Source organism: Staphylococcus schweitzeri (assembly GCF_002902405.1).
GTDB classification, from domain to species: Bacteria; Bacillota; Bacilli; order Staphylococcales; family Staphylococcaceae; genus Staphylococcus; species Staphylococcus schweitzeri.
Genome location: NZ_PPQS01000034.1, coordinates 122765 through 165727, shown reverse-complemented (window position 1 = coordinate 165727; position 42963 = coordinate 122765). Strand labels below are relative to the sequence as shown.

Sequence of the window (42963 nt, the reverse complement as noted above, 5' to 3'; positions counted from 1 at the left end):
GGGAAATGATATGCTATTATTATGATTTATATGATATATTTTGATTTATAATAGAAATAATTAGAATTGATGTGAAAAAATGAATCAGGAAGTTAAAAACAAAATATTTTCAATCTTAAAAATTACGTTTGCTACAGCATTATTTATTTTTGTAGTAATTACGTTGTATCGAGAGTTATCTGGTATTAACTTTAAAGATACATTAGTTGAATTTGGCAAAATTAATCGTATGTCCCTTGTATTACTATTTATTGGTGGTGGGGCATCGCTTGTCATTTTATCTATGTATGATGTGATTTTATCTAAAGCTTTAAAAATGGATATTTCCTTAGGAAAAGTTTTAAGAGTAAGTTATATCATCAATGCGTTAAATGCGATTGTTGGATTTGGTGGATTTATAGGTGCGGGTGTAAGAGCAATGATTTACAAAAACTATACGCACGATAAGAAAAAACTAGTTCACTTTATATCATTAATACTAATTTCGATGTTAACAGGATTAAGTTTGTTATCATTATTAATTGTTTTCCACGTTTTCGATGCATCTTTAATTTTAGATAAAATCACGTGGGTAAGATGGGTATTATATGCAGTGTCATTTTTCTTACCAATATTCATTATTTATTCAATGGTTAAACCACCTGATAAAAATAATCGTTTCGTTGGCTTATACTGTACAATTGTTTCGTGTGTGGAATGGTTGGCGGCTGCAGTTGTATTATATTTCTGTGGTGTAATTGTTGATGCGCATGTATCATTTATGTCGTTTATTGCTGTGTTTATTATTGCAGCATTATCAGGTTTAGTCAGCTTTATTCCAGGTGGTTTCGGTGCTTTTGACTTAGTTGTTTTATTAGGATTTAAAACATTAGGTGTACCGGAAGAAAAAGTATTATTAATGCTATTACTTTACCGTTTTGCGTATTATTTTGTACCAGTAATTATCGCATTAATTTTATCTTCATTTGAGTTTGGTACATCAGCTAAGAAATACATTGAAGGCTCTAAATACTTTATTCCCGCTAAGGATGTTACATCATTTATAATGTCATACCAAAAAGATATTATTGCTAAAATTCCTTCATTATCATTGGCAATTTTAGTGTTTTTCACAAGTATGATTTTCTTTGTAAACAATCTAACTATTGTTTATGATGCGCTGTATGATGGTAATCATCTTACGTATTATCTTTTATTGGCAGTGCATACAAGTGCTTGTTTATTGCTTCTACTTAATGTTATTGGCATTTATCAACAAAGTAGACGAGCTATTATATATGCTATGATTTCAATTTTATTAATTACTGTAGCGACATTCTTTACGTACGCTTCGTACATTTTAATTACCTGGTTAGCTATTATCTTTATTTTACTTATTGTAGCTTTCCGCAGAGCACGTAAATTAAAACGTCCAATTAGAATTAGAAATCTAGTAGCTATGTTTTTATTTAGTGTGTTTGTTTTATATGTTAATCATATATTTATAGCTGGAACGCTTTATGCATTAGATATTTATACAATTGAAATGCACACATCTGTACTTAGATATTATTTCTGGATTACCATTTTAATTATTGCTTTAATTGTTGGCGCAATCGCATGGCTATTTGATTATCAATTTAGTAAAGTACGTGTATCTTCTAACATTGAAGATTGCGAAGCGATTATTAAGCAATACGGCGGAAATTATTTAAGTCATTTAATTTATAGTGGAGACAAACAGTTTTTCACTAATGAAGATAAGACTGCATTTTTAATGTATCGTTATAAAGCAAGCTCGTTAGTTGTTCTTGGTGATCCACTTGGTGATGAAAATACATTTGATGAACTATTAGAAGCATTTTATAATTATGCGGAGTATCTAGGGTACGACGTTGTTTTCTATCAAGTGACGGATCAACATATGCCGTTATACCACAATTTCGGAAATCAATTTTTCAAATTAGGTGAAGAAGCAATTATTGATTTAACTCAATTTTCAACTTCAGGTAAAAAGCGACGTGGTTTTAGAGCAACATTAAATAAATTTGACGAGTTAAACATTTCATTTGAAATTATTGAACCTCCATTTAATACAGAATTTTTAAATGAGCTTCAGCATGTAAGTGATTTATGGTTAGATAATCGTCAAGAAATGCATTTCTCTGTTGGTCAATTTAATGAGTCTTATTTATCTAAAGCGCCAATTGGTGTGATGCGTAATGAAAATAATGAAGTAATCGCGTTTTGTAGTTTGATGCCAACATACTTTAACGATGCAATTTCAGTTGACTTAATCAGATGGTTGCCTGATTTAGATTTACCATTAATGGATGGTTTATACTTGCATATGTTACTTTGGAGTAAAGAACAAGGCTATACGAAATTTAATATGGGGATGGCGACTTTATCAAATGTTGGCCAACTACATTACTCATATCTACGAGAACGACTTGCAGGTCGAGTGTTTGAACATTTTAATGGCTTATATCGTTTCCAAGGTTTACGTCGTTATAAATCGAAGTATAATCCAAACTGGGAACCACGCTTTTTAGTTTATCGTAAGGATAGCTCACTTTGGGAATCACTTTCTAAAGTAATGCGTGTTATACGTCATAAATAATTAGAAATCCGAGTACTAAAGGTATGCAATCGCTGATAAAGTACTCGGGTTTTTTATGTTTTGTTTAAGTTTTATATTAATAAAAATATAAAAAAGGTAGATAAAAATCTTTACGATTTTCGTCTACCTTTTTTAAATGATGAACTTGATACAATTTGTACATATCCTGGTATGGTGAATCCAGTCATTTATGACTGAACCTAATTGTTTTGTTAAAGAAGTTATTGCTTGTTTTTATATTCTTGACGTATTTTTTGTTCTTCTGCATAACGCTCAGGATTTTTCTTGTAAAAGTCTTGATGATATTCTTCAGCTTTATAAAATTCTGAAGCAGGTAATATTTTAGTAGCAATAGCCTTATCAGCATTAATAGTATTTTTAAGCTGTTCAATATATACTTCGGCCTGGTTTTTTTGATGTTCATTAGTATAAAAAATGGCAGTTTGATATTGTGGACCACGGTCTTGGTATTGACCATCAGTATCTAATGGATCAATTACTGAGAAAAATATTTCTAATAACTTGTTATATGAAAATAAAGCAACATCATATTGTATTTCTACAGTTTCTAAATGCCCACTGTTACCTGATTTTACTTGTTTGTATGTTGGATTTTTAACATGCCCACCCATATATCCAGAAGTTACTTTTTCAATACCATCAAAGGTGTCAAATGGTTTCGTCATACACCAAAAGCAACCTCCGGCAAAATAAGCTGTATTTATATTCATTTTTGACATCCTTTCATTAGACCTTAGTACGATTTATTCAGAAATCACTTGCTTTTTGAATTGTTTTTATATAACGTTAATATGTGATAATTATAGTACACAAAAATCTATTTTTGAAGATATAAGGTAGGTAAATATGGATAAAGAAAATAATGACAACGAATATAGACGTCAAAGTGAAAATGTTACTTCGACGCCTAAAAGAAAAAAGAAGAAGAAAATTAGGAAGTTACCTATCATTCTTCTAATTGTTGTAATCATACTTATCGCATTGGTTGCATATATTGTACATAGTTATAATAGTGGTGTAGAGTATGCCAAGCAACATGCGAAAGATGTTAAAGTGCATCAATTTAATGGGCCTGTAAAAAATGATGGTAAAATTTCTATTCTTGTACTTGGTGCAGATAAAGCACAGGGCGGACAATCGAGAACAGATTCTATCATGGTTGTTCAATATGACTTTATCAATAAAAAGATGAAAATGATGTCTGTCATGCGTGATATTTATGCAGATATACCAGGATATGGCAAACATAAAATTAATTCAGCATATGCTTTAGGCGGTCCAGAGCTACTTAGAAAGACACTTGATAAAAACTTAGGTATTAATCCTGAATATTATGCTGTAGTTGACTTTACTGGATTTGAGAAAATGATTGATGAACTAATGCCTGATGGTGTTCCAATTAATGTTGAAAAAGATATGTCTAAAAATATCGGCGTATCCTTGAAAAAAGGTTACCATAGATTAAATGGTAAAGAATTACTAGGTTATGCTAGATTCCGTCACGATCCAGAAGGTGATTTTGGACGTGTAAGACGCCAACAACAAGTAATGCAAACACTGAAAAAAGAAATGGTTAACTTCAGAACAGTTATTAAACTACCTAAAGTTGCAGGTATTTTAAGAGGTTATGTTAATACAGACATTCCGGATTCAGGAATTTTCCAAACAGGTTTGAGTTTTGGTATTCGTGGAGATAAAGACGTTAAGTCACTAACTGTGCCGATTAAAAACTCGTATCAAGATATCAACACAAATAGTGACGGCAGTGCTTTACAAATTAACAAAAATACAAATAGACAAGCTATTAAAGAATTTTTAGATGAAGAATAAGAAAATAAAAAGGCGATTTCTATCAAAGTAATGATGGAAATCGCCTTTTTTAGTGATTGAAAATTTAAAGTTCCAATATGTTTCTCAAATTTATTGATCTGATTTTCTAACACCAGCAACACCATAACGGCTTGGTTGCATTTCTTCAATAACAACATGAATTGCTTGTCTGTTCGCACCTGTTGTTCTTTCTACAGCATCTGTTACTTCGCTTACTAAATTTTTTAATTGTTCATCTGAACGACCTTCTAATAATTTTACATTGACGATTGGCATAATCCAAACCTCCTAATCATTATTAATTTGAGTATACCATGTAATAATTAAAAATACATTTACAAATTAATAGAACTAATGTTCTTTAAAATATTGAAATAGAACAAGTGTTCGTATATAATGGATACATGTTAGGGAGGGATAACAGTGTATAATTATCATTTATTAGAAGATAGGGATGTTCTATGTATTGACCAAAAAAGCTTTTTTGCGAGTGTTTCTTGTATTGAAAAGAGATTAGATCCATTAGAAACAAAGCTAGCTGTCGTCGCAGATACTAAACGCCAAGGATCTGTAGTATTAGCTGCGACACCTAAATTAAAAGAGTTGGGCATCAAGACAGGATCACGATTGTTTGAAATACCGCATAGAAATGACATTTATATTATTAATCCAAGTATGCGTAAATATCTCAATGTTTCAGTTGCTATTTCTAAAATTGCATTACGTTATATTCCACCTGAAGATTTACACCAATATAGCATTGATGAATTTTTTATGGATGTGACTGATAGTTATCATAGATTTAGCTCAACAGTACATGCATTTTGTGAAAGGCTTAAACGTGAAATTTATGAAGAAACAGGTATTTACTGCACAGTAGGTATAGGATCAAATATGTTATTAAGTAAGATTGCAATGGACGTCGAAGCGAAACATAGTAAAAATGGTATCGCTGAATGTCGGTATCAAGATGTACCAACAAAATTGTGGCCAATTCAGCCCTTGAGAGATTTTTGGGGTATTAATCGTCGAACAGAAGCAAAGTTGAATAAAAGAGGGATTTTTACTATAGGAGATTTAGCAAAATATCCATATAAATTTTTAAAAAAAGAGTTCGGTATTTTAGGTGTTGATATGCATCTACATGCGAATGGGATAGATCAGAGTAAAGTACGTGAAAAGCATAAGATTAGCAATCCATCGATATGCAAAAGTCAAATATTAATGAGAGATTATCATTTTGATGAAGCAAAAGTAGTAATGCAAGAGTTAATTGAAGATGTTGCTAGCAGAGTTCGAGCAAGAAAAAAAGTGGCAAGAACGATACATTTTGCCTTTGGCTATAGTGATGAAGGCGGTGTACATAAGCAATATACTTTGAAAGATCCAACAAACTTAGAAAAAGATATTTATAAAGTAGTAATGCATTTCGCAGATAAATTATGTAATAAACAAGCACTATATCGTACGCTAAGTATATCTTTGAGTCAATTTATTAATGAGGATGAGCGACAGTTAAGTCTGTTTGAAGATGAATACCAACGCAAACGTGACGAATGTCTAGCTAAAACGATAGACCAATTACATTTGAAATACGGCAAAGGTATTGTGTCCAAAGCAGTATCGTTTACAGAAGCAGGTACAAAACATGGTAGATTAGGTTTAATGGCTGGACATAAAATGTAATGACTATACGGTTTAAGGAATATATAACTGTGATTCGTATAAGATAAGTCTCTAAAGATAAATATTTCATATATCACAATAGATTTCACAATAATATCTAAGAATACATGGAATTTATCAAAAGAGACTTAATAATTATTGGATATAACAATCAAAATCACTCAATGCTTGCATACCGCGTTCTCGGTCAGTAGGATTTTTGAAACTAATTTTTAAAGCACCGTATATATCTTCGCGTACTTCTAAAATTCTTAAGTTGCTTATAGATATATTATGTAAACTTAGAATATAAGTCACTTTGCTTATCATACCTGATTCATCCGGAATATCTACATATAGATCATACGCAGTATTTAGTCCACCTAGTTGTTTAGCGGGCAGTGCATCACGATACGATTTAGCTTCGGCAAAAAATGATAACAATTTTTCAGAATCATTGCTTTCAATTAGTCTTTCTAAATCTTGAAACTGACTTTTTAGCTGTCGAATCATTTCTAAAATATACGTTTTATTACTCAAGGTGATATCTTTCCACATTTGTGCATTACTACTAGCTATACGAGTGATATCACGAAAACCACCAGCTGCAAGTTTATTGACTAAATGATGTTCTTGACCGTTCTTTTGACTAACATGAACTAAACTAGATGCAACGATATGAGGTAAATGACTTACGACGCTTGTTACGTAGTCGTGTTCTTCAGCAGTAGTTACAATAAATTTAGCAAGAGTAGGTGATAACAGTTCTTTTAACGTGTTTGCTGCTTGCTCATTTCTTGGCTCATTGTAGACTAAAATATAATAAGCGTTTTCAAATAAGTGCTTTTTAGCATTTAGTACACCAGATTTATGACTACCAGCCATTGGATGACCACTGACTAAATGAATATTATGTTTTAATAATCTGCATTCGTGTTGCTGTATCATTGCTTTAGTACTACCAGTATCAGAAACAATAACACCAGGTTTAGTTGGCATATCTATAAGCTCGCTAAGATATTTATTTGTGATAGCAACAGGTGTTGCATAAATAATTACATCGGCTTTTTTAATAGCTTCACTATAATTTAAATATTTTTCATTAATAATACCGATTGATTTAGCTTTGTCTAACTGAGAAGTATCTGCATCGTATGCAATAATATTAGTATTAGGGTTATGGTATTTTATATTGCTAGCAAGACTTCCACCAATTAATCCAAGCCCAACAAATAAAACTGTTGTCATATAAATCACCTTATTTCGAAATTTTCAGAATAATAACATTGTAAATGAGCTGTTGACACAGTGCAATAGTAAATAAAAATCGATAATAGCATTAATAGATAAACGGATATAAATCATCTACAATAAAGAGTATAGTAACACAATGGCAACGGAGGGGTAAATCAATGGAACCAATATTAGAAATGATTAAAACATTAACAGGTATTAATAGTCCTTCAGGAGACACAGAAGAAGCAATTCAATTTGTCGAAAAATATGCAAAAGACTTAGGCTATCAAACATCACTAACAAATAAAGGTGCGTTATTAATAATAGTGCCAGGCAAAAATGATGAAGTACAACGCTGTGTTACTGCTCATGTTGATACTTTAGGTGCAATGGTTAAAGAAATTAAAGAAGATGGGCGCTTAGCAATAGAATTAATTGGAGGATTCACGTATAACGCGATTGAGGGTGAATATTGCCAAATTAAAACTGATGCTGGTCAAATATATACAGGAACAATTTGTCTGCATGAAACAAGTGTTCATGTATATAGAAATAATCATGAAATACCTAGAGACCAAAAGCATATGGAAATAAGAATTGATGAAGTAACTACATCAGAAGAAGATACAAAGAGTTTAGGTATTTCAGTAGGTGATTTTGTTAGCTTTGATCCACGTACAGTTATCACGTCATCAGGTTTTATTAAATCTCGTCATTTAGATGATAAAGCTAGCGTAGCGATGATACTACAATTACTAAAGAAATTAAAAGAAGAGCAAATAATATTACCACATACAACGCAATTTTATATTTCTAATAATGAAGAAATAGGTTACGGTGCAAATGCATCAATTGATTCGAAAATCAAAGAATATATTGCATTAGATATGGGCGCGTTGGGAGACGGTCAAGCATCGGATGAATATACAGTTTCTATTTGTGTCAAAGATGCTTCAGGTCCATATCATAAGCAATTGAAATCACACCTAGTTAATCTTTGCAAAATAAATAATATTCCATATAAAGTAGACATATATCCATATTATGGTTCAGATGCTTCAGCAGCTTTACATGCTGGTGCGGATATCAGACATGGTTTATTTGGCGCTGGCATTGAATCATCTCATGCAATGGAACGAACACATATTGATTCTATTAAAGCGACAGAGAAATTACTATATGCATATTGCTTATCACCAATTGAGTAAACAATTAGTGTTGACAAATGTGAACGACCTATGTAATATAATGAACTATAAAAATAATTAGAATTTTCTAAAGAAATAGTAGCAGATATGAAACGTAGCAAATAGAAAGCTAATGGGTGATGGGAATTAGCACGCCATATCTTGTGAATTGGACTTTGGAAAACAATTGAATGAATTTTTGAAAGTGAACATGAATTATGTTAACTAAGGTGGCACCACGGTAACGCGTCCTTACAGGTATATGCGTTATGTGGTGTCTTTTTATTTAGACAAAATGTAGTAGTTAATTAAAGGTAGCAACAGAAAGTTAGTGGATGATGTGAACTAACACCGAGATTAATGAAATTGGGTTTTGTCTGCAACAGAAAATTTATATATAGTAAAGAGTGAACTATGAATATTTCGAATATTCGGTTAATTTAGGTGGTACCACGCGTCAGCGTCCTTTATATTGATAAGGATGCTGACGTTTTTTTAGAAAGGAGCGTAAAGAATGGATATATTTTATAAAAAAATAAAAGCAAATGTAACGCCAGAAGTTTTAGCACAACTTCATTCCAAGAAGATTATTTTGGAAAGTACAAATCAGCAACAAACTAAAGGGAGATATTCTATAGTCATTTTTGATATTTATGGCACTTTAACTTTAGATAATGATGTATTATCAGTAAGCACTTTAAAAGAGTCGTATCAAATCTCTGAAAGACCGTATCATTATTTAACGACTAAAATAAATGAAGACTATCACAATATTCAAGATGAGCAACTTAAGTCATTACCGTTTATATCTGGATATGTTGGGACGTGTAGCTTTGATTTAGTAAGACATGAATTTCCTAAATTGAAATCAATACAATTAGAAGATCACAAGCAGCACGATGTAAGGTTATATATGGTTGAACAAGTTTATGTATTTGACCATTACAAAGACGAGTTATATATCATCGCGACGAATCAATTTTCAAATGCAACAAAATCAGATCTTGAGAATCGAGTTAATAAGTCTATCGAAGACTTAACTAAAATCCAACCATTCATGCCTACACAAGATTTTGATTTTAAAACTAAAGAAATTCAATCAAATATTTCTGAAGAAAGATTTATCGAAATGATTCAGTATTTCAAAGAGAAAATAACAGAAGGGGATATGTTCCAAGTTGTGCCATCAAGAATTTACAAATATGCGCATCATGCTAGTCAGCATTTAAATCAACTTACGTTTCAACTGTATCAAAATTTAAAACGACAAAACCCAAGTCCATATATGTATTATCTTAATATCGATAAACCCTATATTGTCGGTAGTTCTCCCGAAAGTTTCGTAAGTGTCAAAGATCAAATTGTAACAACTAATCCTATTGCAGGTACGATTCAACGTGGTGAGACGACACAAATAGATAATGAGAATATGAAACAACTACTTAACGATCCTAAAGAATGTAGTGAACATCGTATGCTTGTTGATTTAGGGCGTAATGACATTCATAGAGTAAGTAAAATCGGTACCTCAAAAATTACTAAATTAATGGTTATTGAAAAATATGAACATGTTATGCATATCGTAAGTGAAATCACAGGTAGAATAAATCAAAATTTATCACCAATGACAGTTATTGCGAATTTATTACCAACAGGTACCGTTTCAGGTGCACCAAAATTACGTGCAATTGAAAGAATATATGAACAATATCCACATAAACGAGGCGTTTATAGTGGTGGTGTTGGATACATAAATTGTAATCATAACTTAGATTTTGCATTAGCAATTCGAACGATGATGATAGATGAGCAGTATATCAACGTAGAAGCTGGTTGTGGAGTTGTATATGATTCTATTCCTGAAAAAGAACTGAATGAAACGAAATTGAAAGCTAAAAGCTTATTGGAGGTGAGCCCATGATTTTAGTTGTAGATAATTATGATTCCTTTACGTATAACTTAGTGGATATTGTTGCTCAACATGCTGACGTCATTGTTCAATACCCTGATGATGATAATGTGCTGAATCAATCGGTGGACGCTGTTATTATATCTCCTGGTCCAGGGCATCCATTAGACGATCAACAGTTAATGAAAATCATATCAACCTATCAACACAAACCCATTTTAGGTATTTGTTTAGGGGCTCAGGCACTGACTTGTTACTACGGTGGAGAAGTGATTAAAGGCGACAAGGTTATGCACGGCAAAGTTGATACTATAAGTATCACTTCAAATACTCACAAAGTGTTATATCAAGATGTACCAGAACAGTTTTTAATTATGAGATATCATTCATTAATAAGTAATCCTGACAATTTTCCAGAAGAGTTGAAAATTACTGGACGTACTGATGATTGTATACAATCATTCGAGCATAAAGAAAGACCGCATTATGGTATTCAGTACCATCCTGAATCATTTGCTACAGACTATGGTGTAAAAATAATTACAAATTTTATTAATCTAGTGAAGAAAGGATGACTTCAATGACATTACTTACAAGAATAAAAACTGAAACTATATTACTTGAAAGCGACATTAAAGAACTAATTGATATACTTATTTCTCCTAGTATTGGAACGGATATTAAATATGAATTACTTAGTTCGTATTCGGAGCGAGAAATTCAACAACAAGAATTAACATATATTGTACGTAGCTTAATTAATACAATGTATCCGCATCAACCATGTTATGAAGGTGCTATGTGTGTGTGCGGCACAGGTGGTGACAATTCAAATAGTTTCAATATTTCAACAACTGTTGCTTTTGTCGTAGCAAGTGCTGGTGTTAAAGTCATTAAACATGGTAATAAAAGCATTACCTCAAATTCAGGTAGTACGGATTTGTTAAATCAAATGCACATACAAACAACAACTGTTGATGATACACCTAACCAATTAAATGAAAAAGGCCTTGTATTTATTGGTGCAACTGAATCATATCCAATTATGAAGTATATGCAACCAGTTAGAAAAATGATTGGGAAGCCTACAATATTAAACCTTGTGGGTCCATTAATTAATCCATATCACTTAACGTATCAAATGGTAGGCGTCTTTAATCCTACAAAATTAAAGTTAGTTGCTAAAACGATTAAAGATTTAGGTAGAAAACGTGCAATCGTTTTACATGGTGCAAATGGTATGGATGAAGCAACATTATCTGGTGATAATTTGATATATGAATTGACTGAAGATGGAGAAATCAGAAATTACACATTAAATGCGACTGATTATGGTTTGAAATATGCGCCGAACAGCGATTTTAAAGGCGGTTCACCTGAAGAAAATTTAGCAATCTCCCTTAATATCTTGAATGGGAAAGATCAGTCAAGTCGACGTGATGTTGTCTTACTAAATGCGGGTTTAAGCCTTTATGTTGCAGAGAAAGTGGATACCATCGCAGAAGGCATAGAACTTGCAACTACATTGATTGATAATGGTGAAGCATTGAAAAAATACCATCAAATGAGAGGTGAATAATATGACAATTTTAGCAGAAATTGTTAAATATAAACAGTCACTTTTACAAAATGGCTATTATCAAGACAAACTTAATACCTTGAAAAGTGTGAAGATTCAGAATAAAAAATCTTTTATAAACGCAATTGAACAGGAACCAAAGCTAGCAATTATTGCAGAAATCAAATCGAAGAGTCCTACAGTAAATGACTTACCTGAACGAGATTTATCGCAACAAATCTCAGATTATGACCAATATGGTGCAAATGCAGTTTCTATTTTAACAGATGAAAAATACTTTGGTGGCAGTTTTGAACGCTTACAAGAATTAACAACAAAGACGACACTTCCGGTATTGTGTAAAGACTTTATTATAGATCCGCTTCAAATTGATGTTGCTAAACAAGCTGGCGCATCTATGATTTTATTGATCGTTAACATCTTATCGGATAAACAATTGAAAGATTTATATAACTACGCTATATCGCAAAATTTAGAAGTGTTAGTTGAAGTACATGATCGCCATGAATTAGAACGTGCCTATAAGGTTAATGCTAAATTGATTGGTGTAAATAACAGGGACTTAAAACGATTTGTCACAAATGTGGAACATACAAATACTATTTTAGAAAATAAAAAACCAAATCATTATTATATTTCTGAAAGTGGTATTCACGATGCATCTGATGTAAGAAAAATCTTGCATAGTGGTATCGATGGCTTACTAATAGGTGAGGCACTTATGCGTTGTGACAATCTATCTGAATTTTTACCACAACTGAAAATGCAAAAGGTGAAGTCATGATGAAATTGAAATTTTGTGGCTTTACATCAATTAAGGATGTTACAGCGGCCAGTCAATTATCTATAGATGCGATAGGTTTCATCCATTATGAAAAAAGTAAAAGGCATCAAACAATTACCCAAATTAAAAAGTTAGCGTCTGCTGTTCCAGAACATATTGATACAGTATGTGTCATGGTAAATCCTGATTTAACAACTATTGAACACGTATTAAGCAATACGCCAATTAACACAATACAGTTACACGGCACAGAATCTATTGATTTTATTCAGGAAATTAAAAAGAAATATTCAAGCATTAAAATCACTAAAGCTTTAGCTGCAGATGAAAATATAATCCAAAACATAAATAAATATAAAAGGTTCGTAGAATTATTTATTATCGACACACCCTCAGTGTCGTATGGTGGTACCGGTCAAACATATGACTGGACTATTTTGAAGCACATAAAAGACATACCTTACTTGATAGCAGGTGGCATTAACTCCGAAAATATTCAAACAGTTAATCAACTAAAATTATCACATCAAGGTTTTGATCTTGCATCAGGTATAGAAGTAGATGGGCGAAAAGATATAGAAAAAATGACAGCAATTGTAAATATTGTGAAAGGAGACAGAGAAAATGAATAAAGAAATACAAACAGAAGCAGATGAATTAGGTTTCTTTGGTGAATACGGAGGGCAATATGTTCCAGAAACATTAATGCCGGCAATTATTGAGTTGAAAAATGCTTATAAAGAAGCAAAAGCAGACCCAAAATTTCAAAGGGAACTGGAATACTATTTATCAGAGTATGTAGGACGTGCGACACCACTTACATATGCTGCATCATATACTGAAAGCCTAGGTGGCGCTAAAATATATTTGAAACGAGAGGATCTAAATCATACAGGCGCACATAAAATTAATAATGCGTTAGGTCAAGCGTTGCTCGCTAAAAGAATGGGGAAGAAGAAGCTTGTTGCTGAAACTGGTGCGGGTCAACATGGTGTAGCTAGTGCTACGGTTGCTGCATTATTTGATATGGAACTTGTTGTCTTTATGGGAAGTGAGGATATTAAACGACAACAACTTAATGTATTTAGAATGGAATTACTTGGTGCAAAGGTTGTTGCAGTTGAAGACGGTCAAGGGACTTTATCGGATGCTGTTAATAAAGCATTGCAATATTGGGTGAGTCATGTAGATGACACACATTATTTATTAGGTTCTGCATTAGGTCCAGACCCATTCCCAACGATTGTTAGAGATTTTCAAAGTGTCATTGGTAAAGAAATAAAATCACAGATATTGAAGAAAGAAGGACGACTTCCGGATGCAATTGTAGCATGTATCGGTGGTGGCTCAAATGCAATCGGAACATTTTATCCATTTATTAAAGATGATGTTGCGTTATACGGTGTTGAAGCCGCAGGTCAAGGCGAGGATACTGATAAACATGCACTTGCAATTGGCAAAGGCTCACCTGGCGTATTACATGGTACTAAAATGTATTTAATTCAAGATGAAAGTGGTCAAGTGCAACTAGCACATTCTATTTCAGCAGGACTCGATTATCCTGGTATTGGACCAGAACATTCTTATTACCACGACATTGGTAGAGTAACTTTTGAAAATGCAAGTGATACACAAGCAATGAATGCTTTAATCAACTTTACAAAACATGAAGGTATTATACCTGCAATCGAAAGTGCACATGCACTGAGTTATGTTGAAAGACTAGCTCCTACGATGTCGAAAGAAGACATTATTGTAGTAACTATTTCTGGACGTGGCGATAAAGATATGGAAACAATTAGACAATATATGGCAGAGCGAGGTCTTACAAATGACTAAATTATTTATACCTTATATTATGGGCAACAAAGACTTGATTGAAAATGCAACATTGTTAAGTGAAAATGGTGCAGATATCATTGAAATTGGCGTACCTTTCTCAGATCCGGTTGCTGATGGTCCAGTTATCATGGAAGCAGGTCAACAAGCGATTAAACAAGGCATCACGATAGATTATATTTTTGAGCAATTAGAAAGACACGGTAATCAAATTAAGTGTCATTATGTATTAATGACGTATTATAATATTATTTGTCATTATGGAGAACAAGCGTTTTTTGAAAAATGTCGAGATACCGGTGTCTACGGCTTAATTATTCCTGATTTACCATATGAATTATCACAGCGCTTAAAACAACAATTTAGTCACTATGGCGTCAAAATCATATCGTTAGTTGCTATGACTACTGATGACAAACGTATAAAAGATATTGTATCTCATGCGGAAGGCTTTATATACACTGTAACGATGAATGCGACGACAGGACAAAACGGTGCCTTTCATCCAGAATTAAAACAAAAAATTGAATCAATTAAAGCGATAGCCAATGTGCCAGTTGTCGCAGGATTTGGCATAAGAACACCACAACATGTTGCAGATATAAAAGAGGTTGCAGATGGTATCGTTATTGGTAGTGAAATCGTTAAGCGATTTAAAGCTAACACGCGTGAAGAAATCATTGAATATTTACAATCTATCCAGCATGCATTGAACAATTAAGATTCATTGATTTAATATAAAATAGCTTAATGCTGTTTAAAAGTCATATAAAACGGTAAATTATAAAACTGAATAGCAACTTTTCAAAAGTAATATGAGCAAACCCAAACGTTCATATTACTTTTTTTGAAATTGTATGCAAAAATCTAAATTTCACCACAAAACTATATACAATTAATGCGTTTATGTTTTAGTTTTAACATTAACTATTGTATACTTATTTAGATTAGATTTATTATTTTTGATATTTGCAGAGGGCGAAAGATAAAATGCTGCGAATAAGGAAATGAAATTAACGAGAGACAAATAGGAGTAATGATAATGAAGTTTACAAATTTAACAGCTAAAGAGTTTGGTGCCTTTACGGATAGCATGCCATACAGTCATTTCACGCAAACTGTTGGTCACTATGAGTTAAAGCTTGCTGAAGGTTATGAAACACATTTAGTGGGAATAAAAGACAATAATAATGAGGTTATTGCAGCCTGTTTGCTTACTGCTGTACCTGTTATGAAAGTGTTCAAGTATTTTTATTCAAATCGCGGTCCAGTGATTGATTATGAAAATCAAGAACTCGTACACTTTTTCTTTAATGAATTATCAAAATATGTTAAAAAACATCGTTGTCTATACCTACATATCGATCCATATTTACCATATCAATACTTGAATCATGATGGCGAGATTACAGGTAATGCTGGTAATGATTGGTTCTTTGATAAAATGAGTAACTTAGGATTTGAACATACTGGATTCCATAAAGGATTTGATCCTGTGCTACAAATTCGTTATCACTCAGTGTTAGATTTAAAAGATAAAACAGCAGATGACATCATTAAAAATATGGATGGACTTAGAAAAAGAAATACGAAAAAAGTTAAAAAGAATGGTGTTAAAGTAAGATATTTATCTGAAGAAGAACTACCAATTTTTAGATCATTTATGGAAGATACGTCAGAATCAAAAGCTTTTGCTGATCGTGATGACAAGTTTTATTACAATCGCTTAAAATATTACAAAGACCGTGTGTTAGTGCCTTTAGCGTATATCAATTTTGATGAATATATTAAAGAACTAAATGAAGAGCGTGATATTTTAAATAAAGATTTAAATAAAGCATTAAAGGATATTGAAAAACGTCCTGAAAACAAAAAAGCGCATAACAAGCGAGATAACTTACAACAACAACTTGATGCGAATGAGCAAAAGATTGAAGAAGGTAAACGTCTACAAGAAGAACATGGTAATGAATTACCTATTTCTGCTGGTTTCTTCTTTATCAATCCATTTGAAGTTGTTTATTACGCTGGTGGAACATCAAATGCTTTCCGTCATTTTGCCGGAAGTTATGCAGTGCAATGGGAAATGATTAATTATGCATTAAATCATGGCATTGACCGTTATAATTTCTATGGTGTTAGTGGTAAATTTACAGAAGATGCTGAAGATGCTGGTGTAGTTAAATTCAAAAAAGGTTACAATGCTGAAATTATTGAATATGTTGGTGACTTTATTAAACCAATTAATAAACCTGTTTATGCAGCATATACCGCACTTAAAAAAGTTAAAGATAGAATTTTTTAGGAAGGGAATTATCAAAACATGAAATTTACAGAGTTAACTGTTACCGAATTTGACAACTTTGTACAAAATCCATCGTTGGAAAGTCATTATTTCCAAGTAAAAGAAAATATAGTTACCCGTGAAAATGATGGCTTTGAAGTAGTTTTATTAGGCATAAAAGACGACAATAACAAAGTAATTGCTGCAAGCCTTTTCTCTAAAATTCCTACTATGGGAAGTTATGTTTATTATTCAAATCGTGGTCCGGTAATGGATTTTTCAGATTTAGGGTTAGTTGATTATTATTTAAAAGAATTAGATAAATATTTACAGCAACATCAATGCTTATATGTTAAATTAGATCCGTATTGGTTATATCATCTATATAATAAAGATATCGTGCCATTTGAAGGACGCGAGAAAAATGATGCCTTAGTTAACTTGTTTAAATCGCATGGTTACGAGCATCATGGCTTTACAACAGAGTATGATACATCGAGCCAAGTACGCTGGATGGGCGTATTAAACCTTGAAGGTAAAACACCTGAAACATTGAAAAAAACATTTGATAGTCAACGTAAACGTAATATTAATAAAGCGATAAACTATGGTGTTAAAGTAAGATTCCTTGAGCGTGATGAGTTCAATCTTTTCCTAGATTTATATCGTGAAACTGAAGAGCGTGCCGGCTTTGTATCAAAAACAGATGATTATTTTTATAACTTTATTGACACATATGGCGATAAAGTATTAGTACCATTAGCATATATTGACCTTGATGAATATGTGTTAAAGTTGCAACAAGAATTGAATGACAAAGAAAATCGTCGTGATCAAATGATGGCGAAAGAAAACAAATCAGATAAACAAATGAAGAAAATTGCAGAATTAGATAAGCAAATTGATCATGATCAGCATGAATTATTGAATGCAAGTGAATTGAGCAAAACGGACGGCCCAATTCTAAACCTTGCTTCTGGCGTTTACTTTGCAAATGCATATGAAGTGAATTATTTCTCTGGGGGTTCATCAGAAAAATATAATCAATTTATGGGACCATACATGATGCACTGGTTTATGATTAACTATTGCTTCGATAATGGTTATGATCGTTATAATTTCTATGGTTTATCAGGTGATTTTACGGAAAACAGTGAAGATTATGGCGTATACCGCTTTAAACGTGGATTTAATGTACAAATCGAAGAATTAATAGGGGATTTCTATAAACCAATTCATAAAGTGAAATATTGGTTGTTCACAACATTGGATAAATTACGTAAAAAATTAAAGAAATAGATGTAAATGATGTTAGGGCTTATAGTTATTGATACTATAGGCTCTTTTTTATGCTTTTTTAAAAAACTTCAAAGTCATATATAGAATTAAAGTTCTTGCAATTGAGTGTAATATCCACAAATACACATTGCACAATCTATTTGTAGTTGGTTGAGTTTAAATATGTGTATTAATTAATACTATAGCTATGAAGCAATATCAATATGCAATGAGTACTTAAATTGATATGTATAGTGTTTGAGATACTTAAAACCATTATTACAACTTATGACTATTTATATCTTTTGTGTGTATGTAAGTACATGATATGAAGTGTGATATTTGTCTAAATGTAATTGTATAAAATGCATGAGCAATTATTGCTGTAACAATTTTAGCAAACCAATCAGTTTGTATATTAGAAATAAAGATGATGATAGATAGATGTATTATCGATACAAAGATTTAATATGCATCAAAACGTTAGTAATTGGTTTAATAAAATATAACATGTCTGTAAATTTAGCTTATAGACATAAAAACTATACAAACTCGAAGTTATATAAGTCCCCCTTATGGAATTTCACATTCTAGTTTACATAATATATATTATAGGAAGTTATATATATGATACAAAAGGTACCCTGCATTTTCATTACCTCATTATTGTCACATAACTTGCTTATGATATAATCATGTTATTCTATTGTTTGGAGTGATTTGATGAAGTTTGTATTTGATATTGATGGTACACTTTGTTTTAATGGTAAATCAATTAATCCATCAATCATTGATGCATTGTTACAATTACAAAATGCTGGTCATGAACTTATATTTGCATCTGCACGACCGATTCGTGATTTGTTGCCAGTTTTACCATCAGTATTTCATCAGCACACATTAATTGGCGCAAATGGTGCTATGATTTCACAGCAATCAAATATTTCAGTTATCAAGCCAATTCAAGCTTATACATATCATCATATCTTACGAATAATACAAAAATATGAATTAGATTATATTATCGATGATGATTGGAATTATGCTGCTAAATTAGACGCTGAGAACGCGATTTTTGAGCGCTTAGATCCACATAAGCTGGCCAGTTGTATTAATGTTGCAAATATCGACACGCCAATCAAGATTATTTTATTAAATATAGACCCGGAACAAATTACAACTATATTAGACGAGCTAAATAAATACCATCAAGAATTGGAAATGATTCATCATTCAAATGAGTTTAATATTGATATTACAGCGCAAAATATTAATAAATATACAGCACTACAATACATATATGGTAAAGATGTTGAATATATAGCATTTGGTAATGATCACAATGATATTATCATGCTACAATATGCTACTAATGGCTATATTGTAGGGCCATCAGAAGATTATACACATACAATATTGAAATTGGATCATGTAACACATATAGATAGTCATGCCCAAGCTATTTGCAGTTCATTAAATTTATATGTATAAAAACATCCCCCTATCAATTGATAATCATTATCATTTAATAGGGGGTGTTTTTAATAGAATTCGTCTTCATCTTCAAATAAATCTTCTTCATCTAATCCAAATAATTCTGCCATTTATCCATGTTCAATTAACATGTTTAAATATGCATCGCGGAGTTCTTCTTCACTCATATCATTTAAGGGAATCAATCCACATATTTCTACGTAAGTGATAGTCTTCTTCAACTTCGTTTAACATGATTATATGTTTATTTGCTTCTTCTGGACTAGCTGTAAATAATAATGCAATCATATGTTTACATATCACTCGTCTTCCATCAGCATGAGGACAATTACATTTGGATTTTCTAGGATGTTCCATATCAATATAACAACGATATACTTTGTTACCACCGCCCTTTACTTCAGCCTCATGCTGCGTTTCTGAAAATGATTTTAAGTTAATGACGCATTCACTTTGATAATAATTAAAACCTCTTTCTATAGAACGAATACTTGCAATATCAAGTAATCCCCTTAATGATACTCCTTTTTATTATTATTTTTAAATAAAGAAAATAAAATCGATAAGTGTCTAGATTAATAAACTTGATTTATCTATATTTTAAAATAAGTCTAGAATTATCGCATTCTTAAATAACTAATATGAAAATGCTTGCACTAATTCTTTTGTATAAGGGTGTCTATCAACATTAAATAATTCCTCTATTGTAAAATCATCGACTATCATGCCATCCTTAAGAACGATAATTCTATTAACTAAGCGTTGTAACACGGATAAATCATGAGAAATAACGATAAAATGATTTAAGTTCGTAATCGTTTGCGCTTTTAATATATTTATTACATTTTGTTCAGCGATAACATCTAAATTTGAAGTTATCTCATCACATATTAAAACGCGAGGCTGTACTAATAACGAACGCATGACATTAAATCTTTGTAATTGTCCACCACTCACTTCGCTTGGTAATTTAGTCAATAATTGCGCGTTCAACTCAAAAGTAGATAAATGTTGTATTAATAATTGATTCTGCGCGGTATTATCAGTTAGTCCTCTGTAATAATATAACGCTTCTTTTAATGAGGTCTCAATCGTCCAATCAGGATTAAAGCTAGTTAAAGGGTGTTGGAAAATCGGTAACACAGCATTGTCACTTAAGTAAATTTCTCCTCTAACAGGTTTAAATAAGCCAAGAACCAATGAAGCGAGCGTACTTTTACCACAACCACTTTCGCCTAAAATACCAACATTTTCTCCATCAGGTATAGTAATATTGATATCTTGTAGCACCATCTGCTTTTTATTATAACCAAAAGTCACATGTTTTAACTCAATCATAGTAATCCCTCTTTAATTGTGTCCTATATTTAATTAGGCGTTCAGTATACGGATGCAAATGCTCATGCTTGAAATGATTAATATTGCCTTGTTCAATGATTTGACCTTCTTTTAAAACATTAATGTACTGACAATATTTAAATACATGACTTAAGTTATGTGTGATAATAAATAATGTTTGACCATGTTCTAATACAATATGCTGTAATAAATCCATCACTTGATTACCGTTCAAAGCATCCAATGATGCAACAGGTTCGTCAGCAATGATTAATTTAGGCTCCAACATGAGAACGCTTGCTATGTATACGCGTTCAAGTTGGCCTCCAGAAAGTTGGAAACTATATTTATTTAATATATCTTTACTTTGTAAATTAACCCACGACAAAGCCTTGTCAATTTTGGACAAAGCCTCTTCTTTACTACTTTTATAATGCTTACGATAAATCGCAGTTAACTGTTTACCTAATTTAGTATGGTCGTTAAAACTTTCTGCATAATTTTGAGAAATATAGCCAATTGTATGACCATAATATTGACTCAATCTACTAACATTTTCCCCATCAAATTGGTACGAATCATACGTGCAAGTTAAATCAAATGGTAAATATTCAAGTAAGGCTTTAGCAATCAAACTTTTTCCAGCGCCGCTCTCTCCAATCAAGGCATTAATCTGTTGACTAAAAATTTTCAAATCAATCCCTTTAATAAGTGATTTCTCACTAGTATTCTTTATTGTTAAATTTTGTATATCAATGAAACTCATCATATTCACCTCGTTGTTTCAGCAATCTATCTCTTAGCGCATCACCGGTTAAATTAAAAATTAAAATAGTTATAGCAATGACTGAAGCAGGTGCAATCAACATAATTGGATGAGACGAAATAAAATCACGACCTTGTTGCAACATAGCGCCCCACTCAGGTGTTGGCGGTTGTGCACCTAACCCAACAAATGATAGTGAACTTATATATAGAATGATTTTACCGAAATCAACGACCATCAAAACAATAGTAGCCGGTATAATTTTAGGTGTTAAATGACGTATTAATATTGTTCTTGTAGGTACATGAAATAATTGTGCCATTTTTATATAAGGCTTATTCATTTCGCTATTAACTATACTTCTAGTCAACCTTGTGTAATTCATCCATTTTATTACTGTAATTGAGATAACTAAATTCCATAAAGATGGTTGGAAAAAGCTTGCTAAAGCAATCATGATGATAAATTCTGGAATACTTAGACCAACATCAATAAACCTTAACACTAATCGTTCAATCCACCCCTTTTTATATCCAGCAAATAGACCTAATGTAACACCTATGACAACGATAGCTATTAATGTTAAAACAGTAACAAACAATGTTGAACGTGCACCGATAATAATTCGGGTAAATAAATCTCTTCCATAATCATCAGTTCCTAATAAATGAGACCAACTGATTGGTTCAAATGTTTGCGATAAGTTGACTTTGGTTGCATTTTCACTACTGACAAAGAATTGTAGTACAATCATCGCAAAAATAAATGCACCGAATACAAGAAAGATAAGGTTATTCTTTGAAAATATTTTATACATGACGGTCACTACTTTCTGATAACAATGATGCATGAGTTTTGATTTTTTGATTTCCTAATTGTAATCGCTGCTTTGGATCAAGTAATAACGTTAATAAGTCAGCAATCGTATTGATAACAACAACGAAAAAGCCAATAAATAAGACGCATCCTTGAATGACAGGATAATCTCGAGATTTAATACTATCCATTAATAGATAACCAATACCTGGTATATCAAATAAATTTTCAATTACTACAGTACCACCTATTAGACTACCAAGTGAAATTCCTAATAATGGGATAATCGGCAAAAGGGTTGGTTTTAGTAAATCATGAATTAAAATATAGCGTTCATTCATACCGCGTAATCTTGATGCTTGTACGATATTACTTTGCAATAACATCAATAAATTAGAGCGCACTAAACGAATGATGTATGCACACATACCTAAAGAAAGCGTGAATACGGGTAATATAAACTGACTAAGTATAACACTGTCTATTTTCATTAAATTTGTGACAATAAATAACAAAATGATACCGATAAAGAACGCTGGCAAACTAATTGATAGCGTTGATATCACTCTAATCACTTTGTCAGATAACTTATGAAATCGTTTGGCTGCTAAAATGCCGAGCGGTATAGATATGAATAACGATACCACTAATGTTGAAAAAGCTATGAGTGATGTTATAGGTGCATAGTTGAATAATATCTGTGATACCGGTTCTTTTGATTCAAAACTTTTTCCTAAATTAAAATGTAATAAGTGATTCATCCAATGCCACCACTGTACCAATAAAGAATCATTTAATCCTAATTTATCTTTGGTTGCATTTATTTGTTCCGTCGACACTTGTGCTACATCAAGATGCAATATTTTATCAACTGGATTACCTGGTGATAATTTCATTAAAATGAATGTAAGTGTAGAAATAACAAATAAAACAACTATCATTTGTATCAGTCTATACAAAATAGACTTTATCATAAACATAATAGTCCCCCCTCCTAGTGTAAGTTACTAACACTTTCTTTTTACATGAGAATGGCGCGTGTATATGCAACTTACATATTAAGAACCAACGTTCATTATAGTATTATCCAAAAAGAAAATGAAGTATATTTAATTTTTTAACAAAATCATTATAAAATATAATATTTTGTATCAAGTCAACCATCTAAAATATAAAAAAGTCAAAACAAAAACAACTATAGCACTGTATTCCATCTCTTTCGAAATAATTGTTACTGCAGTGTAACTTAAAAGTCGATGATTTTGTGCATATAGTTGTTGAAATTTATTTTTTATCTTTACGGCGAAGTTCAGCACCTTCATATCCATACTTTTCAATTTGCTTTTCTAATTTACGCGCCTTTCTTTCTTTGCGCCAATTTCTTGTGAAATACCATAGTAAAAAGCTAATCAACAAACTTATGATAGCTAAAAATGCTGCATAACCAAGTAATGGTTGATATTTTATTTCTTGAAAATTTGGAATGAAAAATGCAAGCACGCCTAAAATTACAAATGTAAGTACTGCTGATACAAACCATTTATTTAAAACTAAGCAACAGAATATTGTTAATAAAATCATTATTAAAGATGTAATCCATAAATAATTAGGCATATCGAATAATGTCATAACCATTCTCCTTCTATTTCAATACTTTCCTTGTATACATTTTATTATAAAATTTTAAAAACTTAAACAATAGTAGTTAGTTTTAAGTAACATCTCATCTTCCATTAGAAAAAAGTCATTATTCCTTACTTCTAGGAAATCGTAACATTATCGTTTAGGCCTTATAATTATGTATAATGAATGTATTATACCAAAGGAGTGATTATATGTCTCAAGGTTTACCTTTAAGAGAAGATGTACCAGTTTCAGAAACATGGGATTTAACAGATTTATTTGAAGATGATCAACAATACTATAAAAGTATAGAATCTTTATTACAACAAGCAAATCAATTTCATCATACATATGCAACAACATTAAATTCAATCGAACAAATTAATGCTGCTTTAGCTGAATTAGAAAATATTTTAATTGCCTTAGATCGCTTAAGTAATTATGCAGAACTACGTTTAAGTGTAGATACTAGTAATATAGAGGCACAAGTATTGAGCGCTAAATTATCTACTACATACGGCAAAATTGTTAGCCAATTATCTTTTGTCGAGTCAGAAATACTTGAACTCCCGGAAGAAACACTTCAACAATTAGAAGAATCATGTCCATATCAACACTATATTAAACAGTTAATTAAACAAAAGCCATTCCAATTATCTGCTTCAGTAGAACAAGTATTAGCAACTTTATCACCTACGCTAAACAGTCCTTACGATTTATACGGCACGACAAAAATGCTAGATATTACATTCGATTCATTTGAACATGATGGTATAACATATCCTGTCGACTATGCTACGTTTGAAAATGATTATGAAGATAATAAAGATCCTGAGTTTAGACGTAAAAGTTTCAAATCGTTTAGCGATGCGATTCGAAAATATCAGCATACTACCGCAGCTACATATAATATGCAAGTACAACAAGAAAAAATTGAAGCTGATTTGCGTGGATTTGAATCGGTCATCGATTATTTATTACATAGTCAAGAAGTAACGCGTGATATGTTTGACCGTCAAATCGATATCATTATGACTGAACTAGCGCCAGTTATGCAAAAATATGCAAAAATATTGCAACGTATTCACGGCTTAGATAACATGCGTTTTGAAGATTTGAAAATTTCTGTAGACCCTGATTATGAACCAGAGATTTCAATTGAAGACTCCAAAAATTATATTTTCGGTGCATTAAGTGTTTTAGGTGATGACTATACAAACATGTTACGTGAAGCATACGATCAGCGATGGATTGATTTTGCACAAAATAAAGGTAAAGAAACAGGCGCATTTTGTGCAAGTCCATACTTTACACATTCATATGTGTTCATTTCTTGGACTGGAAAAATGGCTGAAGCATTTGTCTTAGCACATGAATTAGGTCACGCCGGTCATTTTACATTAGCTCAAAAACATCAACCATATCTTGAATCAGAAGCATCAATGTACTTTGTTGAAGCGCCTTCAACAATGAATGAAATGTTAATGGCCAATTATTTATTTAACACAAGTGATAATCCAAGATTTAAACGCTGGGTTATTGGCTCAATTTTATCTAGAACATATTATCATAATATGGTTACCCATTTATTAGAAGCTGCTTATCAACGTGAAGTGTATCGCAAAGTAGATCAAGGTGAATCTTTAAATGCGCCGACATTAAATGAAATAATGCTAAATGTCTATAAACAATTTTTCGGAGATGCAGTAAACATGACTGAGGGTGCTGAATTAACATGGATGCGTCAACCTCATTACTATATGGGATTATATTCGTATACGTATTCTGCTGGCTTAACAATCGGAACTGTCGTTTCTCAAAAGATTAAAAATGAAGGCCAACCAGCTGTTGATGCTTGGTTAGAAACATTGAAAAAAGGTGGCAGTGTATCACCTGTCGAACTTGCAAACATTGCTGGCGTTGATATTACAACAGATCAGCCACTTAAATCTACAATTCAATATATTTCTGATTTAGTGGATGAAGTTGAAAAATTAACAGATGAAATTGAGCGATCTAACAATTAGGATACGCGACAAATTATAAAACCAATACATAAACCAAGATTTTCGTATTTCTAAAGCGAGAATCTTGGTTTATTGTAGGTTTATGAATAATAGAAATATATATAATATGGTAAGTTTATTGTTCGTAATGTGTGCCAGTTAAATAAAAATAGACACTTTCAGCGATATTAATAATATGATCGCCTATACGTTCTAAATGCCTTGCAGCTAAATGGGCTTGAGCTGCAACAAATGGATCGTTATCAATAAGATACGTTGCGTTAATAATATGACTATATAAGTCATCGATATCTTCATCACGCTCAATTATTTCTCTTATTAATACGGTATCTTTCTTTTTAAATGCTTGATCTAAGTCCTTTAACATTAACATAGCTAATTTACCCATTGTCTTTAAACGGGTTAACACATAATCATCTGTAATCTTCGTACGCAATCGAATATTGGCAATACTCGATGCATTATCTCCTATTCTTTCTAAATCGGAGGCGATTTTTAATGAAGAAATCATCATACGCAAATCACTCGCAATGGGCTGTTGCTTTGTAATAAGCATAATTACTCGTTCATTAATATCGTAATTTAATTGATTGATATGTTTGTCATTCTTTACGGTTTGTCGCGCAAAGCTTCTATCATCAATACTTAATGATTTTATACCATTTTCAATACTCACGTAGACATTTGCTCCTAAACGACGTAATTCTTTAATGAGTTCATCAAGTTGTTCTTGATACCGTTGTCTAATAATCGCCATTATATATCAACCAAACCTTCCTGAAATATAATCTTCTGTCTTTTTATTTGATGGATTAGAGAAAATTTTATCTGTATCATCATATTCATTGACATATCCATTTAAGAAAAATGCTGTTTTATCCGATACACGAGCAGCTTGTTGCATATTATGTGTAACCATAATAATTGTATAGTTTTCTTTCAATTCTTGAACTAATTCTTCTACTCTTAATGTAGAAATAGGGTCTAGTGCTGATGTCGGTTCATCCATTAAAATTACTTCAGGTTCAATTGCTAAACAACGCGCGATACAAACACGTTGTTGTTGCCCGCCGGATAAACTATATGCATTCGTGTGCAACCTATCTTTTAACTCATCCCAAATTGCTGCACCACGTAAAGATTTCTCAACAATTTCATCAAGAATTTTTTTATTTTTAATACCGTGAATCTTTGGACCGTAAGTAATATTATCGTATATTGATTTCGGAAATGGATTTGGTTGTTGGAATACCATCCCCACATTAGTACGTAATTGTTCCTTTGAATATTTTTGATCGAAAATATCTTGATCACGATACAATATTTTACCAGCTGTTTTGACTGATGGTACTAACTCAACCATTCGATTTAATGTCTTGATATATGTTGATTTACCACAACCAGATGGTCCAATAATTGCAGTTATTTCATTTTCATAAATATCTAAATTGATATTTTGCAATGCATGATTGTCTCCATACCACAAGTCTAAATTTTGAGTTGAATAAATAACCGGATGCGAGTTAGCGTCTTGTTGTGTTATATGATGACTCTGTGAGCTGCCAAACGTATGACTTTGAGATATTTGTTTAGTTTGAGCAAGTGTTTGCGCCATATTTAAAACTCCCTTTTCAATAGATAAATGAGATAGATTGTTTATATTAGAATTTTTTACTAAATTTGTTACGTAAAATAATCGCAACGCCATTCATTAAGATTAAAATCACTAGTAAAACAATAATGCCAGCTGATGCAACATTTTGAAACTCTTCTTGTGGCATTTTTGCCCATGTGAAGATTTGGATAGGTAATGCTGAAAATTGATCTAAAATACTATTTGGTAGCGCTAATAAAATAGTTGGTATACCAATAAGTACAAGTGGTGCTGTTTCCCCTAATGCACGTGATAAAGACAAAATGAATCCAGTTAATATTCCTGGTAATGCAGCTGGTAAAACAACACGTCTTATTGTTTGCCACTTGTTCGCACCTAAACCAAATGATGCTTCACGAACAGAATTGGGCACTGCTCTAATTGCTTCTTGACTTGAAACAATAATAATTGGCAAAATCAGTAAAGTCATTGTAAGAGCTGCAGCTAATATGCTATTGCCCATTTTTAACGCTTCGATACCACCGCCGCCAACAAACAATGTATAACCTAGTAAACCAAACACAACTGATGGTACACCAGCTAAATTTGAAATGCTGATTTTGATAAATTGAGTAAATTTGTTGTTTTCCGCATATTCTTCCAAGTATATTGCTGTACCTATTCCTAAAATAATTGACAATGGAATGATACTTAACATTAACCAAAGTGAACCGATTAGCGCTCCTTTAACTCCAGCCATGGATGGTGTTGAAGAAGAAAAATTAGTGAAAAACTGTAAATTTAAATGGCTTGCCCCTTTAATTAATGTTTGTGCTAATAATGCAATAAGTACGACGAGCCCTAACAATGTACATGCTAAAAATATGAGTTTGAACACTTTATTTTTAACCGTTCTGGATGATAAATGTTTTTGGACAAGTTGTTGATCGACGAGTGATTGTCTATCATTATCTGTCGTTTCCATATTAATACTCCTCCCTAAAACGCTTAGAAATCCATTGAGAAAGTAAATTCATGATTAAGGTAAAGATAAATAGTGTGAATCCTACAGCATAAATACTGTAATAAATATTTGATCCAAATGTTGCGTCACCTGTCGCTATCTCAACAATATATCCAGTCATTGTTTGAATCGAACTTGTTAAACTTAATGAAGCTGTTGGCGAACTACCTGCCGCTAATGATACAATCATCGTTTCTCCAATTGCTCTTGAAATCGCGAGAACGATTGAAGCTACAATACCTGATGTTGCTGCAGGAAGTACGACTTTAGTTGCTACTTCTAATTTAGTTGCACCAAGACCATAAGCGCCTTCGCGGATTTTTTTAGGTACAGATGCCATTGCATCCTCACTTAAGCTAGTAATAAGCGGAACAATCATGATACCAACAACTAGACCAGGACTAATTGCATTAAACTCTCCAAGACCTGGTATGAAAGATCTTAATACTGGTGTAACAAAAGTTAATGCAAAGAAACCAAACACAATTGTTGGTATTCCTGCTAAAATTTCTAATATTGGTTTAATTATTCGACGCGAACGATCGCTTGCATATTCACTTAAATAAATGGCAGCTCCTAAACCAACAGGTACAGCAAACACTGTTGCAATAACAGTAATTTTTAATGTTCCTATTATGAGTGACCAAATACCAAACTTAGGATCAGATCCTGTAGGATTCCATGTTTTTGAAAATAAAAACTCTGTGATTGGAATTCTTGTGAAAAAAGTAATTGTTTCTAAAAGTAAAGTGATTAAAATACCAAGCGTTGTGAGTATAGATACTGCTGATATAGCAGCTAAAATAACCGGTATAAATTTGTCATTATACTTCCCTTTTTTGCTGTTCTTTTTTTTGATTAAAGCTTTGATATTAGTAGATGAAGACATAATCAAACCTCTTTCTATTGCTCCCAAAATAATTAAATTTGTAAAATAATGATGAATCACTATTTTAAGTCGATGAGCTTGTCAAAATCAGCATTTCGATACTTCAAGCTTCAAACTCTAAATAATGATTCACCATATCAACCATGTTTCAAAACCAATATGAATTTACATCTTGTTATTTTTTATCGTCTGACTTTTTATCGTCAGATTTTTGGTTTTTATCAATAAATGCCTTTAAATCATCTAATTGAGATTTATAGTTTTTTTCTGGTGCTGCTACATAGCCTGCATCTTCTGCAGATTTACCTTTATCTTCTAAGATAAATTTTATAAATTCAGACATTACTTTGTTTTCTTTTAATGCTTTTTCATTTACATAAATGAATAATGGTCTACTTAATGCATATGAATTATCTTGAATTGTTTTTTTCGTAGGCTCAGTTGCTTTACCATTTTCATCTTTGATTTTAACTTCTTTTAATTTATCTTTATTTTGTACGTAGAAGTTATATCCAAAGTATCCGATTCCCTCTTTGTTTTTTGTTACAGAAGAAACGATTGCGTTTGTATCAGCATTTTTCTCTGCTTTAATATCTTCTTTATTCATTACTTCATTTTCGAAGAAGTCATAAGTACCATGACTTGAGTTAGGTGATACTGCATTTATTTTTTTATCTGGCCATTTACTATTTACATCTTTCCAAGTTTTAGCTTTTCCAGAATAAATTGCTTTTAATTGCTGTTTGTCTAATTCATCTACAAAATCATTTTCTTTATTTACAGCAACCGTTACACCATCTTGCGCAATTTTAAACTCTTTGTATTTGATATTCTTTTCTTGTAATTTTTGCTTCTCTTCATCTTTAATTGGTCTAGAAGCATCAGCGAAGTCGATATCTCCTGCAATGAATTTTTGGAAACCAGCACCTGTACCAGCTTGTCCTGCTGAGATTTTAGCATCAGAGTGATCTTGAGCCCATTTTTCATTTAATTTCTCCACAATTGGTGCTACTGTTGATGAGCCATCACCTTTAGCTTCCCCTTTTAAATCACTATTACCACTGCCACCACAAGCGCCTAATAATAGTGTTGCACCTAAAGCTGTAGTACCAACAAATTGCCATTTTTTCATTGAAATATCCTCCCTGTATGAACAACAAATAGTATTTGTATTGATTACATCTTTATCTTAACCTTGAATTATTAACCTCATTTTTAGAAACTGTAAATGTTGTATAAATGTTTGTTAAGAAACTGTAAAAATTATTTTTGTTTATTTTAAAACTAGTGCTTAACTTTAAAAATTATGACAAGTTATACATATCTATTCATGAATAAATTTGGAAATAAAAAAATGTACCGACAAAAAGTAACAAAAATTTTCATTAGTACAATTTAATAAAAAAACACGCATATAAATATGCGTGTTTACTTTACTTATTCTTTTGAGTCAATTCGACTCCACCCTTTTTTAGTTAAAGTGATTTTACCAGTTTCTATATTAATAATCTTCTGTTTATATAAGTGTCCTATAGCACGTTTGAATGAACCTTTACTCATATTGAATACTTCTTTAATCGCTTCAGGGCTTGATTTGTCCCAGAATGGTAATTCACCATCATATTCAACTAATAAATCAAAGATGACTTGACCGTCATCGTCTAAGCGTTCATGCGCAAGCGGTAAAAATGAACCGTTTAACTCACCTTTATCATTATGTCCGATAATTCTAACTTGAACAGATTCACCTAATCTTGGTTCGGCTTTACGTTCTGATTCGTGTACGAAAATTTTGTAACCTGATTCGCTTAATAGGAAGCTTCCAATTCGTAATACGCGGTATGGTTTAGCTTCAATGACTTCATTTTTTAAATTATCGTCGTGTACAGGTGTGAACATGTTTTCTACTACAGACTCACTCGCTAAACGCCCATACATATGATTTTCACGATCAATTCGCAATGTAACTAACAAATGATCACCCGGTAGTGGCCATAGTGATTTCACTTTTGGTAAATCTTCCCATGGTACTAACACTTCACGAGGTAATCCAACATCTATACGTGCCCCATCGCGATCCGTTTTAAGTACTTTAGCAAAATCATATTTATCTTTCGTGATATCAGGCATATTTTGAGTTGCAAATAATTCACCTGAACGGTTTGGATAAATAAAGAAACTATACTCTTCACCAACTTCTAATTCATCATCATCGTTCATTTCTGATTGGTTTAATTTTACGTTTTCACCGTTTGGTCCTTTTAAAAGGTAAGTTGAGCCTTGTAACCCTACTACTTCAAGGAATTCTATAGAACCTACTATATCTTTATCTAATGCCATGTTATTCTCCTTCGATTCTTGTATTCTTTATTATTATAACATGTGTGAGTCATTCTATCATTACAACTTATATGAGGTCGAAACTGTGACGATAATATGATATAATTCTTCCGTTAGAATATCGAATGAAAAAAAGGAGAAAATGCATGTTACAAGTAACTGATATCAGTTTACGTTTTGGAGATCGTAAACTATTTGAAGATGTAAATATTAAATTTACAGAAGGTAATTGTTATGGATTAATTGGTGCGAATGGTGCAGGTAAATCAACATTCTTAAAAATATTATCTGGAGAATTAGATTCTCAAACTGGTCACGTGTCATTAGGTAAAAATGAACGTCTAGCTGTTTTAAAACAGGACCACTATGCTTATGAAGATGAGCGCGCGCTTGATGTTGTAATTAAAGGTCATGAACGTCTTTATGAGGTTATGAAAGAAAAAGATGAAATCTATATGAAACCAGATTTCAGTGATGAAGATGGTATTCGTGCTGCTGAACTTGAAGGTGAATTTGCAGAAATGAATGGTTGGAATGCTGAAGCTGATGCAGCTAACCTTTTATCTGGTTTAGGTATCGATCCAACTTTACACGACAAAAAAATGGCTGAATTAGAAAATAACCAAAAAATTAAAGTATTATTAGCGCAAAGTTTATTCGGTGAACCAGACGTACTATTACTGGATGAGCCTACTAACGGTCTTGATATACCAGCAATCAGTTGGTTGGAAGATTTCTTAATTAACTTTGATAATACTGTTATCGTAGTATCACATGACCGTCATTTCTTAAATAATGTATGTACACATATCGCTGATTTAGACTTTGGTAAAATTAAAGTTTATGTGGGTAACTATGATTTTTGGTATCAATCTAGTCAGTTAGCTCAAAAGATGGCTCAAGAACAAAACAAGAAAAAAGAAGAAAAAATGAAAGAGTTACAGGATTTTATTGCTCGTTTCTCTGCTAACGCTTCTAAATCTAAACAAGCAACAAGTCGTAAAAAACAACTTGAGAAAATTGAGTTAGATGATATTCAACCATCATCAAGAAGATATCCTTTCGTTAAATTTACGCCTGAGCGTGAAATCGGTAACGACTTATTAATCGTCCAAAATCTTTCTAAAACAATCGACGGTGAAAAAGTATTAGATAATATTTCATTCACAATGAATCCAAATGATAAAGCAATTTTAATTGGAGACAGTGAAATTGCAAAAACAACATTACTTAAAATATTAGCTGGCGAAATGGAACCAGACGAAGGATCATTTAAATGGGGTGTTACTACATCATTAAGTTACTTCCCTAAAGATAACTCAGAGTTCTTTGAAGGTGTAAATATGAATCTTGTTGATTGGTTAAGACAATATGCTCCTGAAGATGAACAAACAGAAACATTTTTACGTGGCTTCTTAGGTCGTATGTTATTTAGTGGTGAAGAAGTTAAGAAAAAAGCTAGTGTGCTTTCAGGTGGAGAAAAAGTACGTTGTATGCTAAGTAAAATGATGTTATCAAGTGCGAATGTACTTTTACTTGACGAACCTACTAACCACTTAGACTTAGAAAGTATTACTGCTGTCAATGATGGTCTTAAATCATTCAAAGGTTCTATTATCTTCACTTCTTATGACTTTGAATTTATCAACACAATTGCCAATCGAGTTATCGATTTAAATAAACAAGGTGGCGTTTCAAAAGAAATTCCTTATGAAGAATACTTGCAAGAAATCGGCGTTTTAAAATAAGCAGAGATTAAAACATATCAATAATTAATATAAATTAATAAGACTTTGGCGAACATCTATGATGCAAATTTTGTATTAAGATGTTCGTCTTTATTATATATTCCCATTTTTTTATCCCCTACTTTTAATACAATTAAAATTAACCATTAACTGACATTACAGTCGAAAATTATTTTGTCGTATTAGTTTGTATGTAATCGAGATTTTTTAAATATTGTTAGATTGTATATTCATATACTGAATATTTTAAAGCTCTTATTGTTAACAAAAACCTTTTTTCAAAGTTGAATTTTCTGCTTATTCTAAAAAATCTAAATTATCGGTTTACATTCATAATTGTCATATGTATAATGTACACATACCAATTTAATAATATTTTGATGAGGCGCATCAATCATGAGTAAAGTTTAGATTACTGTCTGCTAACAGCTGAATTTGAAAGGGTGCGATGCCGAAGCGATTATAATAGCAGTTATAATTTGTTGGACTTTTTGGTTAAGAGCTGAGAGTTTGTCATTATTTAAAAATAATGGAGTGCATCACTTGTATATAGATTAAGAGCAAGTTCGCATTCCGAACTTGCTCTTTTTATATTATTGTGTGCCCTTCTTTTCAATTAGGAGGATTATATGGTAACCAGAAGTGTGTTGAAATTTGGCGGTTCATCCGTCAGTGATTTTACAAAAATAAAAAATATAGCCGAAATGTTAAAATCACGAGTAAGTCAAGATGAACAACTTATCGTCGTTGTGAGTGCTATGGGTAATACAACCGATCAATTGATGACGAATGTATCGACATTGACAAAAGCACCAAAACAACAAGAACTGGCATTATTATTGACAACCGGAGAGCAACAAACTGTCTCTTATTTATCGATGATATTAAATGATATAGGTGTTAATGCTAAAGCTATGACTGGCTATCAGGCAGGTATTAAAACTATTGGTCATCATTTAAAAAGTAAAATTGCACAAATTAATCCTCAAACATTTGAACATGCCTTTCAGGATCATGACATTTTAGTAATTGCAGGATTTCAAGGTATCAATGAACATCAAGAATTAACGACCCTAGGCAGAGGTGGTTCAGATACTACAGCAGTGGCACTTGCAGTCAGCAATCAAATTCCATGTGAAATCTATACAGATGTCGAAGGTGTATATGCGACTGACCCAAGACTTTTACCAAAAGCTAAACGACTCGACAACGTCTCATATGAAGAAATGATGGAAATGAGTGCCTTAGGTGCTGGTGTACTTGAAACAAGAAGTGTTGAATTAGCTAAAAACTATAATATCCCTATTTATTTAGGTAAAACATTATCAAATGTGAAAGGAACTTGGATTATGTCAAATGAAGAAATACTAGAGAAAAAAGCAGTCACAGGTGTGGCATTAGATAAACATATGATGCATGTCACGATTAGCTATCCCCTGCCGGACAACAAATTGCTGACACAATTATTTACAGAACTTGAAGAAGGTTCAGTTAATGTAGATATGATTTCACAAATCGTAAATTTAGAGGGCTTACAACTGTCTTTTACAATTAAGGACAGTGATTACCAACAAATTTCAATGATTCTAGAAAATTTGCAAAAGCAATTTGATGCATTGGCTTATAAAATCAATGAGCACTATGTCAAAATTTCATTAATCGGTTCAGGAATGAGAGATATGTCAGGTGTTGCATCACAGGCATTTTTAACTTTGATTGAAAATAACATACCATTTTACCAAACAACAACCTCAGAAATTAGTATTTCATATGTTATCGATAATTTTAATGGTCAATTAGCAGTAGAAAAACTATATGACGCATTTAACATTTAATGGTAAAATGATTGTTAAAATATTCTAAAAATTTGAAATTATTATAAAATGGAGTGACAAGTTATGACAAAATTAGCAGTTGTGGGTGCAACAGGATTAGTAGGTACAAAAATGTTGGAGACATTAAATCGTAAAAATATTCCTTTCGATGAATTAGTATTATTTTCATCAGCACGTTCTGCAGGACAAGAAGTTGAATTTCAAGGAATAACATATACGGTTCAAGAATTAACTGACGCTCGTGCAAGTGAGTATTTTGATTATGTATTAATGAGTGCTGGCGGTAGTACAAGTGAACACTTTGCCCCACTATTTGAAAAAGCTGGTGCCATCGTTATAGACAATTCAAGTCAATGGCGTATGGCAGAAGATATCGATTTAATCGTCCCAGAAGTAAATGAACCAACATTTACAAGAGGAATTATTGCAAATCCAAACTGTTCAACAATTCAATCTGTTGTTCCTTTAAAAGTATTACAAGATGCATACGGTTTAAAACGAGTTGCTTATACAACGTATCAAGCAGTTTCAGGATCAGGAATGAAAGGTAAAAAAGATTTAGCTGAAGGCGTAAATGGTAAAGCTCCTGAAGCATATCCACACCCAATTTATAATAACGTATTACCTCATATTGATGTGTTCTTAGAAAATGGGTATACAAAAGAAGAACAAAAAATGATCGATGAGACTAGAAAGATTTTAAATGAACCAAATTTAAAAGTAACTGCAACATGTGCACGTGTTCCTGTTCAAGATAGTCATAGTGTTGAAATCGATGTAACACTTGATAAAGAAACAACAGCAGAAGAAATTAAAGCATTATTTGATCAAGATACACGTGTTGTATTAGTAGATAATCCAGAAAATAATGAGTATCCAATGGCAATTAATTCTACTAATAAAGATGAAGTATTTGTTGGCCGTATTCGTCGAGATGATTCATTAGATAACACATTCCATGTATGGTGTACATCAGACAATTTATTAAAAGGTGCTGCATTAAATGCCGTACAAGTCTTGGAACAAGTCATGCGTTTAAAAGGAGCGAATTAAAATGACACATTTATTTGAGGGTGTTGGAGTTGCACTTACAACCCCTTTTACAAATAACGAAGTTAACCTTGAAGCTTTAACAGCACACGTTAATTTTTTACTAGAAAATGATACACAAGCAATCATTGTTAATGGTACCACTGCAGAGAGTCCTACATTAACGACTGAAGAAAAAGAGCTAATATTAAAAACAGTCATTGATTTAGTAGACAAAAGAATCCCTGTCATAGCAGGAACAGGTACAAATGATACCCAGAAATCTATACAGGCATCACTACAAGCGAAAGCATTAGGTGCTGATGCAATCATGTTAATTACGCCCTACTACAATAAAACAAATCAACGTGGTTTAATTAAACATTTTGAAACCATCGCAAATGCAGTAGAATTGCCAGTCGTGTTATACAATGTGCCATCAAGAACGAATATGACAATCGACCCAGAAACTGTAAAAACATTAAGTCATCATCCATATATTGTAGCTTTAAAAGATGCTACGAATGATTTTGAGTACTTAGAAGAAGTAAAAAAACGAATCAATACAAATTCATTTACATTATACAGCGGTAATGATGACAATGTAGTAGAATATTATCAACGTGGTGGTAAAGGGGTTATTTCTGTCATTGCAAATGTTATACCTAAAGAATTTCAAGCGTTATACGATGCTCAACAAAGTGGATTAGATATTCAGGATCAATTTAAACCAATTGGCAATTTATTATCAGCCCTATCAGTTGATATTAATCCAATTCCAATCAAGGCATTAACGAGTTATTTAGGATTTGGCGACTATGAATTACGATTGCCATTAATCACGTTAGAAGAAGCTAATACTAAGGTGCTTCGCAATGCATACGACAAATATAAAGCGGGTGAAAACGAGTGAAAATATTACTAATCGGCTATGGTGCAATGAATCAACGTGTTGCTAGACTGGCAGAAGAAAAAGGTCATGAAATCGTTGGTGTTATTGAACCTACACCTAAAGAAACAACTCCATATAAGCAATATCAACATATTGCGGATGTAAAAGATGCAGATGTTGCAATAGATTTTTCAAATCCAAATCCTTTATTCCCTTTATTAGATGAAGAGTTTCATTTGCCATTAGTTGTGGCAACAACTGGCGAGAAAGAAAAACTACTTAATAAGTTAGACATGTTAAGTCAAAATATGCCTGTATTTTTCAGTGCAAATATGAGTTACGGTGTTCATGCATTAACTAAAATTTTAGCAGCTGCTGTTCCCTTACTTGACGATTTCGATATCGAATTAACAGAGGCTCATCATAATAAGAAAGTAGATGCTCCAAGCGGTACACTAGAAAAGTTGTATGACGTTATTGCATCTTTAAAAGAAAATGCAACACCTGTTTATGATAGACATGAACTTACTGAAAAACGTCAACCACAAGAAATTGGCATTCACTCGATTCGTGGTGGCACGATTGTAGGTGAACATGAAATATTATTTGCAGGCACTGATGAAACCATTCAAATTACACATCGTGCACAGTCAAAAGATATTTTTGCAAATGGTGCAATTCAAGCAGCAGAACGTTTAATCAGTAAACCAAACGGCTTTTATACGTTTGATAATCTATAAACATATTAAAGGAGAATTATTATTTATGGTACAACATTTAACAGCTGAAGAAATTATTCAATATATAAGTGACGCGAAAAAATCTACACCGTTAAAAATATATGTAAACGGTGACTTTGACGGCATCACATATCCAAAAAGTTTTAAAGTGTTCGGTTCAGAACAATCTAAAGTTATCTTTTGTGAAGCAGATGATTGGAAACCTTTTTACGAAACATATAGTAGCAAATTTGAGGATGTAGAAATTGAAATGGATCGTCGTAACTCTGCTATTCCATTAAAAGATTTAACAAATACTAATGCTCGTATTGAACCAGGCGCATTTATCAGAGAGCAAGCTATTATAGAAGATGGTGCCGTCGTTATGATGGGTGCAACAATTAATATTGGTGCTGTCGTTGGCGAAGGTACAATGATTGATATGAATGCTACATTAGGTGGACGTGCAACGACTGGTAAAAATGTACATGTTGGCGCTGGTGCAGTATTGGCTGGTGTAATTGAACCCCCTAGTGCTTCACCAGTCATCATTGAAGATGACGTATTAATTGGTGCAAATGCAGTTATTTTAGAAGGAGTACGTGTTGGTAAAGGCGCTATCGTTGCAGCAGGAGCTATTGTTACGCAAGATGTACCAGCCGGTGCAGTTGTCGCTGGTACGCCTGCAAAAGTGATTAAACAAGCTTCTGAAGTACAAGATACTAAAAAAGAAATTGTAGCAGCATTAAGAAAATTAAATGACTAGTTACGTCAACGTATAATAATTCTAAGGTTGAGATACGGTTATGTCTCAACCTTATTGTTTATATTTTCATATATTAAAAATTAAAGATTTTAAAATGAGTTACACTATAAGTAAAGTAATTTAACATAAAGGATTGATAATTATGAATGAATTAGAATTTGTTACGAAGCATCGTCGTCATTTACATCAACATCCTGAACTTAGCTTACATGAATTTGAAACAACTGCTTATATCAAAGCATTTTTAGATAGTTTAAATATTCAATACGACTGCCCTTTAGAAACAGGAGTCATTGCTTATTTAAAAGGAAATGGCTCCCATACTATAGCATACAGAGCTGATATTGATGCGTTACCTATTTTAGAAGAAAATGATGTTCCTTATCGTAGTCAAAATGATCATGTGATGCATGCATGTGGTCATGATGGACATACAACTGCATTAATGCTATTTGTACAACGATGCAAAGAGATGCAAGATGCTGGACAATTACCGCAAAATGTCGTTTTCATCTTCCAACCTGCAGAAGAAACAGGTGGCGGTGCAAATCGATTAATTCAGGCAGATGCTTTTGAAAAATATCCAATTGAAGCGGTCTTTGGTATACACGTTAACCCTTTTGCTAATGAAGGAATTGCAGTAATTAGAGATGAAGAAATTACAGCTAGTGCAACGGAATATCGCTTTTTCTTAAAAGGATTATCAAGTCATGTGGCTGATAAAGAACAAGGTCATTCATGTGGTGAAGCATTACAGCATGTTCTGACTCAAATTTCACAGATTCAACAATTTCATCTAAACGGTTTGAAACGAAATATCGTTCATATTGGTCACTTTGAAGCTGGTGAAGCGATTAATACGGTTCCAAGTAATGGTTATTTAGAAGGAACTATTCGTACATATGATATTGATGATTTAACTATTGTTAAAAATCAAATGCTTAAAATAGCTGAAAGTGTAAAACTATTGTTCAATGTTAATTGTGAAGTTAAATTTGCAGAAGGATATCCTCCTACAATTAATAGTCCAAAGTTACGTGCTCAAATAGAACAAGCACTGCTTCAAGCAAATTTAGATGTTTATGATAAACCAACACCATTTTTATTCGGTGAAGATTTTAGCTTCTACGGACAAAAACTTGCACCGGCTTATTTTGTATTTATTGGTACACGTAATGAAGATAAAGACTTTGTTACCGGTTTACACACGTCACATTTAAATTTCGATGAAAAAGTGTTAATTGATGTGGCCAATTTTTATGAAAATTTATTAATAAATTACAAAGAGGTGTAGTATATTGACAGCAACATGGTCTGTAAATACGAAGACATTTTTACAAAATGCAATAACAGTAAAAAACAATCAACCAATAATGGCAGTTGTTAAAAACAATGCATACCACTATGACCTAGAATTTGCTGTATCCCAATTTATCCATGCAGGTATTGATACGTTTAGTACTACGTCATTACGTGAAGCGATCAGAGTTAGACAACTTGCACCTCATGCAACGATATTCTTAATGAATGCAGTATATGATTTCGATTTAGTCCGTGAGCATAACATTCATATGACTTTGCCTTCTTTGACATTTTACTATGAACATAAAGAAGAATTGGCTGGTATTCATGTTCACTTAGAATTTGAAAATTTATTACATCGTTCTGGATTGAAGAATTTAAATGAAATTAAAGAAGTATTGAAAGATCATCAACATAATCAAAATGACAAAATGATAATTAGCGGTTTGTGGACTCACTTTGGATACGCTGACGAGTTTGATGTGTCTGATTATATTGTCGAGCGTGAGCAATGGATGGAAATTGTTGAGACACTTTTATTTGAAGGTTATCAATTTGATCTAATACATGCACAAAATAGCGCAAGTTTTTATCGAGAAGGACAAGAATTACTCCCCCACCATACACACGCACGCGTAGGTATTGCACTATACGGTTCAAGACCATACAGTTCATTACAACAGGAAGAGATAGTTCAATCTTTAACTGTAAAAGCAAATGTGATTCAAATACGAGAAGTCCAATCTGGTGATTATTGTGGTTACAGCTTTGCTTTTGAAGCTACGAAAGATCATACAAAATTAGCTGTTGTTGATATTGGTTATGGTGATGGGATTTTAAGAACGCGTTCTAAACATGAAGCACTTATCAAAGGCAAACGATTTCCTATTCGTGCATTAATGATGAGTCATATGTTTGTTGAAGTTGATGACAATGTACATGCACAAGATGAAGTTATTCTTTATAATAATGATATACGCATTGATGAATACACTTTTAAAGGTGTAGGTGCAAATTCAGAACAATTAAGTGCAATGAATCACGATTCTTTAAAAAAGGAGTACATTTCAAATGACTGTTAAATATAATCAAAACGGTGAATTAACAATGGACGGCATAAGTTTAAAAACGATTGCGCAAAGCTTCGGTACCCCTACCATTGTTTATGACGAATTACAAATTAGAGAACAAATGCGTCGATATCATCGCGCATTTAAAGAAAGTGGCTTAAAATATAATATCTCATATGCTTCAAAAGCATTTACTTGCCTTCAAATGGTCAAACTTGTAGCTGAAGAAGATTTACAACTAGATGTTGTTTCCGAAGGTGAATTATACACTGCATTAGAAGCAGGTTTTGAACCAAGTCGTATTCATTTTCACGGTAACAATAAAACGAAACATGAAATTAGATATGCTTTAGAAAATAAAATCGGGTATTTTGTGATTGATTCATTAGAAGAAATTGATTTAATTGATCGATATGCCAATGATACGGTTCAAGTAGTTATACGTGTGAACCCAGGGGTTGAAGCACATACACATGAATTTATACAAACTGGACAAGAAGATAGTAAATTTGGATTATCAATTCAATATGGCTTAGCCAAAACAGCAATTGAAAAAATCCTACAATCCAAACATTTAAAATTAAAAGGTGTTCATTGTCATATTGGTTCTCAAATTGAAGGAACAGAGGCATTTATCGAAACTGCTAAAATCGTACTGCATTGGTTAAAAGAACACAACATTCAAGTCCATTTATTGAATCTTGGTGGCGGCTTTGGAATTAAATATGTTGAAGGTGATGAAAGTTTCCCTATCGAAAAAGGTATTAAGGAAATTACAGATGCGATAAAATCTGAAGTGAAAGTTCTAGGTATAGATACACCTGAAATAGGTATTGAACCGGGACGATCTATTGTAGGTGAAGCTGGTGTTACTTTATATGAAGTCGGAACAATTAAAGAAATTCCAGGGATCAATAAATATGTTTCAATCGATGGCGGTATGAGTGATCATGTCAGAACAGCACTTTATGACGCAAAGTATCAAGCAATGCTTGTTAATAGAAATGAAAACGCAAATGACAATGTAACAATAGCTGGAAAATTATGTGAGTCTGGAGATATCATAATTAGAGATGCTAAATTACCGTCATCAGTAAAACGTGGTGATTATCTTGCAATCCTTTCAACAGGTGCATATCATTATTCTATGTCATCTAATTACAATCAAATGCAAAAGCCATCCGTATTTTTCTTAAAAGACGGTAAAGCACGAGAAGTCGTAAAGCGACAATCGTTAAGACAACTCATTATTAATGATACAAAATAATTTATTAAATAAATCCCCTAATCACGGAAAAACTGTGACTTGGGGATTTGTTTAGTTATTATGAAATAATTGTTAAATTATAAATAAGGATGAATATCTCTCATTACATCAGCTACAGCATTGCTACTTGAATTATGCTCATCTTCGAGCTTTTTAATAATATTGTTGTAATCTTGTTCATTTCGATTTTGACTCATTTTGTATGCAGCT

The 42963-nt window shown here is 32.3% G+C and carries 40 protein-coding genes, 1 pseudogene and 1 riboswitch (1 of these 42 running past the window's edge); of the genes and pseudogenes, 24 read left to right on the top strand and 17 right to left on the bottom strand.

Annotation, left to right across the window (positions count from 1 at the left end; genetic code table 11):
• Nucleotides 1-79: 79 nt before the first annotated feature.
• On the top strand, nucleotides 80-2602 hold the full coding sequence (mprF, locus tag CD116_RS07170) for a bifunctional lysylphosphatidylglycerol flippase/synthetase MprF (RefSeq protein ID WP_047550630.1): 2523 nt from the start codon (nucleotides 80-82) through the stop codon (nucleotides 2600-2602).
• A 221-nt stretch (nucleotides 2603-2823) separates the two neighbouring features.
• Here mprF and msrA read toward each other — a convergent pair whose 3' ends face one another.
• Nucleotides 2824-3333, bottom strand: coding sequence for a peptide-methionine (S)-S-oxide reductase MsrA (gene msrA / locus CD116_RS07165; protein WP_047425396.1), 510 nt, complete (start codon nucleotides 3331-3333; stop codon nucleotides 2824-2826).
• A 136-nt stretch (nucleotides 3334-3469) separates the two neighbouring features.
• Here msrA and CD116_RS07160 point away from each other — a divergent pair, with 136 nt between their 5' ends.
• Complete coding sequence (locus CD116_RS07160) at nucleotides 3470-4453, top strand: LCP family protein (RefSeq protein ID WP_047550633.1); 984 nt, start codon at nucleotides 3470-3472, stop codon at nucleotides 4451-4453.
• Between the two features lie 90 nt (nucleotides 4454-4543).
• On the opposite strand, the gene CD116_RS07155 is transcribed toward CD116_RS07160, so the two are convergent.
• Entirely contained in the window at nucleotides 4544-4729 is a 186-nt protein-coding gene (locus CD116_RS07155; protein WP_001123277.1) for a 2-hydroxymuconate tautomerase, read from the bottom strand.
• Between the two features lie 147 nt (nucleotides 4730-4876).
• Here CD116_RS07155 and CD116_RS07150 point away from each other — a divergent pair, with 147 nt between their 5' ends.
• Nucleotides 4877-6139, top strand: coding sequence for a Y-family DNA polymerase (locus CD116_RS07150; RefSeq protein ID WP_047550636.1), 1263 nt, complete (start codon nucleotides 4877-4879; stop codon nucleotides 6137-6139).
• A 135-nt stretch (nucleotides 6140-6274) separates the two neighbouring features.
• Here CD116_RS07150 and CD116_RS07145 read toward each other — a convergent pair whose 3' ends face one another.
• On the bottom strand, nucleotides 6275-7366 hold the full coding sequence (locus tag CD116_RS07145) for a prephenate dehydrogenase (RefSeq protein ID WP_047550638.1): 1092 nt from the start codon (nucleotides 7364-7366) through the stop codon (nucleotides 6275-6277).
• A gap of 164 nt (nucleotides 7367-7530) precedes the next feature.
• Between CD116_RS07145 and CD116_RS07140 the strand changes: the two genes are divergently transcribed.
• The 11 genes from CD116_RS07140 (at nucleotide 7531) to CD116_RS07090 (ending at nucleotide 19705) form a co-directional block, all read left to right on the top strand.
• A complete protein-coding gene (locus tag CD116_RS07140) occupies nucleotides 7531-8562 on the top strand; it encodes a M42 family metallopeptidase (RefSeq protein ID WP_047550641.1) in 1032 nt (343 codons plus the stop codon).
• A 493-nt stretch (nucleotides 8563-9055) separates the two neighbouring features.
• On the top strand, nucleotides 9056-10462 hold the full coding sequence (locus CD116_RS07135; protein WP_047550644.1) for an anthranilate synthase component I: 1407 nt from the start codon (nucleotides 9056-9058) through the stop codon (nucleotides 10460-10462).
• Nucleotides 10459-11025 carry an anthranilate synthase component II gene (locus CD116_RS07130; RefSeq protein WP_047550647.1) on the top strand — a complete coding sequence of 189 codons (567 nt, stop codon included), beginning with the start codon at nucleotides 10459-10461 and terminating at the stop codon, nucleotides 11023-11025. Before CD116_RS07135 ends, CD116_RS07130 begins: the two co-directional genes overlap by 4 nt.
• A gap of 5 nt (nucleotides 11026-11030) precedes the next feature.
• Nucleotides 11031-12029 (top strand): anthranilate phosphoribosyltransferase, encoded by a 999-nt coding sequence (gene trpD / locus CD116_RS07125; protein ID WP_047550649.1) that lies wholly within the window; start codon nucleotides 11031-11033, stop codon nucleotides 12027-12029.
• A gap of 1 nt (nucleotide 12030) precedes the next feature.
• The gene (gene trpC / locus CD116_RS07120) at nucleotides 12031-12813 is read left to right on the top strand and encodes an indole-3-glycerol phosphate synthase TrpC (protein WP_047531105.1); all 783 of its coding nucleotides are present in this window, start codon (nucleotides 12031-12033) and stop codon (nucleotides 12811-12813) included.
• A complete protein-coding gene (locus CD116_RS07115) occupies nucleotides 12813-13445 on the top strand; it encodes a phosphoribosylanthranilate isomerase (protein WP_078101765.1) in 633 nt (210 codons plus the stop codon). Before trpC ends, CD116_RS07115 begins: the two co-directional genes overlap by 1 nt.
• Complete coding sequence (trpB, locus tag CD116_RS07110) at nucleotides 13438-14652, top strand: tryptophan synthase subunit beta (protein ID WP_047531101.1); 1215 nt, start codon at nucleotides 13438-13440, stop codon at nucleotides 14650-14652. Before CD116_RS07115 ends, trpB begins: the two co-directional genes overlap by 8 nt.
• Complete coding sequence (trpA, locus tag CD116_RS07105; protein WP_047550651.1) at nucleotides 14645-15373, top strand: tryptophan synthase subunit alpha; 729 nt, start codon at nucleotides 14645-14647, stop codon at nucleotides 15371-15373. Before trpB ends, trpA begins: the two co-directional genes overlap by 8 nt.
• 321 nt (nucleotides 15374-15694) lie before the next feature.
• On the top strand, nucleotides 15695-16957 hold the full coding sequence (gene femA / locus CD116_RS07100; protein WP_047531097.1) for a glycine glycyltransferase FemA: 1263 nt from the start codon (nucleotides 15695-15697) through the stop codon (nucleotides 16955-16957).
• A gap of 18 nt (nucleotides 16958-16975) precedes the next feature.
• Entirely contained in the window at nucleotides 16976-18235 is a 1260-nt protein-coding gene (gene femB, locus CD116_RS07095) for a glycine glycyltransferase FemB (RefSeq protein ID WP_000673108.1), read from the top strand.
• A gap of 702 nt (nucleotides 18236-18937) precedes the next feature.
• The gene (locus tag CD116_RS07090) at nucleotides 18938-19705 is read left to right on the top strand and encodes a Cof-type HAD-IIB family hydrolase (protein WP_047550654.1); all 768 of its coding nucleotides are present in this window, start codon (nucleotides 18938-18940) and stop codon (nucleotides 19703-19705) included.
• Nucleotides 19706-19818: 113 nt separating this feature from the next.
• Here the strand turns inward: CD116_RS07090 and CD116_RS07085 are convergent.
• From CD116_RS07085 to CD116_RS07055, 7 genes and pseudogenes are all read right to left on the bottom strand, one after another.
• A pseudogene (locus tag CD116_RS07085) lies at nucleotides 19819-20206 on the bottom strand (SWIM zinc finger family protein).
• Between the two features lie 138 nt (nucleotides 20207-20344).
• Nucleotides 20345-21046, bottom strand: a complete 702-nt coding sequence (locus tag CD116_RS07080; RefSeq protein ID WP_047550658.1) for an ABC transporter ATP-binding protein — start codon at nucleotides 21044-21046, stop codon at nucleotides 20345-20347.
• Nucleotides 21039-21812, bottom strand: a complete 774-nt coding sequence (locus CD116_RS07075) for an ATP-binding cassette domain-containing protein (protein WP_047531091.1) — start codon at nucleotides 21810-21812, stop codon at nucleotides 21039-21041. The genes CD116_RS07080 and CD116_RS07075 overlap by 8 nt, the downstream gene beginning before the upstream one ends.
• Nucleotides 21799-22629, bottom strand: a complete 831-nt coding sequence (nikC, locus tag CD116_RS07070) for a nickel transporter permease (protein ID WP_047550661.1) — start codon at nucleotides 22627-22629, stop codon at nucleotides 21799-21801. The genes CD116_RS07075 and nikC overlap by 14 nt, the downstream gene beginning before the upstream one ends.
• On the bottom strand, nucleotides 22622-23608 hold the full coding sequence (gene nikB / locus CD116_RS07065) for a nickel ABC transporter permease (RefSeq protein ID WP_047550664.1): 987 nt from the start codon (nucleotides 23606-23608) through the stop codon (nucleotides 22622-22624). The genes nikC and nikB overlap by 8 nt, the downstream gene beginning before the upstream one ends.
• 171 nt (nucleotides 23609-23779) lie before the next feature.
• Nucleotides 23780-23956, bottom strand: coding sequence for a hypothetical protein (locus CD116_RS07060; RefSeq protein ID WP_398572884.1), 177 nt, complete (start codon nucleotides 23954-23956; stop codon nucleotides 23780-23782).
• The gene (locus CD116_RS07055; RefSeq protein WP_047425432.1) at nucleotides 23913-24257 is read right to left on the bottom strand and encodes a 6TM ABC transporter family protein; all 345 of its coding nucleotides are present in this window, start codon (nucleotides 24255-24257) and stop codon (nucleotides 23913-23915) included. The genes CD116_RS07060 and CD116_RS07055 overlap by 44 nt, the downstream gene beginning before the upstream one ends.
• Before the next feature lie 206 nt (nucleotides 24258-24463).
• On the opposite strand from CD116_RS07055, the gene pepF reads away from it, so the two are divergent.
• A complete protein-coding gene (pepF, locus tag CD116_RS07050; RefSeq protein ID WP_047550668.1) occupies nucleotides 24464-26278 on the top strand; it encodes an oligoendopeptidase F in 1815 nt (604 codons plus the stop codon).
• Nucleotides 26279-26393: 115 nt separating this feature from the next.
• On the opposite strand, the gene phoU is transcribed toward pepF, so the two are convergent.
• The 6 genes from phoU to cvfB form a co-directional block, all read right to left on the bottom strand.
• On the bottom strand, nucleotides 26394-27035 hold the full coding sequence (phoU, locus tag CD116_RS07045) for a phosphate signaling complex protein PhoU (protein WP_047550671.1): 642 nt from the start codon (nucleotides 27033-27035) through the stop codon (nucleotides 26394-26396).
• A 6-nt stretch (nucleotides 27036-27041) separates the two neighbouring features.
• On the bottom strand, nucleotides 27042-27893 hold the full coding sequence (pstB, locus tag CD116_RS07040) for a phosphate ABC transporter ATP-binding protein PstB (protein ID WP_047425438.1): 852 nt from the start codon (nucleotides 27891-27893) through the stop codon (nucleotides 27042-27044).
• Nucleotides 27894-27939: 46 nt separating this feature from the next.
• On the bottom strand, nucleotides 27940-28857 hold the full coding sequence (pstA, locus tag CD116_RS07035) for a phosphate ABC transporter permease PstA (RefSeq protein ID WP_047550674.1): 918 nt from the start codon (nucleotides 28855-28857) through the stop codon (nucleotides 27940-27942).
• Nucleotide 28858: 1 nt separating this feature from the next.
• Entirely contained in the window at nucleotides 28859-29785 is a 927-nt protein-coding gene (gene pstC / locus CD116_RS07030) for a phosphate ABC transporter permease subunit PstC (protein ID WP_047550677.1), read from the bottom strand.
• Nucleotides 29786-29960: 175 nt separating this feature from the next.
• Nucleotides 29961-30917 carry a phosphate ABC transporter substrate-binding protein PstS gene (locus CD116_RS07025; RefSeq protein WP_047550680.1) on the bottom strand — a complete coding sequence of 319 codons (957 nt, stop codon included), beginning with the start codon at nucleotides 30915-30917 and terminating at the stop codon, nucleotides 29961-29963.
• Between the two features lie 305 nt (nucleotides 30918-31222).
• On the bottom strand, nucleotides 31223-32125 hold the full coding sequence (gene cvfB / locus CD116_RS07020; protein WP_047425445.1) for an RNA-binding virulence regulatory protein CvfB: 903 nt from the start codon (nucleotides 32123-32125) through the stop codon (nucleotides 31223-31225).
• Nucleotides 32126-32271: 146 nt separating this feature from the next.
• Between cvfB and CD116_RS07015 the strand changes: the two genes are divergently transcribed.
• The 9 genes from CD116_RS07015 to lysA all read left to right on the top strand — a co-directional run bounded on the left by CD116_RS07015 (nucleotide 32272) and on the right by lysA (nucleotide 42753).
• Complete coding sequence (locus tag CD116_RS07015) at nucleotides 32272-33873, top strand: ABC-F family ATP-binding cassette domain-containing protein (protein WP_047550683.1); 1602 nt, start codon at nucleotides 32272-32274, stop codon at nucleotides 33871-33873.
• A gap of 372 nt (nucleotides 33874-34245) precedes the next feature.
• A riboswitch (Lysine riboswitch) is annotated at nucleotides 34246-34421 on the top strand.
• A gap of 81 nt (nucleotides 34422-34502) precedes the next feature.
• Nucleotides 34503-35708: an aspartate kinase gene (locus tag CD116_RS07010; RefSeq protein WP_047550686.1), complete on the top strand. Its 1206-nt coding sequence runs from the start codon at nucleotides 34503-34505 to the stop codon at nucleotides 35706-35708.
• 63 nt (nucleotides 35709-35771) lie between these two features.
• On the top strand, nucleotides 35772-36761 hold the full coding sequence (locus tag CD116_RS07005) for an aspartate-semialdehyde dehydrogenase (RefSeq protein ID WP_047529535.1): 990 nt from the start codon (nucleotides 35772-35774) through the stop codon (nucleotides 36759-36761).
• A gap of 1 nt (nucleotide 36762) precedes the next feature.
• Entirely contained in the window at nucleotides 36763-37650 is an 888-nt protein-coding gene (gene dapA, locus CD116_RS07000; protein ID WP_047529533.1) for a 4-hydroxy-tetrahydrodipicolinate synthase, read from the top strand.
• The gene (gene dapB, locus CD116_RS06995) at nucleotides 37647-38369 is read left to right on the top strand and encodes a 4-hydroxy-tetrahydrodipicolinate reductase (RefSeq protein ID WP_047550689.1); all 723 of its coding nucleotides are present in this window, start codon (nucleotides 37647-37649) and stop codon (nucleotides 38367-38369) included. Before dapA ends, dapB begins: the two co-directional genes overlap by 4 nt.
• A 25-nt stretch (nucleotides 38370-38394) precedes the next feature.
• A complete protein-coding gene (gene dapD / locus CD116_RS06990) occupies nucleotides 38395-39114 on the top strand; it encodes a 2,3,4,5-tetrahydropyridine-2,6-dicarboxylate N-acetyltransferase (protein WP_047529529.1) in 720 nt (239 codons plus the stop codon).
• Between the two features lie 142 nt (nucleotides 39115-39256).
• Entirely contained in the window at nucleotides 39257-40408 is a 1152-nt protein-coding gene (locus CD116_RS06985; RefSeq protein WP_047550692.1) for an amidohydrolase, read from the top strand.
• 4 nt (nucleotides 40409-40412) lie between these two features.
• Complete coding sequence (locus CD116_RS06980) at nucleotides 40413-41498, top strand: alanine racemase (protein ID WP_047550695.1); 1086 nt, start codon at nucleotides 40413-40415, stop codon at nucleotides 41496-41498.
• The gene (gene lysA / locus CD116_RS06975; RefSeq protein ID WP_047550698.1) at nucleotides 41488-42753 is read left to right on the top strand and encodes a diaminopimelate decarboxylase; all 1266 of its coding nucleotides are present in this window, start codon (nucleotides 41488-41490) and stop codon (nucleotides 42751-42753) included. The genes CD116_RS06980 and lysA overlap by 11 nt, the downstream gene beginning before the upstream one ends.
• 77 nt (nucleotides 42754-42830) lie before the next feature.
• On the opposite strand, the gene CD116_RS06970 is transcribed toward lysA, so the two are convergent.
• Nucleotides 42831-42963, bottom strand: the final stretch of a protein-coding gene (locus CD116_RS06970) for an FMN-binding negative transcriptional regulator (RefSeq protein ID WP_047550701.1). It continues 485 nt past the right edge of the window; 133 of the gene's 618 nt are visible here — the last part of the coding sequence; the start codon falls outside the window, past its right edge; its stop codon occupies nucleotides 42831-42833.

What these genes read in the sequence shown, in the direction of transcription:
- mprF (WP_047550630.1), top strand. Translation starts at nt 80, where the DNA reads ATGAATCAGGAAGTTAAAAACAAAATATTTTCAATCTTAAAAATTACG.
- msrA (WP_047425396.1), bottom strand. Translation starts at nt 3,333, where the DNA reads ATGAATATAAATACAGCTTATTTTGCCGGAGGTTGCTTTTGGTGTATG.
- CD116_RS07160 (WP_047550633.1), top strand. Translation starts at nt 3,470, where the DNA reads ATGGATAAAGAAAATAATGACAACGAATATAGACGTCAAAGTGAAAAT.
- CD116_RS07155 (WP_001123277.1), bottom strand. Translation starts at nt 4,729, where the DNA reads ATGCCAATCGTCAATGTAAAATTATTAGAAGGTCGTTCAGATGAACAA.
- CD116_RS07145 (WP_047550638.1), bottom strand. Translation starts at nt 7,366, where the DNA reads ATGACAACAGTTTTATTTGTTGGGCTTGGATTAATTGGTGGAAGTCTT.
- CD116_RS07140 (WP_047550641.1), top strand. Translation starts at nt 7,531, where the DNA reads ATGGAACCAATATTAGAAATGATTAAAACATTAACAGGTATTAATAGT.
- CD116_RS07135 (WP_047550644.1), top strand. Translation starts at nt 9,056, where the DNA reads ATGGATATATTTTATAAAAAAATAAAAGCAAATGTAACGCCAGAAGTT.
- CD116_RS07130 (WP_047550647.1), top strand. Translation starts at nt 10,459, where the DNA reads ATGATTTTAGTTGTAGATAATTATGATTCCTTTACGTATAACTTAGTG.
- trpD (WP_047550649.1), top strand. Translation starts at nt 11,031, where the DNA reads ATGACATTACTTACAAGAATAAAAACTGAAACTATATTACTTGAAAGC.
- trpC (WP_047531105.1), top strand. Translation starts at nt 12,031, where the DNA reads ATGACAATTTTAGCAGAAATTGTTAAATATAAACAGTCACTTTTACAA.
- CD116_RS07115 (WP_078101765.1), top strand. Translation starts at nt 12,813, where the DNA reads ATGAAATTGAAATTTTGTGGCTTTACATCAATTAAGGATGTTACAGCG.
- trpB (WP_047531101.1), top strand. Translation starts at nt 13,438, where the DNA reads ATGAATAAAGAAATACAAACAGAAGCAGATGAATTAGGTTTCTTTGGT.
- trpA (WP_047550651.1), top strand. Translation starts at nt 14,645, where the DNA reads ATGACTAAATTATTTATACCTTATATTATGGGCAACAAAGACTTGATT.
- femA (WP_047531097.1), top strand. Translation starts at nt 15,695, where the DNA reads ATGAAGTTTACAAATTTAACAGCTAAAGAGTTTGGTGCCTTTACGGAT.
- femB (WP_000673108.1), top strand. Translation starts at nt 16,976, where the DNA reads ATGAAATTTACAGAGTTAACTGTTACCGAATTTGACAACTTTGTACAA.
- CD116_RS07090 (WP_047550654.1), top strand. Translation starts at nt 18,938, where the DNA reads ATGAAGTTTGTATTTGATATTGATGGTACACTTTGTTTTAATGGTAAA.
- CD116_RS07080 (WP_047550658.1), bottom strand. Translation starts at nt 21,046, where the DNA reads ATGATTGAGTTAAAACATGTGACTTTTGGTTATAATAAAAAGCAGATG.
- CD116_RS07075 (WP_047531091.1), bottom strand. Translation starts at nt 21,812, where the DNA reads ATGAGTTTCATTGATATACAAAATTTAACAATAAAGAATACTAGTGAG.
- nikC (WP_047550661.1), bottom strand. Translation starts at nt 22,629, where the DNA reads ATGTATAAAATATTTTCAAAGAATAACCTTATCTTTCTTGTATTCGGT.
- nikB (WP_047550664.1), bottom strand. Translation starts at nt 23,608, where the DNA reads ATGTTTATGATAAAGTCTATTTTGTATAGACTGATACAAATGATAGTT.
- CD116_RS07060 (WP_398572884.1), bottom strand. Translation starts at nt 23,956, where the DNA reads ATGGATATGAAGGTGCTGAACTTCGCCGTAAAGATAAAAAATAAATTT.
- CD116_RS07055 (WP_047425432.1), bottom strand. Translation starts at nt 24,257, where the DNA reads ATGACATTATTCGATATGCCTAATTATTTATGGATTACATCTTTAATA.
- pepF (WP_047550668.1), top strand. Translation starts at nt 24,464, where the DNA reads ATGTCTCAAGGTTTACCTTTAAGAGAAGATGTACCAGTTTCAGAAACA.
- phoU (WP_047550671.1), bottom strand. Translation starts at nt 27,035, where the DNA reads ATGGCGATTATTAGACAACGGTATCAAGAACAACTTGATGAACTCATT.
- pstB (WP_047425438.1), bottom strand. Translation starts at nt 27,893, where the DNA reads ATGGCGCAAACACTTGCTCAAACTAAACAAATATCTCAAAGTCATACG.
- pstA (WP_047550674.1), bottom strand. Translation starts at nt 28,857, where the DNA reads ATGGAAACGACAGATAATGATAGACAATCACTCGTCGATCAACAACTT.
- pstC (WP_047550677.1), bottom strand. Translation starts at nt 29,785, where the DNA reads ATGTCTTCATCTACTAATATCAAAGCTTTAATCAAAAAAAAGAACAGC.
- CD116_RS07025 (WP_047550680.1), bottom strand. Translation starts at nt 30,917, where the DNA reads ATGAAAAAATGGCAATTTGTTGGTACTACAGCTTTAGGTGCAACACTA.
- cvfB (WP_047425445.1), bottom strand. Translation starts at nt 32,125, where the DNA reads ATGGCATTAGATAAAGATATAGTAGGTTCTATAGAATTCCTTGAAGTA.
- CD116_RS07015 (WP_047550683.1), top strand. Translation starts at nt 32,272, where the DNA reads ATGTTACAAGTAACTGATATCAGTTTACGTTTTGGAGATCGTAAACTA.
- CD116_RS07010 (WP_047550686.1), top strand. Translation starts at nt 34,503, where the DNA reads ATGGTAACCAGAAGTGTGTTGAAATTTGGCGGTTCATCCGTCAGTGAT.
- CD116_RS07005 (WP_047529535.1), top strand. Translation starts at nt 35,772, where the DNA reads ATGACAAAATTAGCAGTTGTGGGTGCAACAGGATTAGTAGGTACAAAA.
- dapA (WP_047529533.1), top strand. Translation starts at nt 36,763, where the DNA reads ATGACACATTTATTTGAGGGTGTTGGAGTTGCACTTACAACCCCTTTT.
- dapD (WP_047529529.1), top strand. Translation starts at nt 38,395, where the DNA reads ATGGTACAACATTTAACAGCTGAAGAAATTATTCAATATATAAGTGAC.
- CD116_RS06985 (WP_047550692.1), top strand. Translation starts at nt 39,257, where the DNA reads ATGAATGAATTAGAATTTGTTACGAAGCATCGTCGTCATTTACATCAA.
- lysA (WP_047550698.1), top strand. Translation starts at nt 41,488, where the DNA reads ATGACTGTTAAATATAATCAAAACGGTGAATTAACAATGGACGGCATA.